The 57,671-nt window shown below is 69.4% G+C and carries 47 protein-coding genes (2 of these 47 running past the window's edge); 28 read left to right on the forward strand and 19 right to left on the reverse strand.

Features of this window, described 5'->3' with window-relative positions:
- Positions 1–674: the 3' portion of a LuxR C-terminal-related transcriptional regulator gene (locus tag J2851_RS36500; RefSeq protein ID WP_209764915.1), read on the forward strand. It extends 94 nt beyond the left edge of the window; the window shows 674 of its 768 coding nt (coding positions 95–768); the start codon falls outside the window, past its left edge; it ends in the stop codon at positions 672–674.
- 59 nt (positions 675–733) lie between these two features.
- On the opposite strand, the gene J2851_RS05920 is transcribed toward J2851_RS36500, so the two are convergent.
- A complete protein-coding gene (locus J2851_RS05920; protein ID WP_209764917.1) occupies positions 734–1,225 on the reverse strand; it encodes a response regulator transcription factor in 492 nt (163 codons plus the stop codon).
- Positions 1,226–1,620: 395 nt separating this feature from the next.
- On the opposite strand from J2851_RS05920, the gene J2851_RS05925 reads away from it, so the two are divergent.
- From J2851_RS05925 to J2851_RS05945, 5 genes are all read left to right on the forward strand, one after another.
- Positions 1,621–1,983 (forward strand): c-type cytochrome, encoded by a 363-nt coding sequence (locus tag J2851_RS05925; RefSeq protein ID WP_209764919.1) that lies wholly within the window; start codon positions 1,621–1,623, stop codon positions 1,981–1,983.
- Entirely contained in the window at positions 1,980–2,318 is a 339-nt protein-coding gene (locus tag J2851_RS05930; RefSeq protein WP_209764921.1) for a cytochrome c, read from the forward strand. Before J2851_RS05925 ends, J2851_RS05930 begins: the two co-directional genes overlap by 4 nt.
- A 36-nt stretch (positions 2,319–2,354) precedes the next feature.
- The gene (locus tag J2851_RS05935) at positions 2,355–3,338 is read left to right on the forward strand and encodes a zinc-dependent alcohol dehydrogenase family protein (RefSeq protein WP_209764922.1); all 984 of its coding nucleotides are present in this window, start codon (positions 2,355–2,357) and stop codon (positions 3,336–3,338) included.
- A 249-nt stretch (positions 3,339–3,587) separates the two neighbouring features.
- The gene (locus J2851_RS05940) at positions 3,588–4,637 is read left to right on the forward strand and encodes a hypothetical protein (protein WP_209764924.1); all 1,050 of its coding nucleotides are present in this window, start codon (positions 3,588–3,590) and stop codon (positions 4,635–4,637) included.
- 71 nt (positions 4,638–4,708) lie between these two features.
- Positions 4,709–5,827, forward strand: a complete 1,119-nt coding sequence (locus J2851_RS05945) for a TAXI family TRAP transporter solute-binding subunit (RefSeq protein ID WP_209764926.1) — start codon at positions 4,709–4,711, stop codon at positions 5,825–5,827.
- A 27-nt stretch (positions 5,828–5,854) separates the two neighbouring features.
- On the opposite strand, the gene J2851_RS05950 is transcribed toward J2851_RS05945, so the two are convergent.
- Positions 5,855–6,232, reverse strand: a complete 378-nt coding sequence (locus J2851_RS05950; RefSeq protein WP_209764927.1) for a hypothetical protein — start codon at positions 6,230–6,232, stop codon at positions 5,855–5,857.
- A gap of 196 nt (positions 6,233–6,428) precedes the next feature.
- Here J2851_RS05950 and J2851_RS05955 point away from each other — a divergent pair, with 196 nt between their 5' ends.
- Positions 6,429–6,650, forward strand: a complete 222-nt coding sequence (locus tag J2851_RS05955; RefSeq protein WP_209764929.1) for a hypothetical protein — start codon at positions 6,429–6,431, stop codon at positions 6,648–6,650.
- An 11-nt stretch (positions 6,651–6,661) separates the two neighbouring features.
- Here J2851_RS05955 and J2851_RS05960 read toward each other — a convergent pair whose 3' ends face one another.
- The 6 genes from J2851_RS05960 to J2851_RS05985 form a co-directional block, all read right to left on the reverse strand.
- On the reverse strand, positions 6,662–8,083 hold the full coding sequence (locus J2851_RS05960) for an alginate export family protein (protein WP_209764931.1): 1,422 nt from the start codon (positions 8,081–8,083) through the stop codon (positions 6,662–6,664).
- Positions 8,080–9,723 (reverse strand): MFS transporter, encoded by a 1,644-nt coding sequence (locus tag J2851_RS05965; protein ID WP_209764933.1) that lies wholly within the window; start codon positions 9,721–9,723, stop codon positions 8,080–8,082. Before J2851_RS05965 ends, J2851_RS05960 begins: the two co-directional genes overlap by 4 nt.
- Positions 9,723–10,178 (reverse strand): DoxX family protein, encoded by a 456-nt coding sequence (locus J2851_RS05970; RefSeq protein WP_209764935.1) that lies wholly within the window; start codon positions 10,176–10,178, stop codon positions 9,723–9,725. Before J2851_RS05970 ends, J2851_RS05965 begins: the two co-directional genes overlap by 1 nt.
- Positions 10,179–10,192: 14 nt before the next feature.
- Entirely contained in the window at positions 10,193–12,163 is a 1,971-nt protein-coding gene (locus J2851_RS05975; RefSeq protein ID WP_307419058.1) for an amidohydrolase, read from the reverse strand.
- On the reverse strand, positions 12,160–12,429 hold the full coding sequence (locus J2851_RS05980; RefSeq protein ID WP_209764937.1) for a XapX domain-containing protein: 270 nt from the start codon (positions 12,427–12,429) through the stop codon (positions 12,160–12,162). The genes J2851_RS05975 and J2851_RS05980 overlap by 4 nt, the downstream gene beginning before the upstream one ends.
- A gap of 228 nt (positions 12,430–12,657) precedes the next feature.
- Positions 12,658–13,329, reverse strand: coding sequence for a hydrolase (locus J2851_RS05985; RefSeq protein WP_209764938.1), 672 nt, complete (start codon positions 13,327–13,329; stop codon positions 12,658–12,660).
- 265 nt (positions 13,330–13,594) lie between these two features.
- On the opposite strand from J2851_RS05985, the gene J2851_RS05990 reads away from it, so the two are divergent.
- On the forward strand, positions 13,595–15,253 hold the full coding sequence (locus J2851_RS05990) for an MASE4 domain-containing protein (protein WP_209764939.1): 1,659 nt from the start codon (positions 13,595–13,597) through the stop codon (positions 15,251–15,253).
- The gene (locus tag J2851_RS05995) at positions 15,250–15,891 is read left to right on the forward strand and encodes a response regulator transcription factor (RefSeq protein ID WP_209764940.1); all 642 of its coding nucleotides are present in this window, start codon (positions 15,250–15,252) and stop codon (positions 15,889–15,891) included. The genes J2851_RS05990 and J2851_RS05995 overlap by 4 nt, the downstream gene beginning before the upstream one ends.
- 12 nt (positions 15,892–15,903) lie before the next feature.
- Here J2851_RS05995 and J2851_RS06000 read toward each other — a convergent pair whose 3' ends face one another.
- From J2851_RS06000 to J2851_RS06045, 10 genes are all read right to left on the reverse strand, one after another.
- Complete coding sequence (locus tag J2851_RS06000) at positions 15,904–16,347, reverse strand: response regulator (protein WP_209764941.1); 444 nt, start codon at positions 16,345–16,347, stop codon at positions 15,904–15,906.
- A complete protein-coding gene (locus tag J2851_RS06005; protein ID WP_209764942.1) occupies positions 16,344–18,014 on the reverse strand; it encodes a sensor histidine kinase in 1,671 nt (556 codons plus the stop codon). Before J2851_RS06005 ends, J2851_RS06000 begins: the two co-directional genes overlap by 4 nt.
- The gene (locus J2851_RS06010; RefSeq protein ID WP_209764943.1) at positions 18,011–20,605 is read right to left on the reverse strand and encodes a PAS domain S-box protein; all 2,595 of its coding nucleotides are present in this window, start codon (positions 20,603–20,605) and stop codon (positions 18,011–18,013) included. Before J2851_RS06010 ends, J2851_RS06005 begins: the two co-directional genes overlap by 4 nt.
- A 45-nt stretch (positions 20,606–20,650) precedes the next feature.
- Positions 20,651–22,000: a GGDEF domain-containing response regulator gene (locus J2851_RS06015; RefSeq protein WP_209764944.1), complete on the reverse strand. Its 1,350-nt coding sequence runs from the start codon at positions 21,998–22,000 to the stop codon at positions 20,651–20,653.
- Between the two features lie 38 nt (positions 22,001–22,038).
- Positions 22,039–22,488, reverse strand: coding sequence for a response regulator (locus J2851_RS06020; RefSeq protein ID WP_209764946.1), 450 nt, complete (start codon positions 22,486–22,488; stop codon positions 22,039–22,041).
- Positions 22,485–24,095: a sensor histidine kinase gene (locus tag J2851_RS06025; RefSeq protein ID WP_209764948.1), complete on the reverse strand. Its 1,611-nt coding sequence runs from the start codon at positions 24,093–24,095 to the stop codon at positions 22,485–22,487. Before J2851_RS06025 ends, J2851_RS06020 begins: the two co-directional genes overlap by 4 nt.
- Positions 24,092–27,016: a PAS domain-containing sensor histidine kinase gene (locus J2851_RS06030; protein WP_209764950.1), complete on the reverse strand. Its 2,925-nt coding sequence runs from the start codon at positions 27,014–27,016 to the stop codon at positions 24,092–24,094. Before J2851_RS06030 ends, J2851_RS06025 begins: the two co-directional genes overlap by 4 nt.
- A 359-nt stretch (positions 27,017–27,375) precedes the next feature.
- A complete protein-coding gene (treS, locus tag J2851_RS06035; protein WP_209764953.1) occupies positions 27,376–29,163 on the reverse strand; it encodes a maltose alpha-D-glucosyltransferase in 1,788 nt (595 codons plus the stop codon).
- Between the two features lie 178 nt (positions 29,164–29,341).
- Entirely contained in the window at positions 29,342–29,713 is a 372-nt protein-coding gene (locus J2851_RS06040; RefSeq protein ID WP_209764955.1) for a hypothetical protein, read from the reverse strand.
- A gap of 153 nt (positions 29,714–29,866) precedes the next feature.
- A complete protein-coding gene (locus J2851_RS06045) occupies positions 29,867–30,865 on the reverse strand; it encodes a LysR family transcriptional regulator (RefSeq protein ID WP_209764956.1) in 999 nt (332 codons plus the stop codon).
- A 235-nt stretch (positions 30,866–31,100) separates the two neighbouring features.
- Here J2851_RS06045 and J2851_RS06050 point away from each other — a divergent pair, with 235 nt between their 5' ends.
- The 17 genes from J2851_RS06050 (at position 31,101) to J2851_RS06130 (ending at position 54,534) form a co-directional block, all read left to right on the forward strand.
- Positions 31,101–32,411 (forward strand): M20 family metallopeptidase, encoded by a 1,311-nt coding sequence (locus J2851_RS06050; protein WP_209764958.1) that lies wholly within the window; start codon positions 31,101–31,103, stop codon positions 32,409–32,411.
- Positions 32,412–32,442: 31 nt separating this feature from the next.
- Complete coding sequence (locus tag J2851_RS06055; protein ID WP_209764960.1) at positions 32,443–34,053, forward strand: ABC transporter substrate-binding protein; 1,611 nt, start codon at positions 32,443–32,445, stop codon at positions 34,051–34,053.
- Between the two features lie 201 nt (positions 34,054–34,254).
- Complete coding sequence (locus tag J2851_RS06060; protein ID WP_209764962.1) at positions 34,255–35,235, forward strand: ABC transporter permease; 981 nt, start codon at positions 34,255–34,257, stop codon at positions 35,233–35,235.
- Entirely contained in the window at positions 35,232–36,107 is an 876-nt protein-coding gene (locus tag J2851_RS06065) for an ABC transporter permease (protein ID WP_209764964.1), read from the forward strand. The genes J2851_RS06060 and J2851_RS06065 overlap by 4 nt, the downstream gene beginning before the upstream one ends.
- A complete protein-coding gene (locus J2851_RS06070; RefSeq protein ID WP_209765076.1) occupies positions 36,107–37,783 on the forward strand; it encodes an ABC transporter ATP-binding protein in 1,677 nt (558 codons plus the stop codon). Before J2851_RS06065 ends, J2851_RS06070 begins: the two co-directional genes overlap by 1 nt.
- Before the next feature lie 10 nt (positions 37,784–37,793).
- Positions 37,794–38,747 (forward strand): ketopantoate reductase family protein, encoded by a 954-nt coding sequence (locus J2851_RS36505; RefSeq protein ID WP_209764966.1) that lies wholly within the window; start codon positions 37,794–37,796, stop codon positions 38,745–38,747.
- A gap of 23 nt (positions 38,748–38,770) precedes the next feature.
- On the forward strand, positions 38,771–40,000 hold the full coding sequence (locus J2851_RS06080) for a Zn-dependent hydrolase (RefSeq protein ID WP_209764968.1): 1,230 nt from the start codon (positions 38,771–38,773) through the stop codon (positions 39,998–40,000).
- A 161-nt stretch (positions 40,001–40,161) separates the two neighbouring features.
- Positions 40,162–41,214 (forward strand): histone deacetylase family protein, encoded by a 1,053-nt coding sequence (locus J2851_RS06085; protein WP_209764970.1) that lies wholly within the window; start codon positions 40,162–40,164, stop codon positions 41,212–41,214.
- Complete coding sequence (locus J2851_RS06090; RefSeq protein ID WP_209764971.1) at positions 41,211–42,758, forward strand: acetolactate synthase large subunit; 1,548 nt, start codon at positions 41,211–41,213, stop codon at positions 42,756–42,758. The genes J2851_RS06085 and J2851_RS06090 overlap by 4 nt, the downstream gene beginning before the upstream one ends.
- 170 nt (positions 42,759–42,928) lie before the next feature.
- Positions 42,929–43,867: a 3,5-dioxohexanoate:acetyl-CoA acetone transferase gene (gene kce, locus J2851_RS06095; RefSeq protein WP_209764972.1), complete on the forward strand. Its 939-nt coding sequence runs from the start codon at positions 42,929–42,931 to the stop codon at positions 43,865–43,867.
- A gap of 24 nt (positions 43,868–43,891) precedes the next feature.
- Positions 43,892–44,821: a DMT family transporter gene (locus tag J2851_RS06100; RefSeq protein WP_209764973.1), complete on the forward strand. Its 930-nt coding sequence runs from the start codon at positions 43,892–43,894 to the stop codon at positions 44,819–44,821.
- 168 nt (positions 44,822–44,989) lie between these two features.
- Positions 44,990–46,219, forward strand: a complete 1,230-nt coding sequence (locus J2851_RS06105; protein ID WP_209764974.1) for an efflux RND transporter periplasmic adaptor subunit — start codon at positions 44,990–44,992, stop codon at positions 46,217–46,219.
- Positions 46,216–49,389 (forward strand): efflux RND transporter permease subunit, encoded by a 3,174-nt coding sequence (locus tag J2851_RS06110; protein WP_209764975.1) that lies wholly within the window; start codon positions 46,216–46,218, stop codon positions 49,387–49,389. Before J2851_RS06105 ends, J2851_RS06110 begins: the two co-directional genes overlap by 4 nt.
- Before the next feature lie 192 nt (positions 49,390–49,581).
- Entirely contained in the window at positions 49,582–50,805 is a 1,224-nt protein-coding gene (locus tag J2851_RS06115; protein WP_307419067.1) for a hypothetical protein, read from the forward strand.
- Positions 50,802–51,506 carry a GDSL-type esterase/lipase family protein gene (locus tag J2851_RS06120; RefSeq protein ID WP_307419069.1) on the forward strand — a complete coding sequence of 235 codons (705 nt, stop codon included), beginning with the start codon at positions 50,802–50,804 and terminating at the stop codon, positions 51,504–51,506. Before J2851_RS06115 ends, J2851_RS06120 begins: the two co-directional genes overlap by 4 nt.
- Positions 51,507–51,934: 428 nt before the next feature.
- On the forward strand, positions 51,935–52,858 hold the full coding sequence (locus J2851_RS06125) for a formylglycine-generating enzyme family protein (RefSeq protein WP_281415988.1): 924 nt from the start codon (positions 51,935–51,937) through the stop codon (positions 52,856–52,858).
- Between the two features lie 32 nt (positions 52,859–52,890).
- A complete protein-coding gene (locus J2851_RS06130) occupies positions 52,891–54,534 on the forward strand; it encodes an arylsulfatase (protein ID WP_246500442.1) in 1,644 nt (547 codons plus the stop codon).
- 143 nt (positions 54,535–54,677) lie between these two features.
- Here J2851_RS06130 and J2851_RS06135 read toward each other — a convergent pair whose 3' ends face one another.
- A complete protein-coding gene (locus J2851_RS06135; RefSeq protein ID WP_209764978.1) occupies positions 54,678–55,856 on the reverse strand; it encodes an ROK family transcriptional regulator in 1,179 nt (392 codons plus the stop codon).
- A gap of 195 nt (positions 55,857–56,051) precedes the next feature.
- Between J2851_RS06135 and J2851_RS06140 the strand changes: the two genes are divergently transcribed.
- Positions 56,052–57,584, forward strand: coding sequence for a sugar ABC transporter ATP-binding protein (locus tag J2851_RS06140; RefSeq protein ID WP_209764979.1), 1,533 nt, complete (start codon positions 56,052–56,054; stop codon positions 57,582–57,584).
- Positions 57,562–57,671, forward strand: the beginning of a protein-coding gene (locus J2851_RS06145) for an ABC transporter permease (RefSeq protein WP_209764980.1). The gene runs 895 nt beyond the window's last position; 110 of the gene's 1,005 nt are visible here — the first part of the coding sequence; its start codon is at positions 57,562–57,564; its stop codon lies off the right edge, out of view. Before J2851_RS06140 ends, J2851_RS06145 begins: the two co-directional genes overlap by 23 nt.

Raw genomic sequence — 57,671 nt, forward strand, 5'->3', positions numbered from 1 at the left:
CGCGGGAATGCCTGTCGCTGAGCATCAATCTGTGCGACCGTGGCGTACGCGTCCTGACCGCCGCCTCGACGGCGGACGCGCAGCCGTTGCTTTACAGCGAAACAGCCCCCGACGTGGTCCTTTACAACTGCAGCGCCCTGGCGCCACCGGAAACAGATTTCGCAGCCCAGATTCGCGACATCATCGCCTGCTTGGGTGACACACCATTGATCGTGCTGTCCGACCGCGAAGACGGGGAAACCGTGGTGGAAGCCTTCCAACTTGGCGTGCGCGGCTACATTTCCACCGCCGTTGGGCTTTCGGTCGCGCTGGAGGCCATTCGCCTCATCGCGGCCGGCGGAACCTTCGTTCCGCCCAGCTTTATGCATCGGCTGATCCAGGACCACGGCATCTTGGGGGAGCGCAGCGCCACGGACGATGCGTCCCTGTCACCCGGGCCGAACGGGACGGCCATCTACACCAACGCCGAGGACAGTTCCCTGTACGGGCTGACTCCCCGCCAGCTTTCCGTCTTGGAATGCCTGAAGGAAGGAAAGCCGAACAAGATCATTGCGCACGAACTCGGCATGCAGGAGAGCACGGTCAAGGTCCATGTCCGCAGCATTCTGAAGAAGTTGGGCGTGACGAACCGCACCGAAGCGGTCTACCGCACCCTGCGCCAACCGGACGCCTGAATGCCCGCAGCGTGACGGCGGGTGTCGTTGTCTCCACGGAGGCCGGCGCCTTTGGCGTATCAGTTCATGTTCGGAAGGACGGTCGCCCCGCTGTGGATCTGCCGCAGGGCGCTGATCACGCTTTTGAGCGGAGCCGTGCTGGCGATCATGCCCCCCAAGCCCATGGACATGCCGCTGCGGACCATGCTCGGGCTGACCGTGTCGGCCAGAACGGCCACCGGGGGGTGAGCGTCTTCCCGCAACAGCGCCCTGAGCAGCTGGTTGATCGAGCCCTTGGTCAGGTTCGCGCGGCCGATGCACACCAGGACGACGTCGGCATCGCGCAGGATCGTTTGCAGGTCGCCAAGGGCTTGTGCGTACCGCCAATGGCTCATGACCACGTCGCCGGCTTGCGCGTTCACCGCCGTCGCCAGGCTTTCCCCAAACAAGGCACGATCGTCAACCACCGCAACGGCGATTGCCGCGCGCCCGCCCCGTTCACTGCCGCCGCGCTCCGGAGCATACGAGGCGGTCCTGCAATGAGTGCCGGCCGGCGGACCGGAACCAATCATAGCGGATTCCCGATTCCAACATCATGAAAACAGCCCGAACGCTCCGAACGCAGCGGAGGCAGGACGGAAACCTGGAGGGCGGAAACCTACAGATATTCTCTTCTTCGTTATAGGTGTCATTTTGGACTAAAGGGAGTTTACGAGCATATTCGGCGCTTACACGGCAAAATAGCGCAGCAGTCAAAGGATCGCCAGATTGTCCGGGTTTGGACCTTATTGCCGGGCCAACGCTGAAAACGTACCACGGAGGAAGAGTGGACTTGGGCGCTTCCGGCGCCCTAGCATAGCCTTGGATCGCTGAACGCTTGCCTATTTGGTGCCGGTGTGTCGGCGTTGCACGCTGTGCGATCGCCAATGCTCACCGCGGGAGCCCATAGAACGCAGAGGCCCTGCCCATGGTCAAGTCGCTGTGCCGATCATCCGTCGTCGGTCTGGTCCTCGTGATGGTCGCTGTGCCGGCGGCACGCGCTGCCAGCGATGGTCCGGGCAGCCCAGGCTACGGCCGTCAACTGACCGAAGACATATGTGGCGAGTGCCACCGCGTTTCGAAGACCCCGACGGCCAAGCCGCCCCCGATGCAGGAGGATCTCGCGGCACCGGACCTGACGGAGCGGATGCGCGATCCCGGCATCACCGAATTGGCTCTGCGCAGCTATTTGCAGACCTCCCACCCCGTGATGCCCAACATACGCCTGAATGCGGAGGAAACCGACGATATCGTGGCGTACCTCATGACGCTGAAAGGCGGCTCGCGATGAAGGCCGGACCGATCTCGGCCATCCTGGCGGCCGTCCTGATCGTGCTGTTCGCCCCCGCTCCGGCCGTCCACGCGGCGGACGCCGAGAACGGGCGGCGCATTGCCGACCGCTGGTGCGCCTCCTGCCACGTCGTGTCGGGCAGCGGCGCAGCCACCAACCGGGTGGGCGGCACCGATGCGGTGCCGACGCTCGCCAGCATCGCACGGGACCCGGCCCGCGGGCCGAACTGGCTGCGGCAATGGCTGACCGCTCCGCACCCGCCGATGCCGAACCTGAACCTGTCCCGGACGGAGATCGACGACGTGGTGGCTTACCTGGAGACGCTGTCTCGCTGATCGATCCATCAAGCCGGGCACATGTCGGAGCGCGCCATGAAGGCAATGATCCTGACGCAGCCACGATCCGCGCTGCTCCCGGCCCTGCTGCCTGACCCGGAACCGGGACCGGGCCAGATCCTGATCGGGGTCCATGCCTGCGCCGTGTGCCGGACCGACCTTCACGTCATCGACGGCGACCTGCCCCATCCGAAGCTGCCGCTCGTTCCCGGCCACGAGATCATCGGGACCGTGCTGGCCGCCGGACCCGGCGTGGACCGCTTTGGAACCGGGGACCGCGTCGGCGTTCCGTGGCTCGGCTGGAGCTGCGGGGAGTGTGTCTACTGCCGATCGGGACGCGAGAACCTGTGCGACCGGGCGCGCTACACCGGGTACCAGATCGACGGCGGCTACTCCGAGATGACCGTGGCCGACGCGCGCTATGCCTTTCCCATCGACCCCGTCTACACGGACGAGGAGGCCGCCCCCCTGATGTGTGCCGGGCTGATCGGCTACCGCGCGCTGCGCATGGCGGGCGACGCGGACCGGCTCGGTCTCTACGGCTTCGGCGCCGCCGCGCACATCGTCATCCAGGTCGCCCGGCATCAGGGTCGGCACGTCTTCGCCTTCACCCGCGCCGGCGACGACGCGGCCCAGGCACTCGCCCGCGATCTGGGCGCCGTGTGGGCGGGCGGGTCGGATGAGCCGCCGCCGGAGCCGCTGGACGCCGCCATCCTCTTCGCGCCCGTCGGCGCGCTGGTGCCGACGGCCCTGCGGGCGGTCGTGAAGGGAGGAGTCGTCGTTTGCGCGGGCATCCACATGAGCGACATTCCCTCCTTTCCCTACGAAATCCTGTGGGGGGAGCGCATGGTCCGCTCGGTCGCCAATCTCACGCGCAGCGATGGGGAGGAGTTCCTGGCGCTCGCGCCCCGCGTTCCGGTGCGCACCCGGACCACGCCCTTTCCACTCGCCCAGGCGAACGAGGCGGTGGAGGCTCTCCGCCGCGGTGCCATAAACGGCGCGGCGGTGCTGACCGTCTGACGGTGTCGTGCGCCGCGACCGGAGTGATGACGGTGTTAACCAGATCGATCCGAATCGCCGCTCCCCAACCACGAATCGCGATTCCCGCCGTTCTGCCGTTGGATTAGACTTTTTCGCTGATAGACAAAAAAACAGCAGTAAAAGCGGCTGCGCGGGGCCTCATCGCAGGGCATTGCGTCATAAGAATATCCATGACGATAACGCCGAACCCCCAGCCTTCATGTATACAATATTCGGGGAGGCACCGTCATGCACACCGGACACTTGGCCTTCTTGCCTTATACGGTGTTGGCAAATCACCGGGTGTTTCTTGCGGCCACGACGGCGCTTGCCATGACGGCGGGAATGCCCGCCACGGCCCGCAGCGACGACGTCAACGAATGGCGCAATGTCCGGCCGTCCGCGCCGGAGCCGCCGGCCAGTGGCCAGCCCGCGCAACCGGACGACCCATTCATGATTCCCTATTTGGCCGCGGAGGTCATGCCGGGGGTCGCCGGTGTGCCGACACCCTTGATCATCGTCGTCAGTCCGCCGATCAGAACGAACTCCACGACGGTTTCCGAGACCTACGTCCGGATTTCCAAGATGCCGGCGAACGCCGCATTGTCGCACGGCCGCAATCTCGGCAACGGCACCTGGCGCGTTCCGCTCGACGAACTGCCCAACCTCGCGATCACCCTAGCCCCGGACCACGTCGGAACGACGAGGCTGAGCGTCACCGCCGTCAGCGAGCATGGCAACGGATTGGTCGGCCAGCGCTCGGTCGACCTGGATGTGCCGATGCGCGCCACGAGGGCGGCGAACGCGCCAAGCCCGCCGCGGGACGACGACACTGCGAACAAGGTGAACCAGTCCACGGGTTCGGTGACGACCGAGGCGCTTGCCTTGCGCAGCGTCGTCCCGACGGACCGCCCAAAGGCGGAAACGAAGCCGCCCGCGCCGCAGCCGATCGTGGCCTTCGCGGTGCCCACCGCACCGCCGGCGCCATCCGGCGGGTCAACGGTCCCGGCGGACGCGCAGAGGCTGCTCAAGCGCGGCCAAGAGCTGTTCGCGCAAGGCGATCTGGCGGGCGCGCGGCTCTTCTTCCGGCGGGCGGCGGCCAGCGGCAGCGCAGAGGCGTCCCTGGCTCTCGGCAAGACCTACGATCCTCTTGTGCTCGAACGGATGCATGTGCGCGGCCTTTCGCCCGACCCCGAGCAGGCCGTTCGCTTCTATGGAGAGGCGGTGGCGAAAGGCGTCGCCGATGCCGACCGCCCATTGAAGGAACTGACCGGCTGGTTCGCCACCCATCGCAAATAGTCGCCTGCGAGCCGTCCGCCCCGCACGCCGACGCCGCACGCCGACGCCGCACGCCGACTGGGAGATCATTCATGAGGACATTCCTGCTCATCGCCGGGCTGGCGAGCGTCGCGATGATCGCCACGGCCTCCGCCGAGCCCGTGCGCCGCCCGGCTGGGGCGGACGGCGACGCCTCCCTTGCCGAGCGGATGAACGCCAACACCGTCGCGGTGATTTCAGGCACGCCGGGGGGAACCTATTTCCGCATGGCGAGCGACATGGCCTTTGTCCTCGACAACGGCGACGACCTGCGCGTCCTGCCGGTGCTCGGCAAGGGGGCCGGGCAGAACGCCTACGACGTGCGCTTCCTCAAGGGCATCGACCTCGGCTTCGTGCGCACCGACACCATGGACCAGCTTCGCCAGGACCCGCGCCTGCGCAACATCGACAACCAGCTGGTCTACGTCGCGCGCCTGTTCAACGACGAGCTTCACGTCATCGCCCCGCGCGAGGTCACCGACTTCCGCCAGCTTGCGGGCAAGAAGGTCAGCTTCGACGTGTCGGGCAGCGGCACCGACACGTCCGGCCGGCTGATGTTCCAAGGACTGGGCATCAAAGTGGACGCGATCAACGTGGATCAGCCAACCGCGATCAACATGCTGAAGAGCGGCGAGATCGCCGCCATGGTCTCGGTGGCGGCGAAGCCGGTGGCGGTCGTCTCGTCGATCAACGACGACCGCTTCCATTTCCTGGAAATCCCCTACGCGGAGCCGCTGGAGAAGAACTACTTCCCGGCAACGCTGACCGGCGACGATTACCCGAAGCTCCTCAAGTCCGGCGAAACGGTCAACACCGTCGCGGTGGGCACGATCCTGGCCACCTACAACTGGCCCGAACGCACCGACCGCTATCGCCGCATCTCCCGGTTCATCGACGCCTTCTTCTCGAAGATCACGGAGTTCCAAAAGCCGCAGCGCCATCCGAAATGGCAGGAGGTGAACCTTGAAGCCACGGTCGGCGGCGGCTGGAAGCGCTTCAAGGCTGCCGAGGACTGGCTCAGCGGCCACCAAGACGCCCGCCCGGTCCTGTCGGCGGAGGCGCGTCAGAGCCTCGGGCAGGTCATCCAGCAGACCGCGCCCACCCTGCGGGCGAGCGAGCGCGACCGGCTGATCGACGATTTCCTGAAATGGCGGACGAGCCAGCCGCAGTGAGGTGCGGCTGGCGCGCCGGATGCCGACCTACGCCGACCGGCGCGCCACCCAAGGGGGCACGGCGGCCTGCGCCGCCGCCTGCCAGGTGACGATCTGGATGTTGGCGCCGGCATCCAGGCTGCCGGTCTGGCGCAGCCGGTCGATCACGGCGAGAGGCTCGTCGTCCTGCGGCAGGCCGGGCTGCGTCAGCAGATAGCGGTGGTTGTTCGCGGTGACCGCCCAGCCCGGCGGCTCCGACGGGCGGCTGGTCGCCACCGTGGCGACGGGTTCGGAGACGAGCCACGCGCCGTCCTCGATGCTCCACCCGATCAGGCGCCGCTGCCGGCGTCCCTGGCGGAGACCGACGTCCAGCCACGCCCAGGCGCGGAGGTGGGTGGTCAGGCCGGTGTCGAATTGGACGATCATGTGGGTCATCCCTCGGTCGTTGGCATCGTCGTTGGATGCCCACACAATACATGTTCCGTTTTTGTTCTGGTAGAGGAAAGATGCAGGAAAAGTTGCCTTCCGGGCGGATGGCCGACTACCTCCGATGGAAGATTGCCGGCACCGGGCCGCTTTGAAAGGATTGGGGGGAACTCTCCTCCGTCCCAGGGAGGCGGCCATGCGCTGGTTATCGCTCGCGATCGCGTGGATGGTCGTGGCCTGCGCGACCAACGAACAGGCCTGCGCCGGGCGCGATTCGGATGGCTATCTCCGCTGCGTCCATCAGCGCGAGCAGGCGCAGCGGGAGGCGCAGGACCGGGTCCGCAGCGTCCAGAGCGGCCAGAGCGTCTGGACCGGAAGCATCCACCCCCCGACCTGCGTCGGCCGCAGCTGCTACTGAGCTTCGCCGGGTCAGAACTTGAAGACCGCTTCCATCCCGACGAAGTGGGTCGTCTTGGCCGGGCCGGTGTCCTTGATGAAGGCGCCGGGCTGGAAGATGGAGTAGGAGACCAGCCCCTCGAACGTCCGGCCGGCGCTGTAGGACAGCACCAGCTCGCCCTGCGTCCCGATGTAGCGCGCCCCCGACCCGGATCCTGAGCGCAGCAGGCCGCCGGTCAGGTCGTACACGCCGTCGTCCAGGCTCTCCCGCCAATAGGCGATGGCCGACGCGTTGAGGCTGAACTCCTCGGACAGGGCGAGGTCGACGGAGGGGTGCAGGTTCATCAGGTTGAAGGGACCGACGGGCGTCAGCTCCCCGAAATACTTCGCGCGGGGGAACAGGGGGTTGAAGGTCCCCAGCGTGCCGTCGCGCGGGTTGGTGTCGCCGCTGGCGATGTTGGCCTTCAGGCCGAGCCGCGGCTGGAGCGGCAGGTTGTCCATGCGGTAGCCGGTGTCGGTCGCCAGCGACCAGGCCTGGATGCTGCCGGTGCCGAAGCTGCCGAACTGGCCCATCGCCTCCCAGTTCCAGTCCCAGCCGTCGGCCTTTCCGAAGAATCGGGTGCCCAGCGTGTGCCTCTGCTCCCGCCCCGTGCCGGCCTCGAACTCGGCGCGCTGGTTGCGGTAGCCGATGTAGTAGGCGTCCAGGCCGCCGCTCCAGCCCAGGTCGAGGGGCCGCGTGGCGTAGAGCGCCCAGGCGGCGCGGCGCCCGTCGCGCTCGTCGTCGAACAGCTTGGGCGACACACGGATCGGTCGGCCGAGGAAGGCGTCCACCCGCCAGGGGCCGGCCTTGACGATCCCGGTCACCGCGTCGAAGGAGCGCGGCACGTTCGCGCCGTAGCGGATGGAGACCAGCCGCTCCGACCCGTAGGACAGCATCTGACGGCCGATGCGCAGGGTTCCTTGCGCGTCCCCCAGCGACGCGTTGAAGTCCGCAAAGCCCTGCATCAGGTCGATGCGGTCGGCGTCCGGCTGGGCCAGCGGTTCGAGCTTCCCCACCGCGTCCGCCAGGATGAGCTGCCCGAAGACGCGGAAGCTTTGGCCCACCCGCAGGTCGGCGTAGGGCAGCACGCGCCAGAACCCATAGGCGTCGTTCTGCGGGTTGTCCTGGCCCCAGCTGCTGTTGCGGACGGCCTCGAAGCGCAGCCGGGTCTCCTGCCCGAAGGACAGGGAGGCGAACCCGTCGGAGGTCAGGGGAATGGCCTTGAACGGCTCCCAGAAGGCGCCGGTCCGCGCCCCCGGATTGAGGGCGGGATCGAGGAGGTAGCGGTAATCCTCGTTGAAGCGGGTGTTGGTCAGCGGCGGCGGGGCCGGATCGGCCGCCCCCGCCGTGGCCACTCCAGCCGTGTTGGTCATCAGGCACAGGGCGAGAACCGTTGCCCCGACGCGAGCCCTCATGACGCTTCCCCGCGGTGGCGGTCGAAGGCGAGGAAGTGCGCGACCACGGGCGGCTCGGCGCCACGGTGGAAGGCGCGCGCCTCCTCCTGGATGTCGGCGTCGGCGCGGGACACGCGGCGGTGCTGGCGCTGGTGCTCGGCCCAGGATTCGACGAAGAACCACTCCAGCACGCGTTCCGGGTCGCCGGAGTCCTGGCTGACGCCCCAGGCGTAGGCGCCGTCGCGCCGCCGCTCCTCCGCCACGCGGTGCAGCGCCGCCAGGAAGCGGTCCTGGTCTTCCGCCGCGATGCGGTACTCGATGGTGATCATCACCGGGCCGCGGTCGCCGCGGATGGGCTCCGCGGTCAGCGGCTCCGGCCAGTGGTTGGAGGGCATCAGGTCGGCCTCGCCGGCCGGCAGGCGGACGCGGTGCACGACGGCGGCGACGAGGAGAAGCCCGGCAGCACCAGCCCACAGGGTGCCCGGAACGCCGATGGCCTCCGCGAGCGCACCCCAGGCGAGGCTGCCGGCGGTCAGGGCGCCGTTGAAGACGGTCAGATACAGCGCCAGCCCGCGCCCGCGCACCCAGTTGGGCAGGATGGACTGCGTGGTGGCGTTCAGCGTCGTCAGCACGGCGATCCAGGCGGCACCGGCGACCAGCAGGATCGGGATCGCCGCCCAGCGCGGCGGGGCCAGCGCCAGGAAGACCATCACCAGCGCGGTGACCACGGACGCCCCGAGCATCAGGCCGTCCTGCCCCACCCGGTCGCGGACGCGCGGCAGCAGCACGGCGCCGCCGATGGCGCCCGCCCCCACCGCACCCAGAAGCAGGCCGTAGAAGCCCGGCCCGCCGCCGAGGATCTGGCTGGCGACGATGGGCAGCAGGGCCCACAGGGCGCTGGCGCAGGCGAAGAACAGGCCGGCGCGCAGGAAGACGCGGTGCAATTCGCGGCTGGCGCGGGCGTAGCGCAGGCCGGCGCGCAGCGCGCCGCCGAACTGCTCCGACAGCTCGTCGCGGGCGTCGGGCTGGCGCTTCCACCAGAACAGCGCCAGGATTACGGCGACGTAGGTCAGCAGGTCGACGCCGTAGGTGACGGCGGCACCAAAGGCGGTGAGGATGGCGCCGCCGGCCGCCGGACCGATGGCGCGGGAGATGTTGATGCCCAGGCTGTTGAGCGCGACCGCGCCCTTCAGCTCCGACCGCGGCACCAGCTCCGGCACGATGGACTGCCAGACCGGCGCCATCAGGGCGGCGCCGACACCGCCGAGGAAGGTCAGCCCGACGATGGACATCACGCTGGCCGTCCCGGCCGCGGCCTGGAGCATCAGGGCGAGGCTGACGCAGCCGAGCCCGACCTGGATGACGATCAGCATCCGGCGCCGGTCCAGAATGTCCGACAGAACGCCGGCCGGAATGGCGAGCAGGAAGATCGGCAGGGACCCCGCGGCCTGGATCAGCGCCACGGTGGCGGGCGAGCCCGACAGATCGAGCACCAGCCAGGCGCTCGCCACGTCGCGCATGAAGGTGCCGATGTTGCCCAGCACCGTCGCCGCCCACAGGACGGCGAACAGGCGGTTGCGCAGCGGGGCGAAGGCGCCGGCCCGCTGTTCCTTTGGCGGTGGTGCGGTCGCCTTGGCGGTCGGCACGGTCTCGGCGGTCATCAGCGCCTCCCCGGCCGGTGCACCAGCGCCGCCGCGGCGGCGAAGCCGCCGACGATGGCGAGATGCTCCAGGAAGGTGGCGGTCTGGCGGGCGCGGTCGATTCCGTCGTAGGTCCAGAAGGCGTGGGCGATCAGCGTGGCGACCACGGTGAAGCCGGCCAGCAGGCCGGCGCCCAGCCAGCACCAGCGCCGCGTCAGGAACAGCGCCGACCCGCCGAGCTGCGTGGCGATCACCGCCGCGGCGACCAGCGCCGGGGAGCCGAGGCCGAGCCCGGCGGCCTCCGCCGCAGCACCGTTGAAGTCCAGCAGCTTGACAAATCCGCTGACCGCGTAGGGGGCGGCCAGCGCCAGCCGCGCCAGAAGCCCCAGGGCCGGCCAGTCGAGGATCGCGGCGATGGGCTGGGGCGCGCTGTCCCGCGCGCGCCCTCCCCCCAATCCACCCAGCGTTTCGGTCATTCCGTCCCCTCCCCTCACACGGCCCAGCAGCCGCAGCCGAAGGCGCCCCAGAAGCTGCGCGCGTCGGCGACCGGCACGTCCGTGGCGAGCGCCGCCGCGTGATCGTGGCCGTGCACCGCGCAGCCGGAATGACAACCGCATTCCGCAGCCTGCTTCTGCTCCGCCTTCGGATCCCGGTAGTAGCCGCCGTAGAGCGCGACCGGCGACCAGTCGGGCATGGGCTTCGGCAGCGCCGGCGCCATCGTGCCGTAGTCGCCCTGGCCGTGGACGACCTTGCCGCCCAGCAGCGTCAGGACGGAGCGGATGTGCGCGATGCGGTCCTCCGGCACCGACAGGTAGTCGTCGCTGAGCAGCGCGGCGTCGGCCAGCTGACCGGCCTTGATCTGGCCCTTCTTGCCCTGCTCGTTGGAGAACCAGGTGTTGGCCTCCGTCCACAGGCGGAGCGCCGTCTCGCGGTCCATGCGGTTCGCCATGGGGTAGAGCGCCAGGCCGCCGACCGTCTTTCCGGTGACCAGCCAGGACAGGGATACCCAAGGGTTGTAGCTCGCCACGCGCGTCGCGTCGGTGCCCGCGCCGACCGGCAGGCCGGCCGCCAGCATCTTGGCGATGGGCGGGGTCGCCTCCGCCGCCTTGGCGCCGTAGCGCTCAACGAAGTATTCGCCCTGGAAAGCCATGCGGTGCTGCACGGCGATGCCGCCGCCGAGTGCCGCAATGCGGTCGATGTTGCGGTCGCTGATCGTCTCCGCGTGGTCGAAGAACCAGTTCAGCCCCTGCAAGGGAATGTCGCGGTTGACCTTCTCGAACACGTCCAGCGCGCGGCCGATGGTTTCGTCGTAGGTGGCGTGCAGCCGCCAGGGCCAGCGCTTCTCCGCCAGCAGGCGGACCACCGGCTCCAGGTCGGCCTCCATGTTCGGCGGCATCTCCGGCCGGGCGACGCGGAAATCCTCGAAGTCGGCCGCGGAGTAGACCAGCATCTCCCCCGCGCCGTTCAGGCGGTAGGTGTCGTCACCGTGGCCCGGCTTCACCGTGGAGGACCAGGTGGCGAAGTCCTGCAACTCCTCCCTGGGCTTCTGGGTGAACAGGTTGTAGGCGATGCGCAGCGTCATCTCGCCGTCGGCGTGCAGCTTCTCGATGATCGCGTAGTCGTCGGGGTAGTTCTGGTAGCCGCCGCCGGCGTCGATCACGCTGGTGACGCCCAGCCCGTTCAGCTCCCGCATGAAGTGCTTGGTGGAGTTCAGCTGGTATTCCGGCGGCAGCTTCGGCCCCTTGGCGAGGGTCGAATAGAGGATCGTGGCGTTGGGCTGGGCGAGCAGCAGGCCGGTCGGGTTGCCGGCCGCGTCGCGCACGATCTCCCCGCCCGGCGGGTTCGGCGTGTCCTTGGTGTAGCCCACGACGCGCAGCGCCGCGGCGTTCAGCAGGGCGCGGTCGTAGAGGTGCAGGATGAAGACCGGGGTGTCCGGGGCGACGGCGTTCAGCTCGTCGAGAGTCGGCAGGCGCTTCTCGGCGAACTGGTGCTCGGTGAAGCCGCCGACCACGCGGACCCACTGCGGCGCCGGGGTGCGGTCCACCTGGGCGCGCAGCATCGCCATGGCGTCGGCCAGGGTCGGCACGCCGTCCCAGCGCAGCTCCATGTTGTAGTTCAGGCCGCCGCGGATGATGTGCAGGTGGCTGTCGATCAGGCCGGGGACCAGGCGGCGCCCCTTGGCGTCGATGACGGCGGCGTCCGGCGCCGCGGCGGCCCGCGCCTCGGCCTCGCTGCCGACCGCGAGGAAGCGCCCGTCGCGGATCGCCACGGCCTCGGCCTGCGGGTTCTCGCGGTCGAGCGTGGTGATCTTCGCGTTGATAATCACGAGATCGGTGGACGGCATGGCGGCGCTCCCGGTTCGGGATGTTATGGAGGACAGGATGGGGGCGGCGAGCAGGGACGCGGCGGCGCTGCCGGCCATCGCCCCGCGGCGGGTCAGCCCGGTCAGACGCGGCTTCACGCGCGTTCCCCCGTGGCCGGCTTGTCCGGAGCATTTCCTCCGGCCTGCGGGCCGAGGACGTGGCGGGCGCAGTCGGTCTGGATGAAGGCGACGACCGGCTTGCCGGCGACCAGCCGCTTGACGACCGGCACGACCTGCTCGCCGACCAGCATGCCGAGTAGGCCGATCAGCGCGATGGTCGGCGGCGCCGGAGAGCGCACCCCGATCAGCGCGTAGATGACGCCGACCAGGATGCCGGCGCCGAGCGATAGGAGATAGGGCATCATCGGACCGTTCTCGGGCCAAAGGTTTGGAAGTTCGGCGGGGCAGCAGTCCGGCCACGCCGGGACGCTCGGACGCACGCGTCAAGCCCTTCTCCCCTGTGTGGGAGAAGGGTTGGGATGAGGGGGCGGCCGCAGGCCGGAAACCCGTCGCATCACAGGCGCGTCACCCCTCACCCCAACCCCTCTCCCACAAGGGGAGAGGGGCTCGACGCCTGCACCTCGCCGAGTGACTTACGCGGCGGCGCTGTGGCCGCCTTCCGAGGCGCCGAACATGGTCTTGGCGTAGATGATGCCGAGGCCGTAGGCGCCGCCGTACTTCTTGGCGATGCCGGTGGTCATCTCGTAGGTCTCCGTCCGCGCCCAGTCGCGCTGGAGTTCGAGCATGTACTGGAGCGAGGTCATCGGGCGGACGCCGGCCTGGATCATGCGCTCCATCGCGCGCTGGTGCGCCTCGACGGAGACGTCGCCGCAGGCGTCGGTGATCACGTAGACCTCATAGCCCTGGTCGATGGCCGACAGGGTCGGGCCGACGATGCAGACCGACGTCCACAGGCCGCAGAACACCAGACGGTCCTTGCCGATGGCGTTGATGCGCTTGATGACGTTGGCGTCTTCCCAGGTGTTCATGGAGGTGCGGTCGGTCACCTCGGCGTTCGGGAAGGCGTCGGTGATCTCGGAGAAGATCGGGCCGGAGAAGCTCTTCTCCGCGACCGTGGTCAGGACGGTGGTGACGCCGAAGCCGGCCGCGGCGTGGGCGACCAGCGCCGTGTTGGTCCGCAGGGTGGTGGCGTCGATGGAATGGGTCGCGAAGGCCATCTGCGACTGGTGGTCGATCATGACCAGCGTGTGGTCGCGCGGGGACAGCAGGGTCTTGCCGGGGGTCGCCGTGGCGGTGATGCTCATGTCTCTTCCCTCTTTTCGTTCATCATTTGGAGCGATCCGGGTCTGGAGCGATCCGGGCCGGAAGCGATCCGGTCGATGAGCGGCAGCATGGGGAAGCTTGCCGAAAGGCGACATTGAACTTGCGTTTTCCAGGTCTATACCAACGTATAATCGTCCATGTGCGGTCCAGCGCTGTTCTCGCCTGGACCCCACGTCAATAACCCAAACGACCTACCTTACCCGAACCAACAGATCGGCGCCCCTTCTCCTTAGCAGAGCCACAGCGATGCCGAAACCAGCCGTGCCCGGCGACCAGCTGCTTCTTCCGTCCCTGTCGCCGGGACCAACGCAACTCAGGCTTGCCGCTGGTATCGTGCTCGCCCTGGTCGTGGCGGCGGCCCTGGCCTACCCCAACGCCGAGCAGCCGTTCCCGGCCGGAACCGTCCTGCTGCCGGCCTACGCCGCCGTCGTGCTGACGACGGAGGCGATCACGGCGGCGCTTCTGTTCGCCCAATTCTCCACGCAGCGTTCGCCGGCCCTGCTGGTGCTGGCGGTGGGGTATCTCTTCACGGGGCTGATGATCGTGCCCTGGGCGCTGACCTTTCCGGGCGTCTTCGCGCCGGACGGGCTGCTCGGCGCCAACCTGCAGAGCACCGCCGCCATCGCCGCCCTGCGGCGGGTGGGCTTTCCGCTGTTCGTCCTGGCCTACGCGCTGATGAAGGACCGGGTGCCGGAGACGAACGCCGGCTCGCGCCCGGTCGTCCTGGCCGCGGTCGCGGCGACGCTGGCCGCCATCCTTGCCGCGACCGCGGTCGCCGTCGAGGTTCCGTCCGTCCTGCCGCGCTTCATGGTCAGCACCAGCCAGACCACGGAGCTTTGGGATGTCGTCCCGGCGGTGGCGCTCGTCCTCTGCGGCGCGGGCCTCGCCGCCTTTGCGTGGCGCTGGCGGCGCCGGTCGGTGCTCGACCTCTGGCTGGTCGTGGTGCTGTGCGCCTGGGCCATCGAATCCTTCCTGCTGGGCTTCGCCGGCGGGGGACGGTTCAGCGTCGGCTGGTGGGCGGGGCGGAGCTACGGCCTTGCCGCGTCCTGCGTGGTCCTGGTCGTCCTGATGGCCGAGATCACGACGCTCTACGCCCGGATCGTCCGGTCGATGGCGGCGGAGCGTTGCGTGCGCGAGGCCAAGCTCGCCAGCCTGGAGGCGTTGTCCGCCGCCATCGCGCATGAGGTCAACCAGCCCCTGGCGAGCATGGTGACCAACGCCGAGGCCGGCCTGCGCTGGCTGAACCGCCCGGTTCCGGACCTTGGGGAAGCGCGGGAGGCGCTGGCCTGCATCGCCAAGGACGGCCACCGCGCCGCGCGCGTGATCGAGGGCATCCGCGCGGCCTTCCGCAAGTCGCCGCAGGCGCGGGTCCCGCTGGACATCAACGCCATCGTCCAGGACACGCTGAAGCACGCGCGCGGCGACCTGCGGGCCAACCGCGTGTCGGTCTTCGCCGAGTTCGACGAGACCCTGCCCTGGGTCAACGGCAATCCGGTGCAGCTCCAGCAGGTCGTGCTGAACCTCGTCGCCAACGCCGTCGATGCCATGGGCGCGGTCACCGACCGGGCGCGCGTGCTGCGCCTGCGGTCCGCGCGCCAGGGAACCGGCAGCGTCCTCGTCGTCGTCGAGGATTCCGGCACCGGGCTGGAGCCGACGCAGGAGGAGCGGCTGTTCGAACCTTTCTTCACCACCAAGCCGAACGGGAGCGGCATGGGCCTGACCATTTGCCAGTCCATCATCGAAGCGCACGGCGGCCGGCTGTGGACGACCGGGAACCGCCCCCACGGCGCCGTCTTCCAGTTCACGCTGCCCATCGACCAGGAGTTCGCCCAGGAACGTGCCGGGGACGACGCCAGGAACAACGCCTGGGACCGCGCCGCGCCGGCGACGGAGCGCGCCCAATGACGAACGACCCGTCCTTCGTCTGCATCGTCGACGATGACGCCTCCATCCGCCAAGCCCTCGCGGGGCTGTTGCGCTCGGTCGGGCTGACGGTCTTCGCCTACCCGTCCACCGAGGATTTCCTGCACGACGCGCGGCCCGTCGGCGCGGGCTGCCTCGTGCTCGACGTGCGGCTGCCCGGCCAGAGCGGGCTGGAATTCCAGAGGGAGCTGGAGGGGATGGGCATCCACCTTCCGGTCATCTTCATCACCGGGCACGGCGACATCCCCATGTCGGTGACCGCGATGAAGGCCGGCGCGCTGGAGTTCCTGACCAAGCCATTCCGCGACCAGGACCTGCTGGACGCCGTCCACAAGGCCATCGAACTCGACCGGGAACGGCGGCGGGACGACGCCGCGCTCAGCGAATTGCGCGAGCGCTTCCGGTCGCTGACCCCGCGGGAGCGGGAGATCATGCTGCTCGTCGCCGCGGGGCAGCTCAACAAGCAGATCGCCGCCGCGCTGAACCTCAGCGAGATCACCATCAAGGTCCACCGCGCCCAGGTCATGCGCAAGATGCAGGCGAAGTCCCTGCCGGACCTCGTCCGCATCGCCGACAAGGTCTCGTCCCTGCCGTTCCGCTTCTCGGGGGCCGAATTGTAGCGCCGGCCCCCTCTATTTCGGCAGCTTCACGATGTTGAACCAGTAGTTTTCCAGGCCGCTGATCACGGTGAAGAAGTCCTGGAGGTCCAGCGGCTTGGTGACGAAGCTGTTGGCGCCCAGCTGGTAGATGGCCTCGACGTCCTGCTGCACGTCGGAGGTGGTCAGCACCACCACGGGGATGCCGCGCAGCTCCGGGTCCTTCTTCACCTCCGCCAGCACCCCGCGCCCGTCCAGGCGGGGCATGTTGAGGTCGAGCAGGATCAGGTCCGGACGCCGCGCGTGGGCGTGGCACGGGTCCTCCCGCCGCAGGTAGGCCAGCGCCTCCACCCCGTCCACGGCGTGGTGCACGTCGCAGAGGACGCGCCCTTCCCGGATCGCCCGCTTCGCGAGCCCCGCGTCGGCGGGGTCGTCCTCGACCAGCAGGATGTGGAAAGGCGCGTGGGGCAAAGCGCTCATGGACCGGCCTCCTGGTTGACGGCGGGCAGATGGATGCTGAAGGCGCTTCCCTGGCCGGGGTCGGAGGACACGGTGATGCGTCCGCCCAGCCGCTCGGCCATCTTTCGGGCGATGGGCAGGCCCATGCCGGTTCCCGAATGCTCCGTCCGGCCGTGCAGCCGGCGGAACACCTCGAAGATTTGCTCATGATAGCGCGGTTCGATGCCGATTCCGTTGTCGCGGACGGTCAGAACCACAAAGGCGCCGTCCTCCCGCGCCCCGATATGGATGTCCGGCGGGCGGTCCGGGTGCCGGTATTCCAGCGCGTTGCCGATGAGAACAACGAACATCTCACGCAGCCGCCGCCGGTCGGCCATGACCCTGGGCAGCGGGTCGCGCCGCACCCGGCCCCCGACCCGGTCCAAGGTCCGTGCCAGCGCGGCCAGCGCGTCGTCCAGCGCGTCGTCGGCCTGCACCGGGCGGTCCGGCAGAGGAATGCCGGTCTCCGCGACGAAGATCTGCACGTCGCTCAGCAGCGCCTTGAGGCGCCGGGCGCCCTCCACCACCTGGACCAGCAGCGCGGCGCGCTCCTCGTCCAGGCTGGCGCCGATCTCCCGTTGCAGAAGCTGCGCGTAGCTGCCCATGGCGCGCACCGGCTCCTGGAGGTCGTGCGCGGCGGCGAAGGCGAACTGCTCCAGCTCCTTCTGGGCGAGCGCCAGCTGCTGCGCCTTGCGGTCGGCGTCGCGGCGGGCGTGGTCGAGTTCGGCGGTGCGAAGCTCGACGAGGCGGGCCAGCGTGGCGCGCCGTTCGGCCAGCAGCAGCACGACGGTGATGACCAGGATCCCGACCCCGCCGACCGCCAGGACCAGCGGCCCCCGCCCGGCCTGCGCCCGCGCGGCGGCGGCCCAGCCTTCCATCGGAACGACGGCCAGCTCCCAGTCGCCGTCGGCGACGGGGATGCGCTCCACCACCGGGTCCAGGCCGAGCACCGCCTCCTCCCCGGCGAAGACCATGCCGCCGGTCCGGCGCAGGGCCACACGGTAGCGCTGGGTCAGCCCGGCCAGGTTGGCCTCGTTCAGGATCGGCGGCAGGTCGAAGGCCGCCCCCACCGCGCCCCAGGGCTTGCCGTCCTTGAAGAGGATTTGCCGGGCAATCAGCCCGATCCCCCCTTGCAACAGCTCCACGGGCCCGTGGGTCGCCACGTCCCGAGTGGAGATCGCGCGGCGCACGGTGTCGGGGAAGCCCGGCCGGGGGTCCTTCAGCAGGTCGTGTCCGACCACCTTCTCGTGGCCTGCGTCCATCGGGTTGACCAGGCGGACGACGAAGTCCGGCGCGACGGTGATGTTGCGGATGCCGGGCATCGATGCCCGCAACGCCTCGGCGAAGGCCGGGAATTCGTCGTCCAGCCCATCTCCGGACAGCTCGACCGTGACGAAGGCGCCGAGCCCGCGCACCAGCGCCAGACGCTTGGCGATCACGCCGGCGAGGCCGCCCGCGACGGGTGTTGCCGCGATGGCGGCGCTGCTGCGCACGTCCAGGGCCGCCGACCGGAGCCGGACGGCGTCCAGCCAGACCCAAACGGCGACCAGGACCACGACCGTCGCCGTCACCAACAGGATGGTCGTCGGCCGTTCCCGCCAGCGGTCGCCCCAATCCGTCTGTCGCTTGGCGGCGTGCTCCCCGTTCATGCCGCGGCCGCCGTGTGCCGGGGCAGGATCAGGTGGAAGCGGCTGCCCTCTCCAAGCTCCGATTCCACCCAGATCCGGCCGCCGTGATGCTCCACGATCTTCTTGCAGATGGCCAGCCCGACCCCGGTGCCGTCATATTCGTCGGCGCTGTGCAGCCGCTGGAAGATTCCGAAGATCCGCTCGAAATGCTCCGGCGCGATGCCGATGCCGTTGTCCTCGACGGTGAAGTGCCAGCCCGCCGCCTCGCCGGTGCAGCCCAGGCGGATGACCGGCCGGCGTTCCGACGACCGGTATTTCACCGCGTTGCCGATCAGGTTCTGGAACAGGCGCGTCAGCTCCACGTCGTCGCCCCAGAGCGGCGGCAGGTCGGGGGCGATCTCCACCACGGCGCCGGCCTCGAAGATGGCGGCTTCCAGATTGTCCCGGGCGGTCGCGACGATGGTGCCGGCCGCGTGCAGCGCGAAGGGGCGCGTCTTGCGGCCGACCCGGCTGTATTCCAGCAGGTCCACGATCAGCCGGTCCATGCGCTGGGCGCCCTGCCGCACGAACTCCATGCACTCGCCGGTGTCCGCGTCCAGCTTGCCGGCGAGGTCCCGCTGGACCAGCGCCAGATAGCTGTTGATCGTGCGCAGCGGCTGCCGCAGGTCGTGCGAGGCGACGTAGGCGAAGGCCTCCAGCTCGGCGTTGGAGCGCTCCAGCTCCGCGGTCTTGGCACTCAGTTCCGCCTCGGCCAGCCGCCGTTCCGTGATGTCGTGGATCAGCGACAGCAGGAGCCTTCGCCCGTTCACCGCGATCGGGCTGCTGTAGACCTCGACGTCGCGGATCGCGCCGGACGCGAGGCGGTGGCGGAAGTGGAAATAGCTGCGCTCCTCCCGGGCCGCCCGTTCCATCTCCGCGCGGATGTCGTCGGCGGACCAGACGTTCAGGTCGGCCACGCGCATCGACCGCAGCCGGTCCAGGGAATGGCCGTAGAAGTCGGCGGCGGCCGGATTGGCGTCCACGATGCTGCCGTCGGAGGGGTCGATCAGCAGCTTGATGGCCGAGTTGGCGACGAAAATCTGCTCGAACAGCTCCTGCCGCTCGCGCAACGCCTGCTCGGCGTGCTTGTGCCCGGTGATGTCGGTGTGGGTGCCCACCACGCGCAGGGCGGCGCCGTCCGGCCCGCGGCCGACGACGATGCCGCGGTCCAGGATCCACTTGTACCCGCCATCCTTGCAGCGAACCCGGTGTTCGTTGACGTAGAACGCCGTTTCGCCGGACAGGTGCCGCTTCAGGTCGGCGTGCACGGCGGCGAGGTCGTCCGGGTGGACGCGCTGCTCCCACTCCTCCAGGCGGTCGGACACTTCGTCCTCGCGGTAGCCGAGCATCGCCTTCCAGCCGCGGGAGAAGAAGACGGAGTTGCTGCGCGCGTCCCAGTCCCAAACTCCGTCGCCGACCGCTTCCAGCGCCAGCCGCCAGCGCTCCTCGGTGCTCGCCAGCAATTCCTGCGTCGCCTCCAGGCGACGGTGGTGCCGGAACTGGGACCGGATGAGCCAGGCGATCAGCAGGATCGCCACCATGCCCGCGACCGCGACGAGGGTGGTGCCGAACAGGACCTTGTCCCGCCGTTCCATGAAGTCCGCCAGCGCCTCGTTCCAGCCCAGCCCGACGATGGCGACCAGCGGGTAGTCCTTCAGGCGCCGGTAGGCGACGATCCGGCGGATGCCGTCGACCTCGCTCGTCAGATAGAGGGTGCCGGACGGCGGCAGTCCGGGGTCGAGGTAGGGGCGGTTGACCAGGACGGCCCCCACCCCGATGCTGGGGGCCGGCGCCGCCGACGCGCGGGCGCGGACCACCCGGTCCATGCCGACCAGCATGATCGACCCCTGCTGGCCAAGTTCGCTGGTGCCGTAGAACCGCGTCAGATCGTCGGGAAACACGGACAGCACCATCACGCCGCCGAAGGACCCGTCGGGGGCGTCGATGCGGCGGGTGAACTGGATGGACCACCGCCCCGACACGCGGCCGAGAACCGGCCGGCTGATGAACAGCCGGTCGTCCGCGGAGTGCCGGTGGACGAGAAAATGCTCCCGGTCGCCGAGGTCGATCCGCTCCTTTGCCGGAGCGAGGTTGGAGAACAGCAGCTTGCCCTCGGCGTCGATGGCGCTGACCTGGAAGGCGAGGTCGGCGTACAGCGTCTTCTGCCAGTTCGCCGCCTTGGCGAGGAAGACGTCGGGGTGCATCGCGAATTCGTCGCGCAGATGCACCAGCGCCTGGTCGATCCGGCGGATGGTCTGGCGGATGTTCTCGTCGAAGGCGCGGACGAGGTTGGCGGCGTCGGCCTCCTTCGCCTGGACGATGTCTGCGCGCTCCCGCTCCAGGCTGTCGCAGGTCACCCAGACGCCGGCCCCGATGAACGCCGCGCCGAGCAGCACGACCAGAAGCGGCAGCAGCGCGACCACGCCGCACCAGCGCCGGGGCTTCGGCGGCGGGGCTGAAGTCCGGGCCGGGGGAGTCCGGTCGGGATAAGTCCGGTCCGGCGGGTCCGGCGGCTGTGGCGACAGGGTGCCGTCGGGGCGATCGTCCACGTCCAATGTCTGCGCGCTCATCATGGGTCCAACCTCCCGCGGCAGTCGCGGCCCATCATCAATGCGGCGTCATCCCAGGGCCATCGCTTCGGCCCCGGCGCGTTCCGCTTCCAGAGGCTCGGGCGCGTCCGCGACCACGCGGTTGCGCCCCCCGCCCTTCGCGGCGTAGAGCGCGCGGTCGGCGCGGCCGAGCGCCCGGTCGATGGACGCATCGCCGTCCCGGCAGGCGGCGACGCCGATGCTCACCGTCATATGCAGCGTGGTGTCCCCAAGCCGCACGGGCATGTCGCTGAGGCTCAGCCGCAGCCGCTCCGCGACCTCCACCGCTTCGCCAAGGCCGGTTTCCGGAAGCACGATCGCGAACTCCTCCCCGCCGAGCCGGCCGAGATGGTCGGTCTCGCGCAGCTCCGCCCGGCACCGGTCGGCGAGCCGGCACAGCGCCTCGTCCCCGGCGGCGTGCCCGTGGGTGTCGTTGATCGCCTTGAAATGGTCGATGTCCAGCATCAGGACCGACACCGGCCGGGCGTAGCGGCGCAGGCGCGACAGCTCCCCCTCCGCCAGCTCCAGGAACCGGCGGCGGTTCCACAGGCCGGTCAGCGGGTCGGTCGTCGCCATGCGGCGCAGTTCGGCCTCCACCCGCTTGCGTTCGGAGATGTCGCGCACCACCGCGGTGTAGAGCATGCCGTGCGGGTGCTGGAGCTTGGCGATGGAGACCTCGGCCGGGAATTCCCGCCCGTCGAAGGTCACGCCGGTCACCTCGCTGCGGTCGGTCATGGCGCGCGTCGGGACCGGCGACTGCGCGAAGTCCGCGATCGCCCGGGCGTGCTCGCCGCGCAGCCGTTCCGGGATCAGGAGCCAGAGCGGGCGGCCGACGATCTGCTCCGACGAATAGCCGAACAGCCGCTCCGCGGCCGGGTTGAACAGGGTGATGTTCAGGTTCTCGTCGGTGGTCAGGATGGCGTCCTGGGCCAGCTCGATGATGCCGGCCAGCCGCTCCTCCGACAGGCGCAGCTGCTCTTCCAGGCGCTTGCGGGCGATGGCGTGCTGGATGGCCCGCCAGACCAGCGGCCCGTCGGCCTGCCCCTTGACCAGATAGTCCTGCGTCCCCGCCGCCAGCGCCTGCAGCGCGAAATCCTCGTCGTCGAGGCCGGTCAGCACGACGAGCGGAAGCGACGGCACGTCGCCGCGCATCCGGCGCACCGTGTCGAAGCCGAAGCTGTCCGGCAGCGACAGGTCCAGCAGCACGACGTCGCAGGCGTTGCGCAGCAGGAAGGCGCGCGCCTCCTGCAGCGTCGTGGCGCGGGTCAGGGTGAAACGGCGGGCATAGGGGCGCAGGGTCCGGATGACCAGTCCCGCGTCCGCATCGTCGTCCTCCACCAGCAGGATCGCGGTGGGCGTGGAAGGTAAGTGGGCGTCCATGAGGCGGTGGTCCTTAACCCGCGTAGGGTTCCAAGTCGTCAGCGCGGCAGGCGGACGACGCGGAACCAGTATTCCTCGACACTGCGGATCGCCTCGAAGAAGGCGTCCATGTCCATGGGCTTGGTGATGAAGCTGTTGGCGCCCAGCAGGTAGCTGGCGTTGACGTCGCGGTCCACGTCGGACGTGGTCAGGATCACGACGGGAATGCTCTTCAGCTCGTCGTTGCCCTTCATCGCCTCCAGCACGCCGCGGCCGTCCAGCCGCGGCATGTTCAGGTCGAGCAGGACAAGATCCGGCCGCGGCGCGTCGGCGAAGCTGCCTTCCCGCATCAGGAAGGCCAGCGCCTCCACACCGTCGCGGACGTGGTTGACGCGGCAGACGATCTTCCCGTCCTTCAGGGCCCGCTTGGCGAGCCCGGCGTCCGCCGGATCGTCCTCGACCAGGAGGATTTCAAAGGCGGCGTCCTCGGTTTTCGCGGGCTCTCTCATGACAGGCCTCGAAGGCGGGAGTGGGGAAGGAGGAGGGTGAAGGTGCTGCCGATGCCCGGCGAGGATTCGACGGTGATCCGCCCGCCCATCCGCTCCGCCATCTTGCGCGCGATGGCCAGGCCCATGCCCGTTCCGGGATGCTCCTCGCGCGAATGGAGGCGGCGGAACACCTCGAAGATCTGCTCGCGGTACTGCGGTTCGATCCCGATGCCGTTGTCCCGCACGTCGATCGCGTCCTGGTTCGCCAGCCGGCGGTGGGCCACGGTGATCTCGGTGGCGCGGTAGGGATGGCGGTATTCGATCGCGTTGCCGAGCAGCACGACCAGGATCTCCCGCAGGCGCCGTTCGTCGGCCATGACGGCCGGCATCGCCTCGACGGTGACGGTGGCGCCCGTCTCGCGGATGCGGTTGGACAGGGCGGCCAGGGCCGCCTGCGCCGCGTCCTCCACCGGAACCGGCCTGACCGACAGGGCGACGCGGTCCTCCGCCAGGAACAGCTGGACGTCGCGCAGAAGCATCTTCAGCCGGGCGGCGCCGTCGACGATCTGGCGGATGAAGTCGGCCCCCTCCTCGTCCACGCGGCCGGCGAAGTGGCGCTCCAGCAGCTGCGTGTAGCTGGCGATGGCGCGCAGCGGTTCCTGAAGGTCGTGGGCGGTGACGTAGGCGAAGCGCTCCAGCTCGCGGTTCACGCCGTCCAGCTCGCGCGTGCGGCGCACGACCAGCCGTTCCAGCGTCTGGCGCCGGCTGAGAACCAGATGGGCCAGCGCCTCGCTCATCAGCGCCAGCAGGGCGAACACGCCGAGGAAGGCCGTGTAGGCGCGGTCGGCGCGCGCCGCGGCCAGCCAGCCGACCTTCGGGGCCAGCGAGAACTCCCACGTCCCGTCGGTCAGCGTGATGCTTTCGGTGATGGGAGCAGCGCGGAGCACCGAGGCGTCGCCGGCCACCACCACGCCGTTCTCCGCCCGCAGCAGGAAGGACAGGTCGGCGGGCAGCGCGTCCAGGCGGGCGTCGTCCAGGATGGGTTGCAGGTCGAAAACCATGCCGACCGCGCCCCAGGGACGGTCGGGGCCGAAGACGATCTGCCGCGCGATCAGGCCGCGCCCGCCCTGGATCAGGTCGATCGGGCCGTGCACCGTCACGTCGCCCGACACCAGCGCGCGCTGCACCGTCTCGGCGAAGCCCGGCCGCGGGTCGGACAGCAGGGCGTTGCCGATGACCTTCTTGTTGCCCTCCAGCGGGTGGACGTTGGCGACCACGAAGCGGGGTGCGGCGGAGATGTTGCGCACGCCGGGGACGGACCGCCGCAGCCCCTCCGCGAAGGCCGCGAAGCGGTCGTCCAGCGCGCCGGCCCTCGCCTCCACGTCCACGAAGGCGGTCAGGCCGCGCACCAGCGCCAGACGCTCGTTCACCGTGCTGGAGAGCGCGCTGGCCACGTTGACCGCCGTGACGGCCGCCGCCGTCTTCCGTTCCGCGATCAGGTAGCGGACGTAGAAGCGGTCGGCCCAGAAGAAGGCGACGGCCAGCAGGACGGTGACGGCGGCCATGCCGAACAGGTGCAGCCGGTGGCGGCGCACCGGCCCGGCCGCCTTCTGGAGGAGCGGCGTCATGGCGCCTCCTCCTGCGGCACGGGCAGAGGGCGCACGGGCAAGGTGAAGCGGAAGGCGCTGCCCTGGCCTTCCACCGAGTCCACCCAGATGGCGCCGCCGTGATGCTCCACGATCTTCTTGCAGACGGCCAACCCGACGCCGGTGCCCTCATACTCGTCGCGCCGGTGCAGGCGCTGGAAGATGCCGAAGACGCGCTCCAGATGCTCGGGCGCGATGCCGATGCCGTTGTCGCGGACGTCGAACACCCAGAGCCCCCGGTCGGAGTCGCGGGCGCAGGCGACGGTCACGACGGGTGCGCGGTCCGGCGTGCGGTACTTGACCGCGTTGCCGATCAGGTTCTGGAACAGGCGGATCAGCTCGTTCTCGTCGCCGTCCACCGTGGGCAGCGGCCCTTCGACGGTGATGGTCGCCGACGCCTCGGCCACCGCGACCTGGAGGTTCAGCAGCGCCGTGTTCACGAGGTCGTCGAGCGGCACCGGCCGGAAGGCCTTCGCCTTGCGCCCGACCCGCGAATATTCCAGCAGGTCGACAATCAGACGGTCCATCCGCTGCGCGCCGTCGCGGGCGAACCCGATGAACTCCGTCGTTTCCTCGTCCAGCTGCCCCTCCAGGGACCGTTCCAGCAGGGCGAGGTAGCTGTTGATGACGCGCAGCGGCTGCCGCAGGTCGTGGGAGGCGACGTAGGCGAAGGCCTCCAGCTCCGCGTTGGACCGCTCCAGCTCCGCCGTCTTCCGGCGCAAGCCCTCCTCGGCCAGCCGCCGCTCCGTGATGTCGTGGATGAGCGTCAGGAGAAGCCGGCGCCCGTTCACCTGCACCGGGCTGACGTAGACCTCCACGTCGCGGATCTCGCCGGACGCCAAGCGGTGGCGGCAATGCAATGTCCGGCCGCCCTCGCCCGGCGTCCCGGCCCCACCCTGGGTTCCGCCCTGGGCCCAGGAGGTGTCGGGTTTGGCGCCGGGCGCGGCGGGGGCGCTGACGTCCTCCAGGCGCAGCCCGCGCAGCGCGTCCAGGCCATGCCCGTAGAAGGCCGCGGCGGCGGGGTTGGCGTCCACGACGAGTCCGCCGTCCGGATCGACCAGCAGCTTCACCGCGCGGCTGGCGACGAAAATCTGCTCGAACAGGGCGTGGCGCTCCAGCAGGGCCTGCTCGGCGCGCTTGCGCTCGCTGATGTCCACCATGGCGCCCACGATTCCCGCGGGCTTGCCGCCGTTGCGGCGGAACACGGCCTTGGATACCACCACGTCGCGCAGCACGCCGTCCACGCAGCGGATCCGGGATTCGAAGGTCTGCGTCCGTCCGCTGGCCAGCAGGTCGCGGTTCGCGGCCTCGTCCAGCAGCGCCAGCTCCTCCGACGCGAGATCGGACAGCATCCGGCCGAACAGCGCCTGCCGGTCGAGCCCGAGCCAGTCCTCCAGCGCCGTGTTGGCGTCGATGCAGAAGCCGGACACGTCCTGGATGAAGATCGGCACCGGCACCGTGTCGAGAAGCACGCGCTGGAAGGCGATCCGGTCGTTCAGCGTCTGCTCCGCCCGGCGGCGGACGGTGACGTCCTCGACCAGCCAGACATAGCCGAGCGTCGGGTCGTCCGCGCGGATCTGGCGGCCGATGATCCGGCACCAGACCTCGCCCCCGTCGGCGCGGCGCATGGGGATGGTGTCGGCGAAGGTCTCGCCCTGCCGCATCACCGGGTAGGCGCGCCGGCCGATGTCGTCGTAGACTCCGTCGTCGCCGTACATGAGGCGCGTGCCGGCCCCGACCAGCGCGTCCATGGGCCATTGGAAGATGTCGGCCATCGCCTCGTTGGCGCGCAGGACGCGGCGCCCGTCGTCCACGATGAAGATGCCGACGGGCGCGTTGGCCAGGATCGCGTCCAGGCGGGCCTTCGAATCCGCCAGCTCGGCGTCCGCCGCCTTGCGCTCGGTGATGTCGGAATGGGTTCCGACCATGCGCAGGGCGCGCCCGTCCGGCCCCCGGTCCACCACGCGGCCCCGCCCGAGGATCCAGACCCAGGAGCCGTCCTTGGCCCGCATCCGGTACTCGCAGAGGAAGCTCGGGGTCCGCCCGCCGAGGTGGTCGTCCAGAGCGCGCCGCATCGCCTCCCGGTCGTCGGGGTGGGTGCGTTCCTCCCAGACGCCGATGTCGGACGGCACCTCGCCCGGTTCGAGCCCCAGCATGGATTGCCAGCGCGGGCTGTAATAGGTGGCGCCGGTCTGGACGTTCCAGTCCCACAGCCCGTGGCGGCTGGCGTCCACGGCCATCTGCAGGCGCTCCTCGCTCGCCTGAAGCTCGCGCTGGAGGCGCATCCGCTCGGTGACGTCGTGCTGGATCGCCAGGATGGCCGGCAGGCCGGTGGCCGGGTCGGACACCGCGCGCAACGCCACCTCGTGCCAGCGCTCCCCGTGGCCCGTCATGGCCCGGACCACCGCCGTGGTCTCCCGGCGGTCGGCGAGGTCCCGGCGCAGCGCCGAACCCTGCGCCGCGTCCATGACGGTGGCGGCGAAGCGGTCCGGCTCGCCGGGCATCACCGCGTCGAAGGCCAGCTGGGCCGCGGGGTTGCGCATCAGCACGGCGCCGTCGTGGCGGTAGAGCGACACCATCTCCGGCGAGTGGCGCAGGGCTTCCAGGCTGCGGCGCTCCGCATCCTCGGCCGCGGCCGTCGCCGCCTCGCGCCCTTCGACCAGCAGGACGGTCCGCCCCTCGTAGGGCCAGCCGGAGCACAGGCAGTCCACCGTCACGGGGCGGCCGTTCGGGAAGAAGGTCCATTGCTCCCGCACCGTCTCGCCGCGCGCGAAGGCCTCCCCGTACAGCGCAAAGCGGGTGCGCGAGGTGTCGGACAGCGACGACGCGAAATCGCGCGCGAGCAGAGACGGCATGTCCGTCGCCCCCCACAGGGCGCAGGCGCTGCCGTTGGCCCACAGCATGCAGCACCGGTCCGGGTCGAACAGCCACACCGGAGAGCGCAGGGAATCCAGCGTCGGAAGGCCGTGGCCGTCGCTGTTCTGTGCAGAGGGATCCGTAAATGGATCGGATGGGCGGGTCTTGATCAATGGAGCCGAAGAAGCCGGTGTGTTTCGCGGACGGATCAGACACTCAACAAACACGCGAGCGCCTGGAATTCCCGTTAGAATGCCCGGTCAACACAACCTGTCTATTGGCAAAATGTCACATGTACACCTTTAAAATTGCTTTAACCATCTTTCGGAAAAGAAATGGCGCGGTGCGCGACAAAGAATTACCAGAGGACACCCACTATGTTTTTACGCCAGGGACCGGCGATTGGTCACCCGATGGGGCGGCGGGGCAGCGGGCGGTCGGGCGACGGCAGGTCCGGCCGGTCCTGCGCCTCCAGGGGCCGCTCGGTCCGCTTCCCGGCCTCGTCCGGCGGCAGGAGCTTGAACCAGAAGAAGGCGTATCCCGGCAGGGTCACGGTGTAGGGCGCGTCGGCGATGGCCGGGAACGGCGTCGCCGCGAACAGGTCGACCGGCACGCGGCCGGCGTGCCCCGGTAGATCGAGCGCGGCGGCCTGGGCGGTTTCCGACAGGTTGGCGACGCACAGGATCGTCTCCTGCCCGTGGTCGCGCAGGTAGGCCATCACCGCCTTGTTGGCCGGCTTCAGGAAGGTGATGCCGCCGCGCCCGAACGCCTGGTGGGCGTTGCGGACGCTGATGATCCAGCGCATCCAGTTCAGCAGCGAGGAGCGCATGGCGCGCTGCATCTCGACGTTGACCGCCTGGTAGCCGAACAGCGGGTCGGAGACCGGCGGAAGGTAGAGCGCGACCGGCTCCGCCTGGGAGAAGCCGCCGTTGCGGTCCGGCGACCACTGCATGGGCGTGCGCACCCCGTCGCGGTCGCCGAGGAACGGGTTGTCGCCCATGCCGATCTCGTCGCCGTAATAGACCACGGGCGTACCGGGCAGCGAGAACAGCAGCGCGTTCATCAGCTCGACCCGCCGCCGGTCGCCGGACAGCAGCGTCGCCAGACGGCGGCGGATACCCAGGTTGATGCGCAGGCGGCGGTGCGTCGCGTAGAACTGCCAGAGATAGTCGCGCTCCTCCTCGCTCACCATCTCCAGCGTCAGTTCGTCGTGGTTGCGCAGGAACAGCGCCCATTGGCAGCTGTCCGGCAGCTGCAGCGTGCGTTCGAGGATGTCCTCGACCGGCCCGCGGTCCTCCTGCGCAACGGCCATGAACAGGCGGGGCATCAGGGGGAAGTGAAAGGCCATGTGGCATTCGTCGCCGCGGCCGAAGTAGGACAGCGTGTCCTCCGGCGGCTGGTTGGCCTCGGCCAGGAGCACGCAGTCGGGGTTGCGCCGCTCCACCTCCCGCCGGATCATCTTCAGGACGGAATGGGTCTCGTCCAGGTTCTCGCCGTCGGTGCCCGGCCGCTCCACCAGGTAGGGCACGGCGTCCAGGCGGAAGCCGTCCACGCCGAGGTCCAGCCAGAAGTTCAGGATCCGCTTCACCTCGCGCACGACCAGCGGGTTGTCGAAGTTCAGGTCCGGCTGGTGCGCGTAGAAGCGGTGCCAGTAGTAGGCGCGGGCGACGGGGTCCCAGGCCCAGTTCGAGACCTCGGAGTCGAGGAAGATGATGCGGGCCTCGTCGAATTCGTGCCCGGTGTCGCTCCAGACGTAGAAATCCCGCTCCGGGCTGCCCTTGGGCGCGCGCCGCGCCCGCTGGAACCAGGGATGCCGGTCGGAGGTGTGGTTGACCACCAGCTCGATAATGACGCGCAAGCCCCGCGCGTGCGCCGCCTCCACGAAGTCGCGGAAGTCGTCGAGCGTGCCGTAGGCGGGATTGACCCCGGTGTAGTCGGAAATGTCGTAGCCGTCGTCGCGCAGCGGCGACGGGAAGAAGGGCAGCAGCCAGATGGCGCTCGCCCCCAGGTCGACGATGTGGTCGAGCCGCGCGGTCAGGCCCGGAAAGTCACCGATCCCATCGCCGTTCGAATCGCTGAAGGCGCGAACATGCGTTTGATAAATGATGGCGTCCTTGTACCAAAAGGTCGGATCGCCAGCGACAACAGTTCGTTCGGCAATGCGGATCCGCGGGGACTTGTGATCGTTGGTCATGCATCGACAATGTGTTGTTGCAACGGACAGCCTCCCGCGGTTTGGCTGTCTGGACAACAGCGTTTCGCCTTTTCGGTTTCATGACATGATTTTCATGAGCCCCCGCAAGGCTCCGAACGCAGAAACGCCGGAGCCCGCCCTGCGGACCCCGGCGTCGGTTCATAAGCGGAAGATTGCGTTACCGGTCGCGGCCGCCGCCGCCTTCGCCGCCGCCTTCGCCCTTGTGCTGTTCCATGTAGGTGTGGGTGTGGTGGTGGACGTTGCCGTCCTTGTCCTTGTATTCGCGCTGCTTCAGGTCGTCTCCGCCGGACGCCCCGCCGGAGGCGCGGTCGCTGCCGGAGTGCGAGGCCTGCTGCCCGCCTTTTTGCCCGCCTTCATGGGCGCGCTCGTGCTGGCCGCCGCGCTCCGACCGTTCCTGCTGCTTGCCGCCCTGGGCCTTCTCCTGCTGGCCGCCGCGGGCGTGAGAGCCGCCCTGCTGGTTCTCCTTGGTGTGCGGTTGCGGTTCCTGGCTGTCTTTGTGGCCGTGCTTCCCCGTACCTTGCTGAGCCATGAGAGACTCTCCTCCTGGATTTTTCATCGTTCGCCCGGCCCCGCTCATTCTTGAGCTTGGGGCCGGGTAGGAGGGCAAACTCCCGGCGCGCCGAGCCGTCCCGGAGATTTCGCGTCAATTCCCCATCCGGACAGCGCCCGACGAGCAGGCGCGTCAGGCCGCTTCGAACTGCCGGCCGATCCAGGCGTCCACCGCCTCCGCGTCGAAGCGGCGGTCGAGCGGAATCGCCTCGACGGCGGCGCGGCACAGCTCGATGAAGGCGCGTTCCGCCCGGTTCATCTTGGCCGCGGGGTTCCACAGCAGGTGGATGTCCACCGGCGCCACCCCCTCCTCCGGCGGCAAGGGCCAGAGCAGGCCGTCGCGCACGTCGCGCTCCGCCACATGCTGCGGCAGCGGGCCGATGCCGAGCCCGGCGACGATCATGCGGCGCACCTCCTCCAGGTTGACCGAGGCGCCGACGACGCGGCTCTCGATCCCCTCCTGCGCGCGGAAGACGGTCAGCGGCGAAAGCACCCCGCCGATCTGGTCGGAGGTGAAGGAGACGAACTTCTCGCCGCGCAGGTCGTTCAGCGACAGGTCGCGGCGCCCGAACAGCGGGTGGCGCGGGCCGCAGTAGAAGCGGAAGAGCTGGCGCATGAACAGCGCGTGCTCGACGAGCGGCGGCGGCTCGCGCATCAGGCAGATGCCGAGCGACCCCGTCTTCTGCTGGATCGCCGTGTGGACGTCGGCGCTGGCCATCACGTCCAGCCGGAAGGTCACCTGGGGGTGGGTGGCGTGAAAGCGTTCCAGCATGCGGTCGAACAGGTGCGAATGGATGCGGCTGGCCAGCAGGATGCGGATGTGGCCGGAGATCTCCTCCCGGATGTCGCGCACCAGAACCCCGAATCGGGAGATGTTGCCGTAGATCTCCAGCACCTCGGCGTAGATGACCTCCCCGGCCTCGGTCACGCGGAAGCGGCCCTGCCCGCGCTCGATCAGGGTGCGGCCCAGCTGGTCCTCCAGCCGCTTCAGCGCTTGGCTGACCGCTGGCTGGGTCAGGCACAGGCGGGTGGCCGCGCGGGTGACGCCCTGCTCCTGCACGATCACCATGAAGGTGCGCAGCAGGTTCCAGTCCAGATGCTGGCCGAGCCGCTCCAGGTCGCGTGTCGCCATCGACGAAGTCCCGCCCCATAAATCTGATTTATGTCGCGGATGAGGATTATCGATTTGGCGGGCGATGAGAAGCTGAATTGTAATACGGGCGTAGTCAGCGGTCGATGCCCCACCCGATCAGCACAGACGAAATGGTGGGGCATAGTCCAAAGGTCGTGGATGTCCCCAATTCTTTGCGGGGATTGTGCGGACCGGACGGACGACCGCGCGGGGAAGTGGTAAGAACGGAGTCGACATGCCCGCATCCCATGAGGATGGGCGGAGCATTGCGGCCGCGAACCGGGACGCGATCCTGGACGCGGTGACGATGCTGCGCGAGGAAGGAGTGCGCCTGCTCGCCGACCTGGTCCGGTTCCCGAGCCTGCTCGGGCAGGAGGGGCCGGCGCAGGACCATATGGAAGGCGTCTTCCGGGGCCTCGGCCTGGAGATCGACCGCTTCGCCATCGACGAGGAGGCGTTGAAGGCCCAGCCCGGCTGGTCGCCCTCGCTGATCTCCTACGAGGGGCGGGAGAACGTCGTCGGCATCCACAAGCCGCGGCAGGCAACCGGCAAATCCCTGATCCTGAACGGCCACATCGACGTGGTGCCGACCGGCCCGGCCGAGCTGTGGTCCGCCGGCCCGTTCGAGCCGGTGGTGCGCGACGGCCGCCTGTACGGCCGCGGGGCCGGCGACATGAAGGCCGGCATCGTCGCCTTCGTCATGGCCTTCAAGGCGCTGAAGAGCATCGGCCTCCAGCCCGCCGCCCCGGTCTTCCTGCAAACGGTGGTGGAGGAGGAGTGCACGGGCAACGGCGCGCTCGCCTGCGTCGCCCGCGGCTACAAGGCCGACGCCGCGGTGATCCCGGAGCCGTTCAACCACACGCTCCAGATCGCCCAGGTCGGCGTGATCCGCTGCGAGCTGGAGGTGACCGGCCGCCCCGCCCACGTGCTGGACACCGGCGCCGGGCTGAACGCCATCGAGGCCGCCCATCGCCTGCTGATGCATCTGAAAAAGCTGGAATCGGCCTGGAACCATCCGGAGGGGCGGCACCCGGCCTACGCCCACCATCACCACCCCTACAACCTGAACGTCGGCCGCATCGACGGCGGCGAGTGGGCCTCCTCCGTCCCGACCCGCTGCCGCATGGAACTGCGCTTCGGCTTCCCGCCGGGCCGCGCCGCGGCGGACGTCAGCGCGGAGATCGAGCGCACGGTCGCCGAGGCCTGCCGCACCGACGCCGACCTGAAGGGCATCGAGGCGCGGGTGATCTTCCGCGGCTTCCAGGCGGAAGGCTGCGTGATCGACCCCGACCACCCGATGCTGGAGGCGCTGGACGCCGCCCACCGCTCCATCTTCGGCGCGCCGGCGCCCAAGCTGGCGCAGACCTGCACGACGGACGTCCGCAACTTCATGCTCTACGGCGACACGCCGGCCACCTGCTACGGCCCGGAGGCGGAGCGCATCCACGGCATCGACGAGTCGGTGTCGCTCGACAGCCTCGCCAAGGTGACCGCGGTGCTCGCGCTGTTCATGGCGGAGTGGTGCGGGCTGGAAACTGTTTCCTGAGTTTCAAACAAAGAATAAGGAGGCTTCCTACATGAGCAACCGTCTGCGCTATATTCGACAATCCTTGACCGCCGCGGCGCTCGCCGCCGCGCTGGCCACCCCGGCCCTGCTGTCCGCCCCCACCGTCGCGGTCGCGCAGGAGCGCGGCGGCACGATGAACATCATCGTCCAGCCGGAGCCGCCGATCCTGGTGCTGGGCCTGAACCAGCAGGGGCCGACGCAGACGGTCGCCGGCAAGATCTACCAGGGCCTGCTGACCTACGACTTCAACCTGAAGCCCCAGCCGGAACTGGCCGAGAGCTGGGAAGTGTCGCCGGACGGCAAGGTCTACACCTTCAAGCTGGTGAAGAACGCCAAGTGGCACGACGGCAAGCCCTTCACCGCCGCCGACGTGGTCTTCTCCACCTCCAAGATGCTGATGGAGACGCACCCGCGCGCCCGCGCCGTCTTCGCCAAGGCCGAGAAGATCGAGGCGCTGGACGACTACACCGTCCGCTTCACCCTGAAGGAGCCGTTCGGCCCGTTCCTGCAGTCCTTTGAAGTGTCCTCGGCGCCGATGATGCCGAAGCACATCTACGACGGCAGCGACTACAAGGCCAACCCGGCCAACGCCACGCCGATCGGCACCGGCCCCTTCAAGTTCAAGGAGTGGGTCAAGGGCTCCTACATCCACCTCGTCCGCAACGACGACTACTGGAAGGCCGGCAAGCCCTATCTGGACGACATCTATTTCCGCGTGATCCCCGACGCCGCCTCGCGCGCCGTCGCCGTGGAGCAGGGCACCGTCCAGCAGACCCAGTTCAACGACATCGAGACCTTCGACGTCCCGCGCCTGAAGAGCCTGCCGAACGTCGAGATGACGACCAAGGGCTACGAGTTCTTCGCGCCGCTGTCCTGGATCGAGATCAACACGCGCAACAAGCCGCTGGACGACAAGCGCTTCCGGCAGGCGATGATGCACGCCATCGACCGCAAGTTCATCCGCGACAAGATCTGGTTCGGCCTCGGCCGCCCGGCGACCGGCCCGGTCAACTCGGTCACCCGCTTCTACGAGCCGGGCGTCAAGAAGTACGACTTCGATCCGAAGAAGGCCGAGGCGCTGCTTGAGGAGGCCGGCTACAAGAAGGGTTCCGACGGCACCCGCGCCAAGGTGAAGCTGCTGGTCATGCCCTATGGCGAGACCTGGACGCGCCTGGGCGAGTACGTCAAGCAGGCGATGAAGCGCGTCGGCGTCGACGTGACGCTGGAGACGACCGACAGCGCCGGATGGGTCAACCGCGTGTCCAACTGGGACTACGACATGACCTTCAACTTCGTCTACCAGTACGGCGACCCGGCGCTGGGCGTGTCGCGCACCTACGTGTCCGACAACATCCGCAAGGGCGTGATGTTCTCCAACACCATGGGCTACACCAACCCCGAGGTCGACCGCCTGTTCGCCCAGGCCGCCCAGACCAACAAGGACGAGGAGCGCCAGCAGCTCTACTCCGCCGCCCAGAAGATCCTGGTCGAGGACGTGCCCGTCGCCTGGCTGTTGGAGATGGAGTTCCCGACCTTCGTGGACAAGCGCTTCAAGAACGCGATCACGACCGCCATCGGCGTGAACGAGAGCTACGACAGCGTCTACATGGTCAAGAAGTAAGGGCGCGATTGCCCCCTCCCTTCCCACGGCTTCGCCGCGGGCCCCTTCCCTCCCCCGCTTCGCAGGGGAGGGAGTTGGTCCCCTCCCCTGCGAAGCTCTCGCACAAGCGAAGCTTGTGCTGACGCGGCAGGCGGACCTTCGGTCCGCCGAGAGCGGGGGAGGGTTAGGGAGGGGGCAATACTTTGCCCTGGGAGTGCTTACATGCCCCGCATCGCCGTGTTCATCTCGCAACGGTTGGTGAAGGCGGTGTTCGTCGTGCTGGCGATCGCCGTGTTCAACTTCTTCCTGGTCCACGCGGCACCCGGCGATCCCGCCGCGGTGATGGCGGGAGAGGCCGGGGCCGCCGATGCCAAGTTCGTCGAACAGCTGCGCCAGCAGTTCGGCCTCGACCGGCCGCTCTACGAGCAGCTGGGCACCTACATGGGCAAGGTCGTGCAGGCCGACCTCGGCTATTCCTACCGGCAGCAGCGTCCGGTCTTCGACCTGCTGATGGACCGCCTGCCCGTCACCCTGTCGCTGACGCTGACGTCCTTCGTGCTGGCGCTGATCGGCGGCGTGGCGCTGGGCACGCTGGCGGCGATGCGCGCCGGCACCTGGTCGGACACCGCCATCACCGTGGTGGGCCTGACCGCCTACGCGACGCCGATCTTCTGGATCGGGCTGATGCTGATCCTGCTGTTCTCGGTCAACCTCGGCTGGCTGCCGGCCTTCGGGACGGAGAGCATCGGCGCCGGCTACACCGGCTGGGCGGCCTTCGTCGACCGGCTGGAGCATCTGGTGCTGCCGGTCGTGACGCTCGGCCTCTTCTACATGGCCGTCTACACGCGGCTGACCCGCGCCTCCATCCTGGAGGTGCGCGACATGGACTTCGTCAAGACCGCGCGGGCCAAGGGCCTGCCGGAATGGCGCATAGTGTCGGTCCACATCCTGCGCAACGCCATCCTGCCCGTCATCACGGTGGCGGGGTTCCAGGCCGGCCACCTGATCGGCGGCTCCATCCTGATCGAGACCGTCTTCGCGCTCCCCGGCATCGGGCGCCTCGCCTTCGAGGCCGTGTTGCAGCGCGACTATCAGGTGCTGCTGGGCATCTTCCTTCTGACCTCGGTGGTGGTGGTGATCTTCAACCTGCTGACCGACCTGATCTATTCGCTGGTGGATCCGCGCATCGAGGTGGCACCATGACCGCCGCCGTCATTACCCCCTCGCGCCGCAAGGGCTCCGGCTTCTGGCGCGCCTTCGCCCGCAACAAGGGCGCGGTTCTGGGGCTGGTCTTCCTGCTGCTGGTCGTGCTGATGGCGATCTTCGCCGACGTGCTGTTCCCGACCAGCCCCTGGGACATGACCGCCGCCCCGTTCGAGCCGCCCTTCTCGGAGGACGCGCTGCTGGGTTCCGACACGCTGGGCCGCGACATCGCGGCGGGCATCGCGCACGGCGCGCGGGTGTCGCTGCTGATCGGGCTGACCTCCACCGCGGTCGCCGTGCTGATCGGCGTGTGCCTGGGGGCCGTGTCCGGCTTCTACGGCGGCTGGGTGGACGACGCGGTGATGCGCTTCACCGAACTGTTCCAGACCATCCCGAACTTCGTGCTGGCCGTCGTGCTGGTGGCGATCTTCACGCCGTCGCTGACCTCCATCGTACTGGCCATCGCCATCGTGTCCTGGCCGCCGCTGGCCCGCCTTGCGCGCGGCGAGTTCATGAGCCTGCGGAGCCGCGAGTTCGTGCAGGCCGCCGTGACCACCGGCCAGTCGAACCTGACGATCATCTGGCGCCAGATCCTGCCCAACAGCCTGTCGCCGATCATCGTGTCGGCCTCGCTGATGGTGGCGACGGCGATCCTGCTGGAAAGCTCCCTCTCCTTCCTCGGGCTCGGCGATCCGAACCTGATGAGCTGGGGCTACATGGTGGGCGCCGCCCGCACCGTGATCCGGCAGGCTTGGTGGATGAGCTTCTTCCCCGGCATCGCGATCCTGCTGACCGTGCTCGCGCTCAACCTCGTGGGCGAAGGGCTGAACGACGCGCTGAACCCCAAGCTGGCGCGGAAGGGCCGGGCATGATGACCGTGAGCAACAGCAACGCCCCGCTTCTCGACGTCCGCAACCTGACGATCGACCTGCCGCGCGGCGCCGACCGGCCGCACGCCGTCGAGGACCTGACCTTCACGCTGGAGCGCGGCGAGATCCTCTGCGTCGTCGGCGAGTCCGGCTCCGGCAAGTCGATGACCGCGCACGCGGTGATGGGCCTGCTGCCGAAGGCGGTGAAGGTCTCCTCCGGCGTCCTCCGCCACGACGGCACCGACGTGCTGAGCCTGCCGGAGAGCGACCAGCGGGCGCTTCGCGGCGGCCGCATCGCCATGATCTTCCAGGAGCCGATGACGGCGCTGAACCCGCTGATGCGGGTCGGCGACCAGATCGACGAGGTGCTGCGCTACCACACCACGCTGGACCGCGCCGCGCGCCGCGCGCGGGTGGTGGATCTCTTGGCCTCCGTCGGCCTGCCGGAGCCGGACCAGCTGCGCCGCAGCTATCCGTTCCGCCTGTCCGGCGGGCAGCGGCAGCGCGTGATGATCGCCATGGCGCTGGCCGTCGAGCCCGACGTGCTGATCGCCGACGAGCCGACCACCGCGCTGGACGTCACCACCCAGAAGCAGATCCTGGAGCTGATCCGCGACATCCAGGCCAAGCGCCATATGGGCGTGATGTTCATCACCCACGACTTCGGCGTGGTGGCGGAGATCGCGCACCGCGTCGCGGTGATGCAGAAGGGCAAGCTGGTGGAGATCGGCCCGGCGGCCGAGGTCCTGAACCGGCCGCAGCACCCCTACACCCGCCAGCTGATCGCCGCCGTCCCGCACCTGATCGAACACCGCGAGGCGTTCGGCGCGGACCGCAAGCCCGTGCTGACGGCGGAGAAGGTGTGCAAGACCTTCCACATCGGCGGCGGCTTCTTCACGCCGGGCCGCACCGTGGTGGCCGGCAACCAACTGTCGCTGACCATCCGCCAGGGCGAGACGGTGGGGCTGGTCGGCGAGTCCGGGTCGGGCAAGTCCACGCTGGGCCGGTCCATCGTCGGGCTGATCAAGCCGGACAGCGGCCGGATCATGTTCGAGGGGGTGGACCTGCTGTCGCTGTCGCGGACGGCCTTCCGCCCCTACCGCCGGCACGTGCAGATGGTCTTCCAGGACCCCTACGCGTCGCTGAACCCGCGCCACACCGTGGGCGACATCATCACCCAGGGGCCCATCGCCTTCGGCGAAGACCGCGGCCGGGCGCTGGAGAAGGCGAAGGACCTGCTGAAGCTGGTCGGGCTCGACGCCTCGGCGGCGGAGCGGTTTCCGCACGAGTTCTCCGGCGGGCAGCGCCAGCGCATCTCCATCGCCCGCGCGCTGGCGCTGGAGCCGAAGCTGCTGATCGCGGACGAGCCGGTGTCGGCGCTGGACGTGTCGGTGCAGGCGCAGGTGCTGGATCTGTTGGAGGATCTGCGGCACCGGCTGAACCTGTCGATGCTGTTCATCACCCACGACCTGCGCATCGCCGCGCAGATCTGCGACACCATCGCGGTGATGCAGAAGGGCAGCATCGTGGAGATCGGGCCGGCGCGCGACGTGTTCGGCAACCCGCAGCACGCCTACACCCGCCAGCTGCTCGACGCCATCCCCGGCAAGGGCTGGTCCATTCCGGAGGACGTGATGGCCACCGGCCGGCACGGCGCCGCCCTGCGCACGAGCGCCTGAGGACGCCCCGGTGAAAATCGCCGTCATCGGGGCGGGGGCCATCGGGGGGCTGATCGCCGCGCGGCTGACCGCCGCCGGCCTGCCGGTCCCGCTGGTCTCCCGGCGCCGGACGCTCGACGCGCTGCGGCGGGATGGGCTGTCGGTCGAAGGGCCGGCGGGCCAGCCGGTTACGGTGCGGCCCGAGGTCACCGACGACACGCTGGCGCTCGGTCCCCAGGACGCGGTGGTGCTGGCCGTCCCCGCCCCGACCCTGCCGGAGGTGCTGGAACTGCTGCCGCCGCTGCTGGGGCGGGAGACGCGGCTGGTCGTTGTGGTCGGCGGCGTGCCCTGGTGGTTTCCGGCGGGAAACGGTCAGGACGCCCGGCCGCTGGCGTCGGTGGACCCCCACGGGCTGCTGTGGAACGCCATCCCGGCGGAGCGGATCGTCGGCGCGGTGCCGCGCATGGCGGTGCAGCGGCGCTCCGCCACCTACCTGCGGCATCTCGGCGGGCTGAGGCTGGCGCTCGGGCCGGCGGTTAATGGTGGGGAGGTCGGCGACCTCGTCACGCTGTTCGGGGCCGGCGGCTTCAACGCCGTCGCCGCTGATGATGTCCGGGCGGAGGTCTGGGACGCGCTGCTGCCGCCGCTGGCCTTCGGCGCGCTGGGGATCACGTCCGGGCTGTCGGCCCCGGAGATCGTCGGCCGGACCGACCTGCACCCGACGCTGGAAGCGCTGGTGCGGGAGCTGGCGGAGCTTGCCGCCGCGCTCGGCCATCCGATGACCGTCGGGCTGGACGAGCTGTGGACGCTCGCCCAGCAGCCGGGCCGCATCCGGCCGGACCTGACGGCCGACCTCGACGCCCGCCGGCGGGCGGAGCTGGAGGCGGTGCTCGACGCGCCGCTGGAACTGGCGGCGCGGGCGAACGTGCCCATGCCGACCCTGAACACCTTGCGGGCGCTGATCCGCACCAGGACACAACGATAATATCGAATACGGGATTAGGGACCATGTCTGAGCTGCGCATCGACGGCGACCGCCTGTGGCGGACCCTGATGGATCTGGCGAAGATCGGCGCGACGCCGAAGGGCGGCCTGTGCCGGCTGGCGCTGACCGACCTCGACCGGCAGGGGCGCGACCTGTTCGTCTCCTGGTGCGAGGCGGCCGGCTGCACCGTCACGGTGGACGAGGTCGGCAACATCTTCGCCCGCCGGCCCGGCCGCAACCCGGACCGCCCGGCCGTCTGCATGGGCAGCCACCTGGACACCCAGCCGACCGGCGGGCGCTTCGACGGCATCTACGGCGTGCTGGCCGGGCTGGAGGTGATCCGCAGCCTCAACGACCAGGGCATCGAGACGGACGCGCCCATCGACCTGATCGTCTGGACGAACGAGGAGGGCGCCCGCTTCTCCCCGCCCATGCTGGGCTCGGGTGCTGCCATGGGCGTCTTCACGCTCGACCATGTGCTGGACATCCGCGACAGCGACGGGCTGCGGCTGGGCGACGAGCTGGCGCGCATCGGCTACAAGGGCACGGTCCCGGTCACCGGCCACGTCATGGGCGCCTATTTCGAGGCGCACATCGAACAGGGTCCGGTGCTGGAGGCCGAAGGGTTCGAGATCGGCGTCGTCACCGGCGCCCAGGGCCAGCGCTGGTACGAGGCCACGGTCACGGGGCGTGAATCCCACGCCGGCCCGACGCCCATGCGCCTGCGCCGCGACGCGCTGGCCGGGGCCGCCGTGATGATGGAGGCGGTGGAGGCCATCGCGCTGGAGGTCGGCGGCGACGCCTGCTCCACCATCGGCCGCGTGCAGGTGCACCCGGATTCCCGCAACGTCATCCCCGGCCGGGTCTGGTTCACCACCGACCTGCGCAACCCCGATTCCGACGCGCTGGCCCGCATGGACGCGATGCTGCGCGAACGGCTGGCGGCCATCGCCGAGAAACGCGGCCTGACGCTGGAGCTGACCGATTTCTGGGCCTTCCCCACGACGCCCTTCGCGCCGGAACTGGTCGACCGTGTGCGCGAGTCCGCCCAGCGCCGTGGCCTCACCCACCGCGACATCGTGTCCGGGGCGGGCCATGACGCGGTCTATGTCGCCCGCAAGGTGCCGACGACCATGATCTTCATCCCCTGCGAAGGCGGCCTCAGCCACAACGAGGCGGAAAACATCCGGCCGGACCATGCCGCCAGCGGCTGCGCCGTGCTGGCCGACGCCGTCCTGGCGACGGCTGGGTAATCTATACCTCCCTCTCCCCTCTGGGGAGAGGGTCGGGGTGAGGGGGCGGCCGCAGGCCGTCCGAGCCCTGCAATGAGCATGCGTTGACGCCCTTTCGGGCGCCCCCTCACCCTAACCCTCTCCCCAGAGGGGAGAGGGGACAGAACCAGGAGCCCCCATCCATGCGTTATGTTTTTGCCGAAGCGCAGCTGCGCCATCGTCCGCCCACCTTCCTGGTGCGCGGCCAGCCGAAGCCCTGCCCGGAGAAGCCGGAGCGGGCGGAGGCGCTCGTCGGGTCGCTGCGGGCGCGCGGCGTCACGGTCGAGGAGCCTCCGTCCTACGGCGCCGGCCCGCGCGCGGCGGTGCATTCGGCCGACTACCTGCGCTTCCTGGAGACCGCCTACGCGCGCTGGTCGGCGCTGCCCGACGCGGCGGAGGTCATCATCCCCAACGTCCACCGCAACACCGACATGGCGGAGTACCCGACGGGCATCGTTGGGCAGGCCGGCTGGCACATGGCGGACACCGCCTGCCCCATCGGCCCCGGCACCTGGGAGGCCGTCTGCGGCGGCGCCGACACCGCGGCCCACGCGGCGACGCTGGTGGCGAGCGGGCAGGAGCGGACGGCCTACGCGCTGTGCCGCCCGCCGGGGCACCATGCCTCCCGCGACATGGCCGGGGGCTTCTGCTACATCAACAACGCCGCGGTCGCCGCACAGGCGATGCTGCCGCTCTACGCCCAGCAGGGCCGCGCGCCGCGCGTCGCCATCCTGGACGTGGACGTGCACCATGGCAACGGCACGCAGGCGATCTTCTACGACCGCGACGACGTGCTGTTCATCTCCATCCACGGCGATCCGAACAACTTCTACCCCTGGTTCGCCGGCTACGCGCACGAGCGCGGCAAGGGCGTCGGCCTCGGCAGCAACCTGAACATCCCCCTGCCCATGGGCACGGAGGAGGCCACCTTCCTCGACGCCGTCGACCAGGCGCTGGCGCAGGTCGCCGCCTTCGGGCCGCAGGCGCTGGTGTTGTCGCTGGGCTTCGACACCTACATCGGCGACCCGCTGGCCTTCTTCAAAGTGACGACTCCGGGCTTCGGCCTGCTTGGCCGCAAGATCGCGGGGGCCGGCCTGCCGACCGTGCTGGTGCAGGAGGGCGGCTACGACTGCGACGCGCTCGCCGCCAACCTGGCGAGCTTCCTGGACGGCTTCGAGGGGGGAACGAAGAGATGATCGGGGCGGAAATCCTCGTCAAGACACTGATCGCCAACGGGGTGGGCGCCTGTTTCGCCAACCCCGGCACGTCGGAGCTGCACGCGCTGGCGGCCTTCGACTCCATGCCCGGCGTGCGCTGCGTGCCGACCCTGTTCGAGGGCGTGGCGACGGGGGCCGCCGACGGCTACGCCCGCATGACCGGCACGCCGGCGGCGACGCTGCTGCATCTGGGGCCGGGGCTGGCCAACGGCCTCGCCAACCTGCACAACGCGCGGCGCGCCCGCGTGCCGCTGCTGAACATCGTCGGCGACCACGCGACGTGGCACCGCAGCTTCGACGCGCCTCTGACCTCCGACGTGGAGGCGCTGGCCGCCCCCATGTCGGGCTGGGTGCGCACGGTGCCGGACGCGGCCTCGGTCGCCCGCGACACGGCCGACGCCATCCGCGCCGCCCTGACCCCACCGGGGCAGGTCGCGACGCTGATCCTGCCGTCCAACTCCTCCTGGGACGAGACCCCGGCGGTCGAGCCCATCGTCGTCGAGCCGCCCGCCCCCGCCGCGCCGGATGCCGGTGCGACGCGCAAGGCTGCCGAGGCGTTGCGGGGCGGCGCGCGCGTCGTGCTGCTGCTGAACGGTGCGGCGACCAGCGCCGCCGGCTTGACCCTCGCCGGCCGTATCGCCGCCAAGACCGGTGCCAAGGTCTTCGCCCACACCGGCGCCACCCGCATCGAGCGCGGCGCCGGGCGGGTGGCGGTGGAGCGCCTGCCCTACCCCATCGACCTCGCCATCGCGGCGCTGGCCGGGGCCAAGCATGTCGTCCTGATCGGCGCCACGGAGCCGGTGGCCTTCTTCGGCTATCCCGGCAAGCCGAGCCGCCTCACCCCCGACGGCTGCCGCATCCACGACGTCGCCCCGCCGGGCGCGGACGCGCTCGCCGCCCTGCGCCAGCTGGCGGAGGAGGTTGGGGCCGCCGGTGACGCGGAACCGACGCAGTCCCTCGCCCTGCCCGGCCTCGCCACCGGGGCGCTGAACGCCGACAGCATCGGCCAGTCGCTCGCCGCGCTGCTGCCGGAGGGCGCCGTGGTGGTGGACGAGGCGCTGACCTCCAGCACCATGGCCTACACCCCCTGCACCGGCGCCCGTCCGCACGACTGGCTGACCATCACCGGCGGGTCGATCGGCATCGGCATGCCGCTGGCGCTGGGTGCCGCCATCGCCTGCCCGGACCGCAAGGTGGTGAACCTCCAGGCCGACGGCAGCGGCATGTACACGCTGCAGGCCCTGTGGAGCCAGGCGCGCGAAGGGGCGGAGGTGGTGACCATCGTCTTCGCCAACCGCCGCTACGGCATCCTGCAATGGGAGCTGGGCAACCTCGGCTTCAAGGAAATGGGCGAGAACGCGCGCAACTGCACGGACATCGGCCGGCCGGACCTGAACTGGGTCAGCCTCGCCCGCGGCATGGGCGTGGAGGCCGGGCAGGCGACGGATGCCGACAGCTTCAACCGCCTGCTGAAGGCGGCCTTCGCGCACAAGGGGCCGTTTTTGATCGAAGCGGTGATCTGACGAGCCACGCGCCAAGTCCCCTCTCCCCTCTGGGGAGAGGGTTAGGGTGAGGGGGCGCCCGAAGGGCGTCAACGCTCTGCAATGAGGCTGCGTTTCCGGCCTGCGGCCGCCCCCTCATCCCAACCTTCTCCCCGGAGGGGAGAAGGAGTTTTATAAAAGGGAGGAACAGCATGTCCAAGAAACCAACCCGCAAGGTCATCGTTACCTGCGCGGTCACCGGCTCCATCCATACCCCCTCCATGTCGCCGCACCTGCCGGTCACGCCCGACCAGATCGCGGCGGATGCCGTTGCGGCGGTGGAGGCCGGGGCGGCCATCGTCCACCTGCACGCCCGCGACCCGCAGAACGGGCAGCCGACGCAGGATCCGGCGCTGTTCGGCCAATTCCTGCCGCGCATCAAGCAGGCGACCAAGGCGGTCGTGAACATCACCACCGGCGGTAGTGCTGCCATGACGGTGGAGGAGCGGCTGCGCCCCGCCACGCATTTCAAGCCGGAGGTGGCGTCGCTCAACATGGGGTCGATGAACTTCGGCCTGTACCCGATGCTCGACCGCTTTACGGAGTTCCGGCACGACTGGGAACAGCCCTATCTGGAGGGCAGCCGGGACCGCGTCTTCAAGAACACCTTCGCGGACATCGAATACATCCTGAAGACCTGCTCCGGCAACGGCACGCGGTTCGAATTCGAGTGCTACGACATTTCGCACCTCTACACGCTGGCCCATTTCCTGGACCGCAAGCTGGTGACGCCGCCGCTGTTCGTGCAGTCGGTGTTCGGCATCCTCGGCGGCATCGGCCCGCATCCGGAGGACGTGCTGCACATGAAGCGCACGGCCGACCGGCTGTTCGGCGACCAGTATGTCTGGTCGGTGCTGGGTGCCGGGCGCAACCAGATGCCCATCGCGGCGCAGGCCCTGGCGCTGGGCGGCAACGCGCGCGTCGGGCTGGAGGACAACCTGTGGGCCGGCCCCGGCCGCCTCGCCACCTCCAACGCGGAGCAGGTCACCATCCTGCGCAAACTGATCGAGGGGCTGGCGCTGGAGGTCGCGACCCCGGAGGAGGCGCGCGCAATGCTCGACCTCAAGGGCGGCGACGCTGTAAGTTTTTGACGTCCTGACCGAAAGCAACTCCCGATGATCAGCCGCGCCCGGGCGCTGGACTTGGCGCTCGTCGCCATGATCAGCGTCGCCTGGGGCCTCAACTGGCCCGCCGTCAAAATCGTGCTCTCCCAGATCCCGCCCTGGACAATGCGCAGCATCAGCTTCGTGGTCGCGGCGGCGGAGCTGTTCGCCCTCGCCCACTGGCGCGGCGAATCCCTGGCCGTGCCGCGCGGGGAGCGGCTGCCGCTGGTTACGGCGGCGATGCTGAACATCGCGGGATTCAACATCCTGGCCACCTTCGGGCAGTTGAACATGGCGACCTCGGGTGCTGCCATCATCGCCTACACGATGCCGGCCTGGGGAACGCTGCTGGCCATCCCGCTGCTGGGGGAGCGGCCGGGCCGGCGGCAGTGGCTGGGGCTGCTGTGCGGTCTGGCGGGGCTGGGCGTGCTGCTGGGGCCGGACCTGGCGCGGCTGGGGGCCCTGCCGCTCGGCCCCGCCTTCATGCTGGGCGCGGCCCTGAGCTGGGCGCTCGGCAGCATGGTGCTGAAGCGGACCCGCTGGACCATCGGCCCGGCGGCGGTCATCGGCTGGCAGTTCGCCCTGTCGGTGCCGGTGACGCTGCCCATCGCGCTGGCGCTGGAGCCAGCGCCCACCCTGGCGCTGGAACCACGCGTGGCGGTGGCGCTCGCCTTCCACCTGCTGATCTCCATGGCCGGCGGCTATCTGCTGTGGTTTGCCATCCTGAAGCGGATGAGCGTGGCGCAGGCCACGGTGAGTTCCCTCATCGTGCCGGTCATCGGGGTCAGCGGCGCCATCCTGCTGCTGGGCGAGACGCCGCCGCTGCGCACCTATGTGGCGCTGGCGCTGATCGTCGGAGCGGTCCTGCTGGTCGTCCTGGTCGGCGACCGCCGCGAACCGGCCGCCGCCGGACCGGTTCCCGAACCGCAACGGGCGTCCTGATCCGTCTGCCTATACCTTCGCATGATGTTCGGCTTAGTGATGGGGAGGGTATGAGAAAGATTGTTGCATAAGCGGTGAAACATCGCAGCGGCCGTCGCGGAGCCGCCAGGGGGAGACATGGCAGACAGCCTTTCGGGACTCCACGGCTCCTTCCGGCGAACGGCCGCCTTGCGACGACGCCTATCCCATTGGCCGCTGCTGGGCGCCGCGCTGGCACTGGCCGCCTGCCAGCAGCAGGCCTCTTCCAAACCCGCCGCCCCGCCGCCCGCCCCGGTGACCGTCGCCAAGCCGGTGGTGAAGACGATCACCGAGCGGGACGATTTCACCGGCCGCTTCGACGCCGTCGCCGCCGTTGAGATCCGGGCGCGCGTCGGCGGCTACCTCGCGTCGGTGAACTTCACCGACGGCGCGCTGGTCAAGGCCGGCGACATGCTGTTCGTGATCGACCGCCGTCCCTACGAGGCGGCTTTCACCCAGGCGAACGCGGAGGTGAGCGCGGCGCAGACCCGGCTGGACTTCGCGCGGCAGGAACTGGACCGCACCGAACGGCTGGCCCGCTCCGGCAACGCGCCGGAGAGCAAGCTGGACGAGAACCGCCAGAACTTCCTGGCCGGGCAGGCCGAGCTGAACGGCGCCCGTGCGGCGCTGGAGAAGGCCCGGCTGGACCTGGAGTTCACGCAGATCAAGTCGCCCATCTCCGGCCGCATCGGGCGCAAGCTGGTGACCGAGGGCAACCTGATCAACGCCAACGCCACCTTGCTGACCACCGTCGTGGCGATCGACCCCATCTATTTCTACTTCGACGTCGACGAGCGCAGCTACGACGCCTATGTGCGGCAGGGCCAGAACACGGAGGGGGCGACCTCCCCGCCGGTCACCGTCTCGCTCGGCGACGGCCGCGAGGCGCCGCGCGACGGCAAGCTGGACTTCATCGACAACCGCATCGACGAAGCGACCGGCACCATGCGCGTCCGGGCGATCCTGGACAACAAGGACATGCGCTACACGCCGGGCATGTTCGGCCGCATCAGCATCCCCGGCAGCGAGGCCTACCAGGGCGTGCTGATCCCGGACGAGGCGATCGGCGCCGACCAGGACCGCCGCTTCGTCTATGTGGTGGCCGAGGACGGGTCCCTGCACCAGCAGGTGGTGCGGCCGGGCCCGCGCATCGACGGGTACCGCGTGGTCCGCCAGGGGCTGACCGGCAGCGAGACCATCGTGGTCAACGGCATCCAGCGCATCCGGCCCGGCGCCAAGATCGCGCCGCAGCCGACGACCCTGCCGCCCACGCGGACTGCTGGTAACGGCAATGGCAACGGCGGCGCCGGTCCGGGAACCACGGTGAAGGAAGGCGGCGAGAGCCAAGGAAGCAAGACGGCCAGCGGAGCCGCCCCATGAGGTTCGCGCATTTCTTCGTTGACCGGCCGATCTTCGCCTCGGTGGTGTCGATCGTCATCGTGATCGTCGGCATGATCGCCTACACCGCCCTGCCGGTGTCGGAGTACCCGAGCATCGCGCCGCCGACCATCGTGGTGCGCGCCTCCTACCCCGGCGCCAACGCGGAGACGGTGTCCAACACCGTGGCGACCCCGCTGGAGCAGGAGATCAACGGGGTGGAGAACATGCTCTACATGTCCTCCTACTCCACCGGCGACGGCGCCATGGCGCTGACCATCACCTTCAAGCTGGGCACCGACCTCGACACCGCGCAGGTGCTGGTGCAGAACCGCGTCGCCATCGCCACCCCCCGCCTGCCGGAGGAGGTGCGGCGGCTGGGCATCACCACGCGCAAAAGCTCGCCCGACCTGATGATGGTCGTGCACATGCTGGCGACGGAGCCGGGCTACGACCAGCTCTACATCTCCAACTACGCGCTGCTGCGGGTGCGCGATTCCCTGCTCCGGCTGGACGGCGTCGGCGACCTGACGGTCTTCGGGTCGCGCGAATACTCGCTGCGCGTCTGGCTGGATCCGGAAAGGATGGCGACGCTGGGCCTGACCGGCGGCGACGTCGTGAAGGCGTTGCAGGAGCAGAACGTCCAGGTGTCCGGCGGCGCGCTGGGGCAGGAGCCGGCACCGAGCGACAACGCCTTTCAGTTCACGGTGACGACCCAGGGACGCTTCGACGACCTGCGCCAGTTCCGCAACGTCATCGTGAAGTCCACCCCCGACGGGCGGCTGATCCGCGTGCAGGACGTGGCGCGGGTGGAGATGGGGGCGCGGGAGTACATCACCAACAGCTACCTGAACGGCCAGCCGGCGGTGGCGCTGGCCATCTTCCAGCGGCCGGGGACGAACGCGCTCGCCGCGTCCCAGGAGATCATCGCGAAGATGGAGGAGCTGAAGCGCGACTTCCCCAAGGGGATCGACTACCGCATCGTCTACAACCCGACGGAGTTCATCAGCGAATCCGTGGCGGAGGTCTACAAGACGCTGTACGAGGCGGTGGCCCTGGTGGCGCTGGTCGTGCTGATCTTCCTGCAGAGCTGGCGCGCCTCCCTGATCCCGATCCTGGCGATCCCGGTGTCGCTGATCGGCACCTTCGCGGTGATGGCGGCGCTTGGCTTCACGCTGAACGTGCTGACCCTGTTCGGGCTGGTGCTCGCCATCGGCATCGTGGTGGACGACGCCATCGTGGTGGTGGAGAACATCGAGCGCAACATCGCCCAGGGACTGTCGCCGCGCGACGCCGCGCATGAGACGATGGACGAGGTCGGCACCGCCGTCATCGCCATCGCCATCGTTCTGTCGGCGGTCTTCATCCCCACCGCCTTCATCCCCGGCATCTCCGGCCAGTTCTACAAGCAGTTCGCGCTGACCATCGCGGTCGCCACGCTGCTGTCGGCCTTCAACTCCCTGACGCTGTCGCCGGCGCTGGGCGCCATCCTGCTGAAGCCGCACCAGGAGCACCACGAGCGGCGCGGGCCGGCGCGGTTCCTGGGCTGGTTCGCGGATCGCTTCAACCGCGGCTTCGACCGCATGGGCAACGGCTACGCCGGCTCCACGCGCTTCCTGGTGCGGCGCAAGGGGATCATGCTGGGGGTCTATGTCCTGCTGATGGCCGGGACCGTGTATTTGACGACCAGCGTGCCGACCGGCTTCATCCCGCAGCTCGACCGCGGCTACGCCATCGTGGTGGTCCAGCTGCCGGACGGCTCCGCCCTGTCGCGCACCGACGCGGTGGTGCGCCGCGCGTCGGAGATCATCAAGGAGACGCCCGGCGTGCGGAACGCGGTGGCCTTCGCCGGCTTCTCCGGCGCCACCTTCACCAACGCCACCAACTCCGGCGTCATCTTCGCGAGCTTCGAGCCCTTTGAGGAGCGGGTGCACAACCACCTGCCGGCGAGCGCCATCATCGGGAACCTGTACGGCCGGCTCCAGTCGATCCAGGAGGCCTTCATCATCGCCATCCCGCCGCCGGCGGTGCCGGGCATCGGCAATTCCGGCGGCTTCAAGTTGCAGCTGGAGGACCGCGGCGGCATCGGGGTGCGCGCCCTGCTCGCGTCGGCCTACGAGGTGATGGGCAAGGCGCAGGGCACGCCGGGGCTGGTCGGCGTCTTCACCACCTTCACCGGCAACGCGCCGCAGCTGTACCTGGAGATCGACCGCGTCAAGGCGCAGATGCTGAACGTGCCGATCGCCAACGTGTTCGAGGCGTTGCAGGTCAACCTGGGGTCGGCCTACGTCAACGACTTCAACGCCTTCGGCCGCGTCTACCAGGTGCGTGCCCAGGCCGACCAGGCCTACCGCATGGACCGGGAGGACATCGAGCGGCTGAAGGTGCGCAGCGCCAACGGCGCGCTGGTGCCGCTGGGCACACTGGTCAACATCGTGGACGTGGCCGGGCCGGACCTCGTCCAGCGCTACAACATGTACCCGTCGGTGCCCCTGCAGGGCAACGCGGCCCCCGGCGTGTCGTCGGGACAGGCGCTGGAGACCATGGCCGGGCTGACGCGGGACACGGTGCCGCCCGGCGTGTCCTTCGAATGGACGGAGCTGGCCTTCCAGCAGAGCCAGACCGGCAACACGGCCATCTACATCTTCGCGCTGGCGGTGCTGTTCGCCTTCCTGGCGCTGGCGGCGCAGTACGAGAGCTGGTCGTTGCCGCTCGCCATCATCCTGATCGTGCCGATGAGCGTGCTGTCGGCGATGGTCGGCGTGTCGATCCGCGGGCTGGACAACAACATCCTGGTGCAGGTCGGCCTGATCGTGCTGATCGGGCTGGCCGCCAAGAACGCCATCCTGATCGTGGAGTTCGCCCGCCAGCTGGAGGCGGAGGGGCGGTCCACCGTGGACGCGGTGGTGGAGGCCTGCCGGCTGCGCCTGCGCCCGATCCTGATGACGGCCTTCGCCTTCATTCTGGGCGTGCTGCCGCTGGTCATCGCCACCGGGCCGGGGGCGGAGATGCGCCAGGCGCTGGGCACCGCGGTGTTCGCCGGTATGCTGGGCGTCACCTTCTTCGGCCTGTTCCTCACCCCGGTGTTCTACGTGACCATCCGCCGGCTGGTCAGCGGCCGGCAACAGGCCGCGCCGGCCAAGCGGGATCACGCCCCGGCACCGGGCGAGTGAATCCAGTTGCCGCCATCCCTCTTCCCGGAGGGGAGAGGGAAATACGGAAGACCTTTCATCTTGAAAATCGCTTCGAAATCGTCGGAAGATCCCCGCACTTCGCGGTGATAAAATCGCGCCCCGCCCGCGACGGCGCGCGCGGGGCGGCGATTCCGGCTTACCCTGTCGGCGTGGCCGCAACGGGGGATGTCCGTGACCTCTTCATTCACCTCTTCCGAACTGCTTCGGTTCGAAAGCCTTGGCGACAACTGCGAGTTCGGGTTCGTCCTGCGCCGGCACGCCTGCGAGGCGGGCAGCCTGTTCCGTTGGGCGGCGATGAAGCCCGACCAGCTGCTCAGCCTGCTGCGGGCGAATTTCACCGACTTCTACCGGTTCGAGAATCTGGCCCCGCTGCGCACCAACATGGTGCTGGACGCCCCCTACGGCATCGGCTGGCACACGGACCTGAAGTCGGAGGTCGCCAGCGGGCGGCTCCACTACCGGGACGACGAGGCCACGCGGCGCAAGCTGCACCGCAAGGAGGTGCGCAAGCTGCAATACCTCCTGTCCAAGTTCGCCGCCCGCCTGCGACTGGGAGGAGTCATCTACGTCCTCAAGTCGAACGGCGGGATCGCGCCGGACACCGTGGACGGCATCCTCGACGAACTGACCGCGCTGGCCGGGCACACGGACTTCGCCCTGCTGGAGGTCCAGGCGTCCGACGATCCGGCGCGGATCGGCACCGTCGAACGGCGCGGGCCGCAAAGGCTCCGCGGCTACGTCTCGCGCTTCGCCGCCTATCAGAAGGCGGACGACGTGGACGCCGAGGCCTGGACGCGCATCATGGACGGCGCCCGGCACCTGTACCCCTGCCCCGACTGGTCCCGGCGCCTCGCCGACCTCCATGTCGAGTCCGTGGACGGTGGAATCCAGCTCGCCTTCCCGATCGACGCGTCGCAGGATCTGAACAAGCCCATCATGGGCGACCTGCGCGCCGGCATGGCCCGGCTGCTGAACGGGAACCAGTGGTGCCGCGTGTTCGGCGACAACTTCCGCCTCCACGGGCCGAACCCGGACCGTCCGGGCAACGCCCTGCGCTGGACCGGCGTGTACCCGCCGGGGCCCTTCCAGCTCTCCGCCACCGCAAGGTGCCCGGTGTCGGATTCCGTCCCCCTGCGCCTGTCCGTTCACATCCACAAGGACGACGGAACGCTGGTCGCGGAGGAGGAGCTTCAGGCCCAGCCCGGCCGGGCCGGGGAGATCGCCCTGCTCTGCCCCGTCGGCGGCCAGCCCCTGACCATCACCATCACCGTGAACGCGGCCCGGGCGCTGCAAACCGGGGAGCGGGCGGTCGTCGACCTGACGCCGCCCGGCCTCCATCCAGATTTGCCCGCGCCCAAGCTCGACCTCATGGCGGCCCGCGCCGTGGCCGCGTGAACCGTTCCGTCCGCGCCGCCCTGCTCCTGCTCGGCGCCGGACTCGCGGCGCTTCCCGCCGGCGTCGCCCTTGCGGACCCCGCCGACGTGCCGGTCGAGCCGCGCAGCCAGCCGCCCTATCCCGACTGGATGAGCACGCTGATCGGCACGCTGCGGCAGCGCGACCCGCCGGCGATCCTGATGGGCGACTCCCTGGTCGCGGGCTGGCCGAAGGATCTTGCCGGCACGCTGTTCGACGCCGAGCCGGTGAATTTCGGGGCCGGCGGCGACACGACGGCCAACCTGCTCTGGCGCGTGCGGACCGCCTTCGGCCGGGGCATGGCGCTCCGCTCCGCCCTGCTGCTGGTCGGCACCAACGACCTGCCGAAACGCGCGCCCGAGGCCATCGCCGGCACCATCGGCGACATCCTGTCCACCATCCGCGCCGACGCCCCCCGGGCCTGCGTCACCGTGGTCGCCCTGCTGCCCCGCCGCGACGGCGGGACTGCCTACGCCACCAAGATCCGGGCGATCAACGACCGCCTGCGCAGCATGGCCTCGCCCCGCGTGCGCGTCATCGACGCGTCCGCCCCGCTTCGGGAGCGCTGCCCAGCGACCGGCCCCTGCGACCTCTACAAGGACTCCGTCCACCTGACCCGCACCGGCTATGAACTGGTGACCGACGCCGTGCGGCGCGCCCAGCAGCAGGCCCCCTGCTCTTAACTGCGGCAGCCTGCAATTATCGGACGCGAACTCCCGCTGTGATCGTGAGCTTTGGCGGTTTGCTGCTTCGCCGGTTTGGCAGCCTGTGCGGCGTCGGCGATTCAACAGACTTTTGGCCGGCCGACATTGACATGGCACAGTGGATGGCAAAATGTCTTGTGCACTGGTGAAATGATCAAATCAACATTCCGGCATAAAGATACGGAATGCCGAAAGATTATACCGAATATCAGGGTACATACCCATCGTGAAAGTGGGGGCCGATCGCCCAAATACAGTGTGACGGCTCCCATTTTTGGCCAGGAAATTTATCTTGCCTTGCGCAACAATCCTACCTTCGCCTGATTTTTGGGGGATTGCCTGCCATGGCCGCTGTCACCCCGCGACCGACGGTCCACCCCTCTCGCAGGCCCTCTCCGGATTCCGGAATGGTGTGGATTGCTGGTGGCACATTCCGCATGGGCTCCGAAAGACATTATCCGGAGGAGGCGCCGGTCCACCGGGTGAGCATGGATGGCTTCTGGATCGACCGGACACCGGTCACCAACCGTCAGTTCCGGCGCTTCGTCGAGGCCACGGGCCACATCACCGTGGCGGAGCGGCCGCCGGACCCCAGGGACTACCCTGGCGCCCTGCCGCACATGCTCAAGGCCGGGTCCCTCGTCTTCAGCCCGCCGCCTCATCCGGTTCCGCTGGACGACCTGCGCCGATGGTGGACGTTCACCTTCGGCGCCAGCTGGCGGCGTCCTTACGGGCGGGACTCCTCGATCCGGGGCCTGGAGGATCATCCGGTGGTGCATGTCGCCTATGCCGACGCGGACGCCTATGCGGCCTGGGCCGGCAAGAGCCTGCCGACGGAAGCCGAATGGGAATACGCGGCCCGCGGCGGCCTCGATGGCGCCGAGTTCGCCTGGGGCGACGAACTCACGCCCGGCGGTCGGCACATGGCCAACACCTGGCAGGGCGCCTTCCCGCACCGGAACACGCGCGAGGACGGGTACGAGCGGACATCGCCGGTCATGGCCTACCCGCCGAACGGCTACGGCTTGTACGACATGATCGGCAACGTATGGGAATGGACATCCGACTGGTACGAGCCGGGGCATCCGGCCGCCGCGGCCAAGCCTTGCTGCATTCCGCAGAACCCGCGCGGCGGGCGCGAGGAGGCGAGCCATGACCCAGGTCAGCCGGCGATCCGGATACCGCGCAAGGTGGTGAAGGGCGGCTCGCACCTGTGCGCCCCGAGCTATTGCCGCCGCTACCGCCCGGCCGCCCGCCAACCGGAGCCGATCGACACGTCCATGAGTCACGTCGGCTTCCGGTGCGTCGTCCGGACCACGACCGCCCCGTGAATGCCGGCCTCGAACAACGGTGGAGGAAGGTGATGAGCAGCGAGGAGCATTCCCGGTATCAGGCGCCCCCGAAAACCCCTGATGGGAGGAACCCGAGCCGGCGCAACGTCCTGCTTGCGGGCACGGCGATGCTCGCGGTGTCCGCGGTGGGTCCCGATGCATCGGGCCAGCCCGCATCGGCCCCGCCGCAACCCGCACCACCCGATGGGCAACCCGCCGGCCAACGGCCGAACATCCTGGTCATCTGGGGGGACGACATCGGCACCTGGAACATCAGCCACAACAGCCGCGGGGCGATGGGCTACCGCACGCCCAACATCGACCGGATCGCGCGGGAAGGCGTGGCCTTCACCGACTATTACGGCCAGCAGAGTTGCACCGCCGGCCGCGCGGCCTTCCTGGGAGGAACGGTGCCTGTGCGGACCGGCATGACCAAGGTCGGCCTCCCCGGCGCCAAGGAAGGCTGGCAGACGAGCGATCCGACCATCGCCGCGCTGCTGAAGGCCCAGGGCTATGCGACAGGGCAATTCGGCAAGAACCACTTCGGCGATCGCGACGAGCACCTGCCGACCGCGCACGGCTTCGACGAATTCTTCGGCAACCTCTACCATCTTAACGCGGAAGAGGAGCCCGAGAACATCGATTACCCGAAGAATCCCGAGTTCCGGAAGCGCTTCGGTCCACGCGGCGTCATCAAGGCGACCGCCGACGGCCCGATCGAGGATACCGGCCCCCTCACCCGAAAGCGCATGGAGACCATCGACGAGGAGACCTCGGCGGCCGCGCTCGACTTCATCGATCGCCAGGTGAAGGCCGGGAAACCGTTTTTCTGCTGGTGGAACGCCACGCGCATGCATTTCCGCACGCACGTCAAGGACGCAAACCGCGGCAGGTCCGGCCAGGACGAGTACAGCGACGGCATGGTCGAGCACGACGCCATGGTCGGGAGGTTCCTCAAGACGCTCGACGATCTCGGCATCGCCGACAACACCATCGTCCTCTATTCGACCGACAACGGCCCGCACTACAACACCTGGCCCGACGCCGGCACCACCCCCTTCCGCAGCGAGAAGAACTCCAACTGGGAGGGTGCGTACCGCGTGCCGGCCTTCGTTCGCTGGCCCGGCCACTTTCTCCAGGGCGAGACGCTCAACGGCATCGTCGCCCACGAGGACTGGATGGTGACCTTCCTGGCCGCCGCCGGGATGCCGGACGCCAAGGAGCGCCTGCTGAAGGGCGACAGCTTCGCGGGCCGGCCATACCGGGCGCATCTGGACGGCTACAACATGCTGGATTACTTGAGCGGTAAAACCAAGGAATCGCCGCGCAAGGAATTCTGGTACGTCAACGACGACGGGCAAATCGTGGCTGCCCGGTACGAGGATTGGAAGGTGGTGTTCCTGGAAAACCGCGGCGAAGCCTTCGGCGTCTGGCGTGAGCCCTTCACCGAACTGCGCGTGCCGCTGTTGTTCCACCTGCGGCGCGATCCCTTCGAGAAGGCGCAGCACAACGCCAACACCTACAACGACTGGTTTATCGACCGCGCCTTCGTCCTCGTGCCGATCCAGGGCCTCGCGGCGCAGTTCCTCCAGAGTCTGAAGGACTTTCCGCCAAGCCAGAGCCCGGGGTCCTTCAACCTGACCAAGATCGAGGCGAGACTGCGCGCGGCGCAATGATCAACCACGGCACCCCGGCACGGCACCCCGGCACGGCACCCCGGTCGTCATCCATGTCGGGTGGCGGCCGGGTTTGCCGCTGATCGGCTGCCATTCGAGCGCCGTCGCACCTGTGTTGCGGCGCTTGCATCCATTCGGTACGCTTAACGGCGCAGCAACTCTTCCACCGGCATTGGCGCCGACAGGAAGCCTTCCATCGCCAGCGCGATGCCGCCCATCGGCACCGCGTCCGGTCCGAGCGGCGACACCACCAGCCGCAGGTCGCGCCGCAGCGGTTCCAGCGCGTGGCGCTCCAGCGCCCGGTTCAGCGCCGGCAGGAAGACGTCGGCGGCCACGGACAGGTTGCCGCCCAGCACCGCCAGCGCCGGGTTCATCAGGTTGACCATGTGCGACAGGGCGACGCCCAGCCGCTCCCCCACCTCGTCCAGCAGGGCGGTCACCACCGGGTCGCCGTCCCGCGCCGCCGCGGTGACGGCGGCGAGGTCCGGCAGGTCCCGTCCGCGCTCCGCCGCCTGGGCGAGGATGGCGGATTCCGACACGTAGGTTTCCAGGCAGCCGCGCTTGCCGCAGCCGCAGGGGCGGCCGTCCGGCACCACCGTGACGTGCCCGACCTCGCCTGCGAAGCCCTGGGCGCCGCGGTAGAGCCGCCCGCCCAGGAACAGCCCGCCGCCGACGCCGGAATGGCCGGTCAGGTAGACGAAGTCCTCCACGTCGCGGCAGACGCCGAACAGCCGCTCCGCCATCGCCGCCGCCTTGGTGTCGTTGTCGATGTAGACGGGCGCGCCCAGCGCCGCCTCCAGCCGGGCGCGGATCGGCGTGTCGCGCCAGCCGAGGTTCGGGGCCAGCACCAGCCGCCCCTCCCGGTCCATCAGCGCCGGAATGCCGACCCCAACGCCGCGCACGGTCAACCCCTCACCGCTCGCCGCCACGGCCCGGTCGATGCCCTGGTGCAGCAGGTCCGCCGCCGTGCCGATGTCCGTGCTGCCGGGGATCTGCACATGCTCCAGCACCGTGCCGGCGAGCGTGGTGGTGACGATGCGGATCGTCCGCGGCTCCAGCCGAGCGCCGACCAGCAGACCGGCCGAGGGCGCGATGACCAGCGCCGTTTCCGGCCGCCCGATTCGCCGGGCGCGCGGCCCCTCCGTCCGTTCCACCAGCCCGTCGTCGAGCAGCTGCGTCACCACCGCCGAGGTCGTCGCCTTGTCCAGCCCCGTCAGCCGGCCAAGCTCCGCCTGCGAGGCGTTGGGGTTCTCGCGCAGCGCGTGGAACACCCGGATGACGTTGAGACGCCGGATCGCGGCCGAGTTCACCCGTGGCGCCATGCCCACCTCCCCCCTTTTCCCGCTCTGGCGGCGGTTCTACCCCAAAAAGCCTATTCCCATGAGTCCGTGTTGACGGCCCGTGGACCCTAGGGTAGCGTGCATTTCGTTAGACGGTCTATCAAAAAGACCGCAACGTTCAAGCGGCCAAGGCGGACACGCCACCAAAGAGCCGCCCACAGGGACGGAAGACGCGCCATGAGCAGCCAACCAGTTTTGGTGGCCGACGGCGTCGCGAAGAGCTTCGGGCCGGTCCAGGTCCTGTTCGGGGTGGACTTCGACGTCCGCCCCGGCGAGGTCCACGCCCTTGTGGGCGAGAACGGCGCGGGCAAATCGACGCTGATGAAGATCCTCGCCGGCTATCAGCCGCCCAGCGCGGGCACGATCCGCGTGGACGGCGAACCGGTCCACCTCTCCGGCAGCGGCCCGGCGGAGGCGCTGGGCATCGTCCTGATCCACCAGGAATTCAACCTCGCCGAACACCTGACGGTGGAGGAGAACATCTCGCTTGGCCGCGAGATCCGGCGGGGATTCTTCCTCGACAAGCCGGCGATGCGCGAACGCGCGCGGGCGGCGCTGGCGGAGCTGAACTGCCCGGTCGATCCCGACGCGCGCATCCGCGACCTGTCCGTCTCCGAACGGCAGATGGTGGAGATCGCCAAGGCCGTGTCCCGCTCCGTGCGCGTCCTGATCATGGACGAGCCGACCGCCGTGCTGACGGGTGCGGAGACGGAGGTGCTGTTCCGCCTGATCCGCCGCCTGACCGCGCAGGGCGTCGGCGTCGTCTACATCTCGCACAAGCTGGACGAGGTGAAGGCGATCTCCGACCGGATCACCGTGCTGCGCGACGGCCGCCGCATCGGGACGCACCCGGCCGAGCTGCTCGGCCACGACGACATCGCGCAGCTGATGGTCGGCCGCCCCATGTCCGACCTGTTTCCGCCCAAGGAACCGCCCCCGCCCGACGCGCCGGTGGTGCTGGAGGTGGAGGGGCTGTCCGTCCCCGGCTGGGTGCGCGACGCCTCCTTCCAGCTGCGCCGGGGCGAGATCCTGGGCTTCGCCGGCCTCGTCGGCGCCGGCCGGACGGAGCTGATGGAGGGCCTGATGGGCCTGCGCCATCGGAGCGCCGGCGCCATCCGCCGCGACGGGCAGCCGCTGCGCGTCCGCACCGTCGCCGACGCCGCGAAAGCCGGCATCGCCTACCTGACGGAAGACCGCAAGGGCAAGGGGCTGCTGGTCGGCAAGGGTCTGCGCCCGAACCTGACCCTGCTGGCGTTGGAGCGCTACGGCCGCGTCTTCATCGACGAGCGGAAGGAGGCCATGGCGCTCGACCGCGCCATCGAGGAATTCGACATCCGCCTGAAGAGCCCGGACGCGCTGGTCGGCAGCCTCAGCGGCGGCAACCAGCAGAAGCTGCTGCTCGCCAAGACCATGCAGGTGGCCCCGCAAATCCTGATCGTGGACGAGCCGACGCGCGGCATCGACATCGGCACGAAGCAGCAGATCTACCGCTTCCTCCACGACCTCGCCCGCCGCGGCGCCTCCATCATCGTCATCTCGTCGGAGATGCCGGAAATCATCGGCCTGTCGCACCGCGTCGTCGTCATGCGGTCGGGCGCCGTCACCGGCACGCTGTCCGGCGACGACATCGTTGAGGCCGAAATCGTCCGCTACGCCACGGGCCTGAAAGGCCTGAAGGGGATATCCCATGACCCAGTCCTCCATGCCTGAGCTGGCGCGCAAGCCGTCCGCCGGCTTCGACCTGAAACTGTGGGGGCCGTTCCTGGCGCTGGCCGGGCTGATCGTGCTGGGCACGCT

Origin of the sequence: Azospirillum rugosum (genome assembly GCF_017876155.1) — a bacterium.
Classification (GTDB): Bacteria; Pseudomonadota; Alphaproteobacteria; order Azospirillales; family Azospirillaceae; genus Azospirillum; species Azospirillum rugosum.

Excerpts from the sequence above, each read along its gene's own strand:
- J2851_RS05920 (WP_209764917.1), bottom strand. The coding sequence starts at position 1,225 with ATGATTGGTTCCGGTCCGCCGGCCGGCACTCATTGCAGGACCGCCTCG.
- J2851_RS05925 (WP_209764919.1), top strand. The coding sequence starts at position 1,621 with ATGGTCAAGTCGCTGTGCCGATCATCCGTCGTCGGTCTGGTCCTCGTG.
- J2851_RS05930 (WP_209764921.1), top strand. The coding sequence starts at position 1,980 with ATGAAGGCCGGACCGATCTCGGCCATCCTGGCGGCCGTCCTGATCGTG.
- J2851_RS05935 (WP_209764922.1), top strand. The coding sequence starts at position 2,355 with ATGAAGGCAATGATCCTGACGCAGCCACGATCCGCGCTGCTCCCGGCC.
- J2851_RS05940 (WP_209764924.1), top strand. The coding sequence starts at position 3,588 with ATGCACACCGGACACTTGGCCTTCTTGCCTTATACGGTGTTGGCAAAT.
- J2851_RS05945 (WP_209764926.1), top strand. The coding sequence starts at position 4,709 with ATGAGGACATTCCTGCTCATCGCCGGGCTGGCGAGCGTCGCGATGATC.
- J2851_RS05950 (WP_209764927.1), bottom strand. The coding sequence starts at position 6,232 with ATGATCGTCCAATTCGACACCGGCCTGACCACCCACCTCCGCGCCTGG.
- J2851_RS05955 (WP_209764929.1), top strand. The coding sequence starts at position 6,429 with ATGCGCTGGTTATCGCTCGCGATCGCGTGGATGGTCGTGGCCTGCGCG.
- J2851_RS05960 (WP_209764931.1), bottom strand. The coding sequence starts at position 8,083 with ATGAGGGCTCGCGTCGGGGCAACGGTTCTCGCCCTGTGCCTGATGACC.
- J2851_RS05965 (WP_209764933.1), bottom strand. The coding sequence starts at position 9,723 with ATGACCGCCGAGACCGTGCCGACCGCCAAGGCGACCGCACCACCGCCA.
- J2851_RS05970 (WP_209764935.1), bottom strand. The coding sequence starts at position 10,178 with ATGACCGAAACGCTGGGTGGATTGGGGGGAGGGCGCGCGCGGGACAGC.
- J2851_RS05980 (WP_209764937.1), bottom strand. The coding sequence starts at position 12,429 with ATGATGCCCTATCTCCTATCGCTCGGCGCCGGCATCCTGGTCGGCGTC.
- J2851_RS05985 (WP_209764938.1), bottom strand. The coding sequence starts at position 13,329 with ATGAGCATCACCGCCACGGCGACCCCCGGCAAGACCCTGCTGTCCCCG.
- J2851_RS05990 (WP_209764939.1), top strand. The coding sequence starts at position 13,595 with ATGCCGAAACCAGCCGTGCCCGGCGACCAGCTGCTTCTTCCGTCCCTG.
- J2851_RS05995 (WP_209764940.1), top strand. The coding sequence starts at position 15,250 with ATGACGAACGACCCGTCCTTCGTCTGCATCGTCGACGATGACGCCTCC.
- J2851_RS06000 (WP_209764941.1), bottom strand. The coding sequence starts at position 16,347 with ATGAGCGCTTTGCCCCACGCGCCTTTCCACATCCTGCTGGTCGAGGAC.
- J2851_RS06005 (WP_209764942.1), bottom strand. The coding sequence starts at position 18,014 with ATGAACGGGGAGCACGCCGCCAAGCGACAGACGGATTGGGGCGACCGC.
- J2851_RS06010 (WP_209764943.1), bottom strand. The coding sequence starts at position 20,605 with ATGATGAGCGCGCAGACATTGGACGTGGACGATCGCCCCGACGGCACC.
- J2851_RS06015 (WP_209764944.1), bottom strand. The coding sequence starts at position 22,000 with ATGGACGCCCACTTACCTTCCACGCCCACCGCGATCCTGCTGGTGGAG.
- J2851_RS06020 (WP_209764946.1), bottom strand. The coding sequence starts at position 22,488 with ATGAGAGAGCCCGCGAAAACCGAGGACGCCGCCTTTGAAATCCTCCTG.
- J2851_RS06025 (WP_209764948.1), bottom strand. The coding sequence starts at position 24,095 with ATGACGCCGCTCCTCCAGAAGGCGGCCGGGCCGGTGCGCCGCCACCGG.
- J2851_RS06030 (WP_209764950.1), bottom strand. The coding sequence starts at position 27,016 with ATGCTGTGGGCCAACGGCAGCGCCTGCGCCCTGTGGGGGGCGACGGAC.
- treS (WP_209764953.1), bottom strand. The coding sequence starts at position 29,163 with ATGACCAACGATCACAAGTCCCCGCGGATCCGCATTGCCGAACGAACT.
- J2851_RS06040 (WP_209764955.1), bottom strand. The coding sequence starts at position 29,713 with ATGGCTCAGCAAGGTACGGGGAAGCACGGCCACAAAGACAGCCAGGAA.
- J2851_RS06045 (WP_209764956.1), bottom strand. The coding sequence starts at position 30,865 with ATGGCGACACGCGACCTGGAGCGGCTCGGCCAGCATCTGGACTGGAAC.
- J2851_RS06050 (WP_209764958.1), top strand. The coding sequence starts at position 31,101 with ATGCCCGCATCCCATGAGGATGGGCGGAGCATTGCGGCCGCGAACCGG.
- J2851_RS06055 (WP_209764960.1), top strand. The coding sequence starts at position 32,443 with ATGAGCAACCGTCTGCGCTATATTCGACAATCCTTGACCGCCGCGGCG.
- J2851_RS06060 (WP_209764962.1), top strand. The coding sequence starts at position 34,255 with ATGCCCCGCATCGCCGTGTTCATCTCGCAACGGTTGGTGAAGGCGGTG.
- J2851_RS06065 (WP_209764964.1), top strand. The coding sequence starts at position 35,232 with ATGACCGCCGCCGTCATTACCCCCTCGCGCCGCAAGGGCTCCGGCTTC.
- J2851_RS06070 (WP_209765076.1), top strand. The coding sequence starts at position 36,107 with ATGACCGTGAGCAACAGCAACGCCCCGCTTCTCGACGTCCGCAACCTG.
- J2851_RS06080 (WP_209764968.1), top strand. The coding sequence starts at position 38,771 with ATGTCTGAGCTGCGCATCGACGGCGACCGCCTGTGGCGGACCCTGATG.
- J2851_RS06085 (WP_209764970.1), top strand. The coding sequence starts at position 40,162 with ATGCGTTATGTTTTTGCCGAAGCGCAGCTGCGCCATCGTCCGCCCACC.
- J2851_RS06090 (WP_209764971.1), top strand. The coding sequence starts at position 41,211 with ATGATCGGGGCGGAAATCCTCGTCAAGACACTGATCGCCAACGGGGTG.
- kce (WP_209764972.1), top strand. The coding sequence starts at position 42,929 with ATGTCCAAGAAACCAACCCGCAAGGTCATCGTTACCTGCGCGGTCACC.
- J2851_RS06100 (WP_209764973.1), top strand. The coding sequence starts at position 43,892 with ATGATCAGCCGCGCCCGGGCGCTGGACTTGGCGCTCGTCGCCATGATC.
- J2851_RS06110 (WP_209764975.1), top strand. The coding sequence starts at position 46,216 with ATGAGGTTCGCGCATTTCTTCGTTGACCGGCCGATCTTCGCCTCGGTG.
- J2851_RS06125 (WP_281415988.1), top strand. The coding sequence starts at position 51,935 with ATGGTGTGGATTGCTGGTGGCACATTCCGCATGGGCTCCGAAAGACAT.
- J2851_RS06130 (WP_246500442.1), top strand. The coding sequence starts at position 52,891 with ATGAGCAGCGAGGAGCATTCCCGGTATCAGGCGCCCCCGAAAACCCCT.
- J2851_RS06135 (WP_209764978.1), bottom strand. The coding sequence starts at position 55,856 with ATGGCGCCACGGGTGAACTCGGCCGCGATCCGGCGTCTCAACGTCATC.
- J2851_RS06140 (WP_209764979.1), top strand. The coding sequence starts at position 56,052 with ATGAGCAGCCAACCAGTTTTGGTGGCCGACGGCGTCGCGAAGAGCTTC.